Annotated in this window: 57 protein-coding genes (1 of these 57 cut by a window edge); 26 read left to right on the plus strand and 31 right to left on the minus strand. The window is 63.7% G+C overall.

Features of this window, described 5'->3' with window-relative positions; genetic code table 11:
• Positions 1 to 101: 101 nt before the first annotated feature.
• Positions 102 to 1,280, minus strand: a complete 1,179-nt coding sequence (locus tag FJ417_RS02075) for an MFS transporter (protein WP_140782297.1) — start codon at positions 1,278 to 1,280, stop codon at positions 102 to 104.
• A 227-nt stretch (positions 1,281 to 1,507) separates the two neighbouring features.
• On the opposite strand from FJ417_RS02075, the gene FJ417_RS02080 reads away from it, so the two are divergent.
• The 3 genes from FJ417_RS02080 (at position 1,508) to carB (ending at position 6,509) form a co-directional block, all read left to right on the plus strand.
• A complete protein-coding gene (locus FJ417_RS02080) occupies positions 1,508 to 1,864 on the plus strand; it encodes a helix-turn-helix transcriptional regulator (protein WP_140782298.1) in 357 nt (118 codons plus the stop codon).
• 139 nt (positions 1,865 to 2,003) lie between these two features.
• The gene (locus FJ417_RS02085; RefSeq protein ID WP_140782299.1) at positions 2,004 to 2,822 is read left to right on the plus strand and encodes an SH3 domain-containing protein; all 819 of its coding nucleotides are present in this window, start codon (positions 2,004 to 2,006) and stop codon (positions 2,820 to 2,822) included.
• A 183-nt stretch (positions 2,823 to 3,005) separates the two neighbouring features.
• A complete protein-coding gene (gene carB, locus FJ417_RS02090) occupies positions 3,006 to 6,509 on the plus strand; it encodes a carbamoyl-phosphate synthase large subunit (protein WP_140782300.1) in 3,504 nt (1,167 codons plus the stop codon).
• 245 nt (positions 6,510 to 6,754) lie between these two features.
• Here carB and FJ417_RS02095 read toward each other — a convergent pair whose 3' ends face one another.
• The 12 genes from FJ417_RS02095 to FJ417_RS02155 all read right to left on the minus strand — a co-directional run bounded on the left by FJ417_RS02095 (position 6,755) and on the right by FJ417_RS02155 (position 16,664).
• Entirely contained in the window at positions 6,755 to 7,606 is an 852-nt protein-coding gene (locus FJ417_RS02095; protein ID WP_140782301.1) for a hypothetical protein, read from the minus strand.
• Entirely contained in the window at positions 7,563 to 7,787 is a 225-nt protein-coding gene (locus tag FJ417_RS02100) for a hypothetical protein (RefSeq protein ID WP_140782302.1), read from the minus strand. Before FJ417_RS02100 ends, FJ417_RS02095 begins: the two co-directional genes overlap by 44 nt.
• Positions 7,784 to 8,698 carry an IS1595 family transposase gene (locus FJ417_RS02105; RefSeq protein WP_246687380.1) on the minus strand — a complete coding sequence of 305 codons (915 nt, stop codon included), beginning with the start codon at positions 8,696 to 8,698 and terminating at the stop codon, positions 7,784 to 7,786. The genes FJ417_RS02100 and FJ417_RS02105 overlap by 4 nt, the downstream gene beginning before the upstream one ends.
• 41 nt (positions 8,699 to 8,739) lie before the next feature.
• A complete protein-coding gene (locus FJ417_RS02110; RefSeq protein WP_140782303.1) occupies positions 8,740 to 9,363 on the minus strand; it encodes a DUF4238 domain-containing protein in 624 nt (207 codons plus the stop codon).
• 23 nt (positions 9,364 to 9,386) lie between these two features.
• Positions 9,387 to 9,869, minus strand: a complete 483-nt coding sequence (locus FJ417_RS02115) for a cupin domain-containing protein (RefSeq protein WP_140782304.1) — start codon at positions 9,867 to 9,869, stop codon at positions 9,387 to 9,389.
• Between the two features lie 305 nt (positions 9,870 to 10,174).
• Positions 10,175 to 10,729: a DUF4142 domain-containing protein gene (locus FJ417_RS02125; protein ID WP_140782305.1), complete on the minus strand. Its 555-nt coding sequence runs from the start codon at positions 10,727 to 10,729 to the stop codon at positions 10,175 to 10,177.
• Positions 10,730 to 10,843: 114 nt separating this feature from the next.
• Positions 10,844 to 11,599 carry a DUF899 family protein gene (locus FJ417_RS02130; protein ID WP_140782306.1) on the minus strand — a complete coding sequence of 252 codons (756 nt, stop codon included), beginning with the start codon at positions 11,597 to 11,599 and terminating at the stop codon, positions 10,844 to 10,846.
• A 116-nt stretch (positions 11,600 to 11,715) separates the two neighbouring features.
• Positions 11,716 to 12,540 (minus strand): carbohydrate ABC transporter permease, encoded by an 825-nt coding sequence (locus FJ417_RS02135; protein ID WP_140782307.1) that lies wholly within the window; start codon positions 12,538 to 12,540, stop codon positions 11,716 to 11,718.
• Between the two features lies 1 nt (position 12,541).
• A complete protein-coding gene (locus FJ417_RS02140) occupies positions 12,542 to 13,456 on the minus strand; it encodes a sugar ABC transporter permease (RefSeq protein ID WP_140782308.1) in 915 nt (304 codons plus the stop codon).
• 23 nt (positions 13,457 to 13,479) lie between these two features.
• Positions 13,480 to 14,736, minus strand: a complete 1,257-nt coding sequence (locus tag FJ417_RS02145) for an ABC transporter substrate-binding protein (RefSeq protein ID WP_140782309.1) — start codon at positions 14,734 to 14,736, stop codon at positions 13,480 to 13,482.
• 394 nt (positions 14,737 to 15,130) lie between these two features.
• On the minus strand, positions 15,131 to 15,628 hold the full coding sequence (locus FJ417_RS02150) for an N-acetyltransferase (protein ID WP_140782430.1): 498 nt from the start codon (positions 15,626 to 15,628) through the stop codon (positions 15,131 to 15,133).
• A gap of 40 nt (positions 15,629 to 15,668) precedes the next feature.
• Positions 15,669 to 16,664 (minus strand): lytic transglycosylase domain-containing protein, encoded by a 996-nt coding sequence (locus tag FJ417_RS02155; RefSeq protein WP_140782310.1) that lies wholly within the window; start codon positions 16,662 to 16,664, stop codon positions 15,669 to 15,671.
• 165 nt (positions 16,665 to 16,829) lie between these two features.
• Between FJ417_RS02155 and FJ417_RS02160 the strand changes: the two genes are divergently transcribed.
• Positions 16,830 to 17,399 (plus strand): methylated-DNA--[protein]-cysteine S-methyltransferase, encoded by a 570-nt coding sequence (locus FJ417_RS02160; protein WP_140703822.1) that lies wholly within the window; start codon positions 16,830 to 16,832, stop codon positions 17,397 to 17,399.
• Positions 17,400 to 17,631: 232 nt separating this feature from the next.
• On the opposite strand, the gene FJ417_RS02165 is transcribed toward FJ417_RS02160, so the two are convergent.
• Entirely contained in the window at positions 17,632 to 17,958 is a 327-nt protein-coding gene (locus tag FJ417_RS02165; protein ID WP_140703824.1) for a hypothetical protein, read from the minus strand.
• Positions 17,959 to 18,217: 259 nt separating this feature from the next.
• Here FJ417_RS02165 and FJ417_RS02170 point away from each other — a divergent pair, with 259 nt between their 5' ends.
• The 3 genes from FJ417_RS02170 (at position 18,218) to FJ417_RS02180 (ending at position 19,211) form a co-directional block, all read left to right on the plus strand.
• Complete coding sequence (locus tag FJ417_RS02170) at positions 18,218 to 18,430, plus strand: cold-shock protein (protein WP_027168154.1); 213 nt, start codon at positions 18,218 to 18,220, stop codon at positions 18,428 to 18,430.
• Between the two features lie 329 nt (positions 18,431 to 18,759).
• Positions 18,760 to 18,960, plus strand: a complete 201-nt coding sequence (locus tag FJ417_RS02175; protein WP_140640750.1) for a hypothetical protein — start codon at positions 18,760 to 18,762, stop codon at positions 18,958 to 18,960.
• Between the two features lie 62 nt (positions 18,961 to 19,022).
• Entirely contained in the window at positions 19,023 to 19,211 is a 189-nt protein-coding gene (locus FJ417_RS02180; protein ID WP_319023008.1) for a hypothetical protein, read from the plus strand.
• Between the two features lie 44 nt (positions 19,212 to 19,255).
• Here the strand turns inward: FJ417_RS02180 and FJ417_RS02185 are convergent, their stop codons facing one another.
• The 3 genes from FJ417_RS02185 to FJ417_RS02195 form a co-directional block, all read right to left on the minus strand.
• A complete protein-coding gene (locus FJ417_RS02185) occupies positions 19,256 to 19,864 on the minus strand; it encodes a glutathione S-transferase family protein (RefSeq protein ID WP_140782311.1) in 609 nt (202 codons plus the stop codon).
• A 117-nt stretch (positions 19,865 to 19,981) separates the two neighbouring features.
• Positions 19,982 to 20,842 (minus strand): EAL domain-containing protein, encoded by an 861-nt coding sequence (locus tag FJ417_RS02190; RefSeq protein ID WP_140782312.1) that lies wholly within the window; start codon positions 20,840 to 20,842, stop codon positions 19,982 to 19,984.
• A complete protein-coding gene (locus tag FJ417_RS02195) occupies positions 20,839 to 21,741 on the minus strand; it encodes an EAL domain-containing protein (RefSeq protein ID WP_140782313.1) in 903 nt (300 codons plus the stop codon). The genes FJ417_RS02190 and FJ417_RS02195 overlap by 4 nt, the downstream gene beginning before the upstream one ends.
• A 199-nt stretch (positions 21,742 to 21,940) precedes the next feature.
• Here FJ417_RS02195 and FJ417_RS02200 point away from each other — a divergent pair, with 199 nt between their 5' ends.
• On the plus strand, positions 21,941 to 23,143 hold the full coding sequence (locus FJ417_RS02200; RefSeq protein WP_140782314.1) for a pyridoxal phosphate-dependent aminotransferase: 1,203 nt from the start codon (positions 21,941 to 21,943) through the stop codon (positions 23,141 to 23,143).
• A gap of 56 nt (positions 23,144 to 23,199) precedes the next feature.
• Here FJ417_RS02200 and FJ417_RS02205 read toward each other — a convergent pair whose 3' ends face one another.
• The gene (locus FJ417_RS02205) at positions 23,200 to 23,595 is read right to left on the minus strand and encodes a cupin domain-containing protein (RefSeq protein WP_140782315.1); all 396 of its coding nucleotides are present in this window, start codon (positions 23,593 to 23,595) and stop codon (positions 23,200 to 23,202) included.
• Between the two features lie 410 nt (positions 23,596 to 24,005).
• On the opposite strand from FJ417_RS02205, the gene FJ417_RS02210 reads away from it, so the two are divergent.
• The 3 genes from FJ417_RS02210 (at position 24,006) to FJ417_RS02220 (ending at position 28,983) form a co-directional block, all read left to right on the plus strand.
• Positions 24,006 to 25,535 carry a bifunctional diguanylate cyclase/phosphodiesterase gene (locus tag FJ417_RS02210; RefSeq protein WP_140653723.1) on the plus strand — a complete coding sequence of 510 codons (1,530 nt, stop codon included), beginning with the start codon at positions 24,006 to 24,008 and terminating at the stop codon, positions 25,533 to 25,535.
• Positions 25,536 to 25,757: 222 nt separating this feature from the next.
• A complete protein-coding gene (locus tag FJ417_RS02215) occupies positions 25,758 to 27,806 on the plus strand; it encodes an elongation factor G (protein ID WP_140782316.1) in 2,049 nt (682 codons plus the stop codon).
• Positions 27,807 to 28,482: 676 nt separating this feature from the next.
• Positions 28,483 to 28,983: an isoprenylcysteine carboxylmethyltransferase family protein gene (locus tag FJ417_RS02220; RefSeq protein WP_140782317.1), complete on the plus strand. Its 501-nt coding sequence runs from the start codon at positions 28,483 to 28,485 to the stop codon at positions 28,981 to 28,983.
• 18 nt (positions 28,984 to 29,001) lie between these two features.
• Here FJ417_RS02220 and FJ417_RS02225 read toward each other — a convergent pair whose 3' ends face one another.
• Together FJ417_RS02225 and trxB are read right to left on the minus strand one after the other, a co-directional pair.
• The gene (locus tag FJ417_RS02225) at positions 29,002 to 29,898 is read right to left on the minus strand and encodes a LysR family transcriptional regulator (protein WP_140640770.1); all 897 of its coding nucleotides are present in this window, start codon (positions 29,896 to 29,898) and stop codon (positions 29,002 to 29,004) included.
• A 72-nt stretch (positions 29,899 to 29,970) separates the two neighbouring features.
• Positions 29,971 to 30,945, minus strand: a complete 975-nt coding sequence (gene trxB / locus FJ417_RS02230; protein WP_140782318.1) for a thioredoxin-disulfide reductase — start codon at positions 30,943 to 30,945, stop codon at positions 29,971 to 29,973.
• A 274-nt stretch (positions 30,946 to 31,219) separates the two neighbouring features.
• On the opposite strand from trxB, the gene FJ417_RS02235 reads away from it, so the two are divergent.
• Positions 31,220 to 31,696: an Lrp/AsnC family transcriptional regulator gene (locus tag FJ417_RS02235; RefSeq protein WP_140782319.1), complete on the plus strand. Its 477-nt coding sequence runs from the start codon at positions 31,220 to 31,222 to the stop codon at positions 31,694 to 31,696.
• A gap of 69 nt (positions 31,697 to 31,765) precedes the next feature.
• On the opposite strand, the gene FJ417_RS02240 is transcribed toward FJ417_RS02235, so the two are convergent.
• From FJ417_RS02240 to FJ417_RS02255, 4 genes are all read right to left on the minus strand, one after another.
• On the minus strand, positions 31,766 to 32,398 hold the full coding sequence (locus FJ417_RS02240) for an HAD family hydrolase (protein WP_140782320.1): 633 nt from the start codon (positions 32,396 to 32,398) through the stop codon (positions 31,766 to 31,768).
• The gene (locus FJ417_RS02245; protein WP_140782321.1) at positions 32,391 to 32,963 is read right to left on the minus strand and encodes an SIS domain-containing protein; all 573 of its coding nucleotides are present in this window, start codon (positions 32,961 to 32,963) and stop codon (positions 32,391 to 32,393) included. The genes FJ417_RS02240 and FJ417_RS02245 overlap by 8 nt, the downstream gene beginning before the upstream one ends.
• Before the next feature lie 7 nt (positions 32,964 to 32,970).
• Complete coding sequence (gene rfaE1, locus FJ417_RS02250; protein ID WP_140782322.1) at positions 32,971 to 34,455, minus strand: D-glycero-beta-D-manno-heptose-7-phosphate kinase; 1,485 nt, start codon at positions 34,453 to 34,455, stop codon at positions 32,971 to 32,973.
• 153 nt (positions 34,456 to 34,608) lie between these two features.
• Positions 34,609 to 35,241, minus strand: coding sequence for a LysE family translocator (locus tag FJ417_RS02255; protein ID WP_140782323.1), 633 nt, complete (start codon positions 35,239 to 35,241; stop codon positions 34,609 to 34,611).
• 153 nt (positions 35,242 to 35,394) lie between these two features.
• On the opposite strand from FJ417_RS02255, the gene rfaD reads away from it, so the two are divergent.
• From rfaD to waaC, 3 genes are read left to right on the plus strand one after another with little or no spacing between them, the layout of a single operon-like run.
• Complete coding sequence (gene rfaD / locus FJ417_RS02260; protein WP_140782324.1) at positions 35,395 to 36,345, plus strand: ADP-glyceromanno-heptose 6-epimerase; 951 nt, start codon at positions 35,395 to 35,397, stop codon at positions 36,343 to 36,345.
• Positions 36,318 to 37,325, plus strand: coding sequence for a lipopolysaccharide heptosyltransferase II (gene waaF, locus FJ417_RS02265; protein ID WP_140782325.1), 1,008 nt, complete (start codon positions 36,318 to 36,320; stop codon positions 37,323 to 37,325). The genes rfaD and waaF overlap by 28 nt, the downstream gene beginning before the upstream one ends.
• Entirely contained in the window at positions 37,322 to 38,296 is a 975-nt protein-coding gene (gene waaC / locus FJ417_RS02270) for a lipopolysaccharide heptosyltransferase I (protein WP_140782326.1), read from the plus strand. Before waaF ends, waaC begins: the two co-directional genes overlap by 4 nt.
• A 4-nt stretch (positions 38,297 to 38,300) precedes the next feature.
• Here the strand turns inward: waaC and greA are convergent, their stop codons facing one another.
• Both greA and FJ417_RS02280 read right to left on the minus strand, forming a co-directional pair.
• On the minus strand, positions 38,301 to 38,774 hold the full coding sequence (greA, locus tag FJ417_RS02275) for a transcription elongation factor GreA (protein ID WP_027168132.1): 474 nt from the start codon (positions 38,772 to 38,774) through the stop codon (positions 38,301 to 38,303).
• A 264-nt stretch (positions 38,775 to 39,038) separates the two neighbouring features.
• Positions 39,039 to 39,575 carry a tetratricopeptide repeat protein gene (locus tag FJ417_RS02280; RefSeq protein WP_140640788.1) on the minus strand — a complete coding sequence of 179 codons (537 nt, stop codon included), beginning with the start codon at positions 39,573 to 39,575 and terminating at the stop codon, positions 39,039 to 39,041.
• A 178-nt stretch (positions 39,576 to 39,753) separates the two neighbouring features.
• Here FJ417_RS02280 and FJ417_RS02285 point away from each other — a divergent pair, with 178 nt between their 5' ends.
• From FJ417_RS02285 to FJ417_RS02295, 3 genes are all read left to right on the plus strand, one after another.
• Positions 39,754 to 40,179, plus strand: a complete 426-nt coding sequence (locus tag FJ417_RS02285) for a DUF3775 domain-containing protein (RefSeq protein WP_140782327.1) — start codon at positions 39,754 to 39,756, stop codon at positions 40,177 to 40,179.
• A 120-nt stretch (positions 40,180 to 40,299) separates the two neighbouring features.
• Positions 40,300 to 41,301 carry an extensin family protein gene (locus FJ417_RS02290; RefSeq protein ID WP_246687381.1) on the plus strand — a complete coding sequence of 334 codons (1,002 nt, stop codon included), beginning with the start codon at positions 40,300 to 40,302 and terminating at the stop codon, positions 41,299 to 41,301.
• A 137-nt stretch (positions 41,302 to 41,438) separates the two neighbouring features.
• Positions 41,439 to 42,269 (plus strand): extensin family protein, encoded by an 831-nt coding sequence (locus tag FJ417_RS02295; RefSeq protein ID WP_140782329.1) that lies wholly within the window; start codon positions 41,439 to 41,441, stop codon positions 42,267 to 42,269.
• 1 nt (position 42,270) lies between these two features.
• Here FJ417_RS02295 and FJ417_RS02300 read toward each other — a convergent pair whose 3' ends face one another.
• Positions 42,271 to 42,915, minus strand: coding sequence for a gamma-glutamylcyclotransferase (locus tag FJ417_RS02300; RefSeq protein WP_246687382.1), 645 nt, complete (start codon positions 42,913 to 42,915; stop codon positions 42,271 to 42,273).
• A gap of 177 nt (positions 42,916 to 43,092) precedes the next feature.
• On the opposite strand from FJ417_RS02300, the gene FJ417_RS02305 reads away from it, so the two are divergent.
• The 3 genes from FJ417_RS02305 (at position 43,093) to FJ417_RS02315 (ending at position 46,701) form a co-directional block, all read left to right on the plus strand.
• Positions 43,093 to 43,800 (plus strand): LssY C-terminal domain-containing protein, encoded by a 708-nt coding sequence (locus FJ417_RS02305; RefSeq protein WP_140782331.1) that lies wholly within the window; start codon positions 43,093 to 43,095, stop codon positions 43,798 to 43,800.
• A 172-nt stretch (positions 43,801 to 43,972) separates the two neighbouring features.
• On the plus strand, positions 43,973 to 45,283 hold the full coding sequence (locus FJ417_RS02310; protein WP_140782332.1) for a hemolysin family protein: 1,311 nt from the start codon (positions 43,973 to 43,975) through the stop codon (positions 45,281 to 45,283).
• A gap of 122 nt (positions 45,284 to 45,405) precedes the next feature.
• Positions 45,406 to 46,701 (plus strand): glucoamylase family protein, encoded by a 1,296-nt coding sequence (locus FJ417_RS02315; RefSeq protein ID WP_140782333.1) that lies wholly within the window; start codon positions 45,406 to 45,408, stop codon positions 46,699 to 46,701.
• 255 nt (positions 46,702 to 46,956) lie between these two features.
• Here the strand turns inward: FJ417_RS02315 and FJ417_RS02320 are convergent, their stop codons facing one another.
• A complete protein-coding gene (locus FJ417_RS02320) occupies positions 46,957 to 47,562 on the minus strand; it encodes an NADPH-dependent FMN reductase (RefSeq protein WP_140647526.1) in 606 nt (201 codons plus the stop codon).
• 90 nt (positions 47,563 to 47,652) lie between these two features.
• Here FJ417_RS02320 and FJ417_RS02325 point away from each other — a divergent pair, with 90 nt between their 5' ends.
• A complete protein-coding gene (locus FJ417_RS02325) occupies positions 47,653 to 48,021 on the plus strand; it encodes a helix-turn-helix domain-containing protein (RefSeq protein WP_140647527.1) in 369 nt (122 codons plus the stop codon).
• Between the two features lie 159 nt (positions 48,022 to 48,180).
• Here FJ417_RS02325 and FJ417_RS02330 read toward each other — a convergent pair whose 3' ends face one another.
• Positions 48,181 to 48,384: a hypothetical protein gene (locus tag FJ417_RS02330; RefSeq protein WP_140782334.1), complete on the minus strand. Its 204-nt coding sequence runs from the start codon at positions 48,382 to 48,384 to the stop codon at positions 48,181 to 48,183.
• A gap of 118 nt (positions 48,385 to 48,502) precedes the next feature.
• Complete coding sequence (locus tag FJ417_RS02335; protein WP_140647529.1) at positions 48,503 to 48,898, minus strand: acyl-CoA thioesterase; 396 nt, start codon at positions 48,896 to 48,898, stop codon at positions 48,503 to 48,505.
• Positions 48,899 to 49,086: 188 nt separating this feature from the next.
• On the opposite strand from FJ417_RS02335, the gene FJ417_RS02340 reads away from it, so the two are divergent.
• From FJ417_RS02340 to FJ417_RS02350, 3 genes are read left to right on the plus strand one after another with little or no spacing between them, the layout of a single operon-like run.
• The gene (locus FJ417_RS02340) at positions 49,087 to 50,703 is read left to right on the plus strand and encodes a GMC family oxidoreductase N-terminal domain-containing protein (protein ID WP_140782335.1); all 1,617 of its coding nucleotides are present in this window, start codon (positions 49,087 to 49,089) and stop codon (positions 50,701 to 50,703) included.
• Positions 50,700 to 51,911: a mandelate racemase/muconate lactonizing enzyme family protein gene (locus tag FJ417_RS02345; RefSeq protein WP_140782336.1), complete on the plus strand. Its 1,212-nt coding sequence runs from the start codon at positions 50,700 to 50,702 to the stop codon at positions 51,909 to 51,911. The genes FJ417_RS02340 and FJ417_RS02345 overlap by 4 nt, the downstream gene beginning before the upstream one ends.
• A complete protein-coding gene (locus FJ417_RS02350) occupies positions 51,908 to 52,825 on the plus strand; it encodes an NAD(P)-dependent oxidoreductase (protein ID WP_140782337.1) in 918 nt (305 codons plus the stop codon). The genes FJ417_RS02345 and FJ417_RS02350 overlap by 4 nt, the downstream gene beginning before the upstream one ends.
• 72 nt (positions 52,826 to 52,897) lie before the next feature.
• On the opposite strand, the gene FJ417_RS02355 is transcribed toward FJ417_RS02350, so the two are convergent.
• Positions 52,898 to 53,836: a diacylglycerol kinase family protein gene (locus FJ417_RS02355; RefSeq protein WP_140782338.1), complete on the minus strand. Its 939-nt coding sequence runs from the start codon at positions 53,834 to 53,836 to the stop codon at positions 52,898 to 52,900.
• Between the two features lie 927 nt (positions 53,837 to 54,763).
• On the opposite strand from FJ417_RS02355, the gene FJ417_RS02360 reads away from it, so the two are divergent.
• A protein-coding gene (locus tag FJ417_RS02360) for a hypothetical protein (protein WP_140782339.1) crosses the window boundary here: on the plus strand, positions 54,764 to 54,877 show its 5' end (the start). It continues 1,020 nt past the right edge of the window; 114 of the gene's 1,134 nt are visible here — the first part of the coding sequence; its start codon is at positions 54,764 to 54,766; its stop codon lies beyond the right edge, outside the window.

Raw genomic sequence — 54,877 nt, forward strand, 5'->3', positions numbered from 1 at the left:
CCGCTCCTTCGCCCTGAAGAAGCGGCCGCCGCTCGATTCTTTAGCTGTGAAGACGTGCCTAGATCCAGGTCAGGCCGGGCTCACCTGAATATCGGCATCTCCTATTCGGCCGGCATCGCCACCGGCCGGGCCAACATCCGGCCGGCGAGCACGATGCCCAAGCCAACAATCGGGAACATGGCGGCGATCAGGCCGAGGTCGGCCGGGACGCCGAAGCGCAGCACGGCGGCGCCGACCACGGCGCCCAGCGCGACGCCGAAGTAGAGCGCCGAGGCGTTGAGCGACAAAACAATGGGCGCGGCGTCGGGCGCTAGCTTGATGATGCGGCTCGCCTGCGCCGGCGGAAAAGCCCAGCCGACGATGCCCCACGGCACCATCATACCCATCAGCGCCGGTCCGGCGAGATGATGCGGCAGGAAGGTCGGGATCAGCGAGAAGGTGGTGAGCATCGCGGCGGAGAGCGCCAGCGACCAGGCGACGGTGCGGGTGGCGCCGAAGCGGTCGGCCGCCTGCCCGCCGGCGATGTTGCCGATGACGGCGCCGACGCCGAAGGCGAGCAGCATGCCCGGCAGCGCGATCGGGGAGAGCCCGCCGCCTTGGATCGCCAAGGGCGCGATGAAGCTGAAGACGGTAAAGGCGCCGACAAGCGCAAGCGCCGTCGTCAGAAGGATCGGCATCACGCCGGGGCGCACGGCCGCCGCAAACCTGCGCTTCAGCGGCAGCTTGGTGCCGACGATGCCGCGCGGCAGCCGCCACCACAGGATCGCGCCGGACAGCGCGCCGAGCCCGGCGATGGCGAAGAAGGTGCCGCGCCAGCCGGCGATCGCCGCGACCAGCGCGCCGAGCGGCGCGCCGACCGCCACCGCCACGGTGGTGCCGCCGACGACGACGGCGATGGCGCGCGCCCGGTGATGGTCGTCGACCAGCGCCACGGCGGTCCCTTGCGCGGTCGCCGCGAACAGGCCGGACGACAGCGCCATGACGATGCGCGCGATCAAAAGCAGCTCGAAGGACGAACTGAGCGCGGCAACGATGTTGCCGATGACGAAGAACACCAGCGTCCACAGGATGACCCGGCGCCGGTCCCATTCGCCGGTCAGCGTCGCCAGCACCGGCGCGCCGATCGCATAGGCGAGCGCGAAGGCGGTGATCAGCGAGCCGGCGAGCGGCACGGATATGCCGGCGTCAGTGGCGATGTCGGGAAGAAGGCTCGAGATGACGAAGCCTTCGGTCGAGATCGCAAACGATCCGAGCGCAAGCCAGAAGATCCGCTTGTCCATGAGGGGCTTTCCTTAGTTCAAAAGTTATTGAACAATTGGACATAGCAGCGCATGATGTCAACCGAGCCGGGACAAAATAGCTGAACCCTGCTGACAGCCCTGTGTCAGGACCGGCGCCGAGAATGAAGCAGCGGCGTCTATCGTAGAAACGAAAATGCAGAAGTAGCGCCTGCAGTAGGAAAGGAAGCCGCGTTGAAGTTCGTGCTGTTTGTGCTTAATTCTGAGCCATGACCCTGCCCCATCCAACCGCCGACCAGATCAGCCTGCCGATCGTACTGGCCGTGCTCGGCGACCCGACCCGACTTGCCATCGTGCGCTATCTGGCGAGCAAGGAAGGCGTGCCGCTGAACTGCAGCAAGTTCCTCGACCTCGCCTCCAAGACCAATCTCAGCTACCACCTCGCCAAGCTGCGCGAGGCGGGCGTCACCCGCAGCGAAGCGGTCGGCACCAGCCGGCTGATCACATTGCGCCGTGACGATCTCGACAGGCGTTTCCCCGGCCTGCTCGACAGCGTGATTGCCGCGGCCGACGGCGACAAGGATCTGCCAGCGGTCGGCACCGCCGAAGTCGAGGTTTCGGCCTGAACGACCTGCGCGTGCCCTTGGCCTCACAATTCCGCGCAAATTCAGCATGACACCCCGCGGTCTTGCCGACTATAACCCATCGCCTTGCGGTCAGAGCTCGCTTTGGTCCTGGTCGCGACTCGGAAAAATGCGGCCAAAGATGAAGCGCAAAACTACGCTCCGACTGACGCTGAAGGCACTCTTCGTCGCTCCATTGCTGGCCGCGTTGCCGGCCATGGCTCAGGATCCGCCGGGACCGATCGTTTCGATTATCGGCGGCCTCGCACCGGACGATCTCCTCAATATCCGCGCCACCGCCTCGCCGAGTGGAAAGGTGGCGGCGCGGCTGCCCAACGGCACGGCCGTCAAGAATTTCGGCTGCAACGTCGTCAACGGCTATCCCTGGTGCAAGGTCGAGGATACGCAGGATGCGCATATCGTCGGATGGGCGCCCGCCCGCTATCTCAGCCCCAACAACCCGGCGCCGGTGCCTGAAGACGCCGCCGCGCCAGCAGTCGCGGCCGTTGCGCCTCAACCTTCCGGGGAGCAGCAGCCTGATATAGCGGCGCGCCTGGGCGGCGGGGAGCCGGCCGAGCCGCCGACTGCAGCCGAGATCGGCAGGACCGCCATGCAGGACGCGTATGGTCTCGCCTTCGCAGCCTCGGCAAGCGCCGAGTCCGAAACCCCAGATGCCGGCATCCCCTGCGCTCGCGATGTCGGCCAGCCAATGACCCGTTGCGAGATCAGCGTCGCGCACACAGGCGCCGACAGAACCGTGACGGTGACCTGGCCGGATGGCGGCAGCCGCGTCATCACCTTCCATGGCGGCAAGCCGAGCGGCTCGGACTCGCCGGACGAATTCCGTTTCACGCGCGAAGGCAGCCTCAACATGATCCGCATCGGCGTTTCCGAACGCTTCGAGATCACGGACCAGCTGGCGTTGGGTACTGATACAGGGAATAAGGCAGTAGGGCAGTAAGGCAATAGGGAAGAGAAGCCCCTACTCCCCTACTCCCCTACTCCCTCATTTTCAGGGTTACATCCGCCAAAACTCTTCCCTATAAGGCCCTCCTAGCCTGATACCAGAATCGCAAGCACAACCGGCCGGGTCCTCCCCGCCCGGTTTTTCGTGCAAGCCGCTCGCCGAACGGATTTTTCGAGTATGCCAAGACGCACCGACATCAAGTCGATCCTGATCATCGGGGCCGGCCCCATCGTTATCGGCCAGGCTTGCGAATTCGACTATTCCGGCACCCAGGCCTGCAAGGCGCTGAAGGAAGAGGGTTTCCGCGTCATCCTGGTCAACTCCAATCCGGCCACCATCATGACCGACCCGGAGCTGGCCGACGCCACCTATATCGAGCCGATCACGCCCGAAGTGGTGGCCAAGATCATCGCCAAGGAGCGGCCGGACGCGCTGCTGCCGACCATGGGCGGCCAGACGGCGCTCAACACGGCGCTGTCGCTGCGCCGCATGGGCGTTCTCGACCGCTATAATGTCGAGATGATCGGCGCCGACGCGCACGCCATCGACAAGGCCGAGGACCGCGCGCTGTTCCGCGAGGCGATGAGCAAGATCGGCCTCGAAACGCCGAAGTCGATGCTGGCCAACGCCACCGACGTCAAGAACGCCGACCGCAAGACGCATGAGGCCGAGCGCGCCGCGCTGAAGGCGGAGAACCCGGAAAACCTCGACGCCGCGCTCGATGCGCTGGAAACCCGCTGGAACCTCGGCGAAGGCGACCGCAAGCAGCGCTATATCAGCCACGGCATGGCGATCGCCGCGCAGGCGCTCGACCATGTCGGCCTGCCGGCGATCATCCGCCCCTCCTTCACCATGGGCGGCACCGGTGGCGGCATCGCCTACAACCGCGCCGAATTCTACGATATCGTCCAGTCCGGCCTCGACGCCTCGCCGACCACCGAGGTGCTGATCGAGGAGAGCGTGCTCGGCTGGAAGGAATATGAGATGGAGGTCGTCCGCGACAAGGCGGACAATTGCATCATCATCTGCTCGATCGAGAACCTCGATCCGATGGGCGTGCACACCGGCGATTCCATCACCGTCGCGCCGGCGCTGACGCTGACCGACAAGGAATACCAGATGATGCGCAACGCCTCGATCGCGGTGCTGCGCGAGATCGGCGTCGAGACCGGCGGCTCCAACGTGCAGTTCGCCGTCAACCCGGCCGATGGCCGGCTGGTCGTCATCGAGATGAACCCGCGCGTCTCGCGCTCGTCGGCGCTTGCCTCCAAGGCCACCGGCTTCCCGATCGCCAAGGTCGCGGCCAAGCTTGCCGTCGGCTACACGCTGGACGAGCTGGAAAACGACATCACCGGCGGCGCGACGCCCGCTTCCTTCGAGCCGACCATCGACTACGTGGTGACGAAAATCCCGCGCTTTGCCTTCGAGAAATTCCCCGGCGCCGAGCCGGTGCTGACCACCGCCATGAAGTCGGTGGGCGAAGTGATGGCCATCGGCCGCACCTTCCAGGAATCGCTGCAGAAGGCGCTGCGTGGTCTGGAAACCGGCCTGACCGGATTGGACGAGATCGAAATCCCCGGCCTCGGTCACGGTAGCGCGCCAGCCAGCCACGCCGACGACCGCAACGCGATCCGCGCCGCGCTTGGCACCCCGACGCCGGACCGGCTGCGCATGGTGGCGCAGGCGATCCGCATGGGCACCTCGCTCGAGGACGTGCACGCCATGTGCAAGATCGATCCGTGGTTCCTCGAGCAGATCGCCGGCATCATCGCCATGGAGGAACGTGTCCGCGAGCACGGCCTGCCGCAGGACGCCGTCAATCTGCGCATGCTGAAGGCCATGGGTTTTTCCGACGCCCGCCTCGGATCGCTGACGAAGACCGACGCCGAAGTGATTCAGAAGGCTAGGCAAAAGCTCGACGTTCATCCGGTTTACAAGCGCATCGACACCTGCGCCGCCGAGTTCGCCTCGCCGACCGCCTACATGTACTCGACCTATGAAGTGCCCTTCGTCGGCGAGCCCGCCAACGAGGCGCGCGTGTCGTCGCGCAAGAAGGTCGTCATCCTCGGCGGCGGGCCGAACCGTATCGGCCAGGGCATCGAGTTCGACTATTGCTGCTGCCACGCCGCCTTCGCTCTGCGCGACGCCGGCTATGAAGCGATCATGATCAACTGCAACCCGGAGACAGTCTCGACCGACTATGACACCTCGGACCGCCTCTATTTCGATCCGCTGACGGCGGAGGACGTGCTGGAAATCCTGCGCGCCGAGCAGGCCTCGGGCGAGCTCGTCGGCGTCATCGTCCAGTTCGGCGGCCAGACGCCGCTGAAGCTCGCCGACGCGCTGGAGAAGGCCGGCATCCCGATCCTCGGCACGTCGCCCGACATGATCGACCTGGCGGAGGACCGCGACCGTTTCCAGAAGCTCTTGCACAAGCTCAACCTCAGCCAGCCGAAGAACGGCATCGCTTATTCGGTCGAGCAGGCGCGTCTCGTCGCCGGCGAGCTCGGCTTCCCGCTGGTGGTGCGCCCCTCCTATGTGCTCGGCGGCCGCGCCATGCAGATCATCCATGACGAGGGCATGCTGCAGACCTATCTGCTCGACACCGTGCCCGGTCTTGTGCCGGAGGACATCAAGCAGAAATACCCCAATGACAAGACCGGCCAGATCAACACGCTGCTGGGCAAGAACCCGCTGCTGTTCGACACTTATCTCTCAGGCGCCATCGAGGTCGATGTCGATTGCCTCTGCGACGGCAAGGCGACCTTCGTCTCCGGCATCCTGGAGCATATCGAGGAAGCCGGCATCCATTCGGGCGACTCGGCCTGCTCGCTGCCGGTGCATTCGCTGCCGTCCGACCTCGTCGACGAGCTGGAGCGCCAGACGGCCGCCTTGGCTCGCGCGCTCAATGTCGGCGGCCTGATGAACGTGCAATACGCTATTCAAGACGGCACGGTCTATGTGCTGGAGGTCAACCCCCGTGCGTCGCGCACCGTGCCCTTCGTCGCCAAGACCATCGGCCGTCCGATCGCCAAGATCGCGGCCCGGATCATGGCCGGCGAGACGCTGGAAGACGCCTTCGCCCATTACGGCGCCATGCCCGATCCGCGCAATCCCGGCCACATCGCAGTCAAGGAAGCCGTCTTCCCCTTCGCCCGCTTCCCAGGCGTCGACATATTGCTCGGCCCGGAAATGCGCTCGACCGGCGAGGTCATGGGCCTCGACCGCGATTTCGCGCTCGCCTTCGCCAAGAGCCAGTTAGGGGCGGGTGTCGATCTCCCCCGCTCCGGGACGCTGTTCGTCTCGGTGCGCGACGAGGACAAGAAGGGCATCCTGCCGGCCGTGAAACGCCTCGCCGGCCAGGGTTTCAAGGTCCTCGCCACCTCCGGCACCGCCCGCTTCCTCGCCGAGAACGGCGTGACGGCCGAGAAGATCAACAAGGTGCTCGAAGGCCGCCCCCACATCGAAGACGCCATCCGCAACCGCCAGGTCCAGATCGTCTTCAACACCACCGACGGCCAGAAGGCGGTGTCGGACTCGAAGTCGCTGCGGCGAGCCACGCTGATGCAGAAGGTGCCGTATTACACGACGCTGTCGGGCGCGGCGGCGGTGGCGGAAGCGATTGCGGCGTTGAGGGCGGGGAACTTGGAGGTGCGGCCGCTGCAGGAGTATTTTGGGTGAGATCGTTGGCATAGCTGCATGAGACGTCGGTTATCTTTGAGCCGGGATCGGCATCTCACGCAAAGTTTTCAGCAGATCGTCATATCGCGTCCTCTGCAACTCTCTCATCCGCTCAATAAGTGAAGGAACCGGTGCCTTTCCCATGCGATTTTGAATGAAGCGGAGCTGGCTGTCGGAGCTGCCATATACTAATCTATCCGCAGCACCTACTAAAAAGGGGGACCTATATACGAGTGTGACCCGCCCTAGGCTTTAACTTCGCGCATTATGATGATGGGCGTGATGCCGTGGCAATCGTCGGGGCGTCCAAAAACCAATCCAAGTTCACGCCAGAGCTGGATAGCTCCTGAACCGAATTCGTTGTTGCCTCCGCCACAAATGCGGCCATCTGTCTCGCCGGTATTTGGATCACCCGGCAGACAGTCGAGAATGCCCAGAACGTGCCATTCGCCGGCAATTTTGATCCCGTGCTTTAGGGTCAAATCTGACGAGTGACCCAGAAGGTATTTCGCGTCTAGGGTAGACCAAAGGCGAAAGTTCCCACTTTTGAGAGCCATGATAATTGGCTGTTCCAATGTGCCCAAAAGCCGCAGCCCTGATACATCGGCCGTTCCGGCGGGGGCCTGACTATTCTTGTTTGAACGCCGCTCCTGCCTATTGCCACGATGCGCGTTAGCCTGTTGGTGCGCATCCTTTGCGTTCTCGATCGCCGCCGCCCACGAATGCTCCAGCGGCTTCATATTGAGAATGCTGAGCATGCCAGATGACAGGACCAGACCGCCGATGTGTGCCTTGGTAATGTCGGGGTTGAGCATTTTCCTGGCATTGACCTCGTCGAGGAAATTCAATGCTTGAGACCATTGGGCGCTATAGCGCCGCTCAATGCCTTCCCGTTCACCGCTTTTGGTCTCGCCACTCAGAATGCCCTTGAAGCCGCCTGTAACGGCGGCATCGTCGGTTACACTCCTAGAGTGAACCACATCAGTAAGATGGCCGAACTCGGAAAACTGTGAAAGAAAAAGGCCTATGCGGTGGTGATCCACATAGAGAAAATCAAAGACGGAAACGGTCTTTCTTTGGTCTAGTTCTTGCCCCACGCGCAATGTCCTCCCGAGCGTCCTCCACGCGCTTCTTGTTGCGCGCGACCCGCTCAATAATGTCATGGGCTATTGCTTTTTCCAACTCACCCTTATCGGTCTGAGCTAGGCGCGAAATTGCCTCTTCGAAATCCATCTCGAAAAACGGATTTTCGGCCTTGGCTTTCTTGCGTGCGATCATGCAATCAGCTCCCTATACCGGAGACGGCCTTCCACCTGCGCAAGCAGCCCGTTCATGCGCACACCGTCCTCGATAGCGCGGCGATTATAGCGCCACGTTATTTCGGAAAGATAGTTGCCGAGATGCTTGTCTGAAATCCAGTGGTGAATGCCGTAAATTTGACGCTTGATGTGCGACCAAGCGCCCTCGATTGAATTGGTGTGGAAATAGAACCCGCGAACATACTCGCCTTCCGAGTGGTTCACAGTCTGGTGGTAGTAGGACTTGTCGAGGCCCTTGTAGCCGGGGAACTCATCGGTCATGACAATTGAGCCCTCTCTGACGTGCGCCTCCACAGCATCCTTCACGCCTTTGAGCGAATGAATGTGGAATGCACGGAACTCGCCGTTGCGCTCCAAAGCGCCGAACACCACGGCCTTGCCGACCGCGCCGCGACCTGCCTTCTGGCGCTTGCTTTCGTGCTTGTTCTTTTCCTTACCGCCGATGAACGTTTCATCGACCTCGACTGTTCCCTCCAGCGGGCGATTGAAGGATTTGGTGCGGGCAGCATGACGCAAACGATGCAGCATGAACCAAGCGGTTTTCTGAGTGACCTTGATATCGCGGGCGAGCGTCGTGCTGGCAATGCCCTTCTTGTGCGAAGTGATCAGCCATACCGCCATGAACCACTTCCGAAGCGGGATTTTGCTGTCCTCGAAAATCGTCCCAACTTTGATCGAAAAGCGCTGGCGGCAGTCGCCGCATTTATGGGTACGATTATCGGAGAAATTGTAAACTCTGGTCGAACCACAGTAGGGGCAGAAAGCGCCATCTTTCCAACGAATTGAGCGAAGCTGATCAATCGCGGATTGCTCGTCCGGGAAGGCTTCCATCATGTCGAAGAGGCTGTCGAACTGCTTAATCACGGCCATCGCTCCAAACCCGACAGCTGTAATTTAGGTACTAGTATGACCTAAGTCAATGGGTCACACTCGTATATAGGTCCCAATTCATGAGTAGCCCTATCGACGGTTAAAACTGACCATTGCATTCCCGCCAGCCCGTATATCAAGGTCTGGTTAGACATCAAGCGTTTCGCGTTATTGATGACACGAGGCGCAACCTTCGACAGCAGTTCATCAGTCATTTGTTGGAAAGATCGGGTTTCATTTTCAGGTCTTAATGCCTGAAAGAAATTCTCGAAGCCTGGAGCAATCGTCGAAAACAGCTCATGAATGTTCTCGCGCAAGATTCTGATGTCCGACGGCATCCGTGACAAAAGCGTCGCAAGGAAACCCGACCAAGCAAGGCGCTGCGCCACTGAAAATTCTCCTCCATCAAGCATGATCTTAAGAGCTTCCGCAGCTTTGCTATCGATCGGAGACAGAAATTCGCGCTCCATTTCGTGAGCGACATCATCGGGCAAACCTTGAACTGCATAGAGTCTGGAGATGTAACCAGTGCCTTCAGGATGAACTCGTTTCGGTTTTACGACTTCCCCGAATGGCTTGCTGAACTCAACTAACCTCTCATCGGCAAGCGCCCAGCGCCTCAAATAGAAGACCGGCAGGAAATGATGCTTTATCGGCTGAGCCATCTGTCCCGATTGTACTTAGCGAATCATGTCGCAAGCATCTTACATTCTTGCCCCGGATACGGCGTCCCGTCCTTGTGCAAAAACCGTCCGTCCGAGCTTGGGCTCATCATGTCAATGTCGGAGCAGGTGATGACATCGTGCGGGTTGCGCGAGCCGACTTCCAGGTAGCGCGCAGTCACCGATGAGCGGTTGATCATGTGGTGGCCGTTGCCGCCGTTCTTGGCGAAGGTCGCGACGTCGCCCGCTTTCAGCAGCGTCTCGCCGCCATCCTCGACCAGCGTCAGCTCACCCTCCAGCACATAGACGAGCTCGTCCTCATGGCTGTGCCAGTGGCACTGGCTCGACCAGCCGCCGGGCGGGAGGGTCATCAGGTTGACGCCGAAATCCGTGAGACTGCCGGCGTCGCCGAGGCGGCGGCGGGTGCGTTCGGCGCAGGGTTGGTCGAAGGGTGAAGGGTAGCCGGAGCCTTTGCGGATGGGGATGGATGGTAGGTCGATTTTGGGCATGGGGGCTTGCGGGTTGGTGCGGGCAGTTTAACGCGGGGTGGCTGAAGGCGAAGAGCGAAGCGCGCGGTTCGGCATTTGCGAGGATGCGCAACGTCACGTTCCTTCGCGCCCCCCTCTGTCCTGCCGGACATCTCCCCCACAAGGGGGGAGATCAGATGTCGCCCTGGCTTTCGCCAATTGCCAACGTTGCAGAACAAGCGAGGCGCCGAAGCCGCCAATCTCCCCCCAAGTGGGGGAGATGTCCGGCAGGACAGAGGGGGGCGCCGTAGAGCGCCACCGCCGGCCGCTTGCCCAACACGGGTCTCTCACTGATGCGCCACCGCCAGTTCCTTCACGTGCTTCTCGTGCATCTTCAGCACCGGCAGCGTTTTCTTGGCGAATTCCTTCATCGCCGGGTCGTCGCCGGAATTGGCATAGGTGGAAAACAGCGCCACCGCATCCTTATGCGCATCGACCTGCATCTTGATGTATTTGGCGTCGAATTCCTTGCCGCTCGCGGCCTTCAAGTCGTCGAGCAGCTGCTGCTCCTTAGGCTGCAGCGCAGGGTCGGCCGGCTTGATCGACGCCGTGGTCTGGCCTTGGCTGAGCGCCGCCTTGAAATCCTCGCCGGCCTTGCTGTGATCCTTGATCATCTGAGCGGCGAAAGCCTTGACGTCGGCCGACGCCGACTTCCCTTGCGCCAGCTTGCTCGACTCGATCTCGAACATGTTGGCATTCGGCACCGTCGTGACGAAGGTTTGTGTGTCGACCTTGTTCTCGGTCACCATCGGTCCCACGGCGTCTGAATTGTCCGACTGGGCGAACGCGGCGGGCGCGCCGGCAAGAAGCGCGACGGCGACCAGGGGCAGCAGCGTTTTCATCTCGATCTCCGATCCGAAACAGCCCCTCCGCCTTCCCCAACGCGGCACCGGCCCCAGGGTTGCCTAAGAGGTTGCCTCGAAAAGAAGCGCACGGGCCGGGGGCCCGCGTCGCCATCAGTGGCAGTGCGCGCCGGCGGCGTGCCCGGCATATTGCAGCTGCTCGTGCCAGTTCGGCCGGCCTTCGGGCGTGAAATCCATCAGGTTCCACAGGATCTCGCAGGTGCCGATGCCGCGCGGGTCCTGTCCCGGCTCCGATGGCGCGAAGTCTAGCTCCGACGACCAGAAATGCCGGATGCCGTCACCATCGCGGTGGAACACCGAAAGCAGCGGTATCTGCGCGCCCTCGGCCGTTTCGGAGTTGTAGTCGCGCTTGAAGGCGTTGCCGGCCGACGAGACGAGCCGCATGTTTCGCCAGCCGCGGTCGCGGCCGAGCGCTACCAGATTGTCGAGCGCGGTCTTCGCCACCACGGCAAAGTTGAAGCCCGCCGCTTCGAGATGGCCGATCGCGCCGTCGAATTGGTCGAGCAGCGCCGTGCAGGACGGGCATGGCTGGTCCTGCCGGGCAAGCTTCGCCGTCTCGCCGCCTTTCGCCACCTCACGCGTCTCCTGCGGATGGCGCGGGAACATCATCTGATAGAGGATCAGCGTATCCTTGCCCGGCGCCAACAGGTCCGACAGCTTGACTTTCGCCGGCTGGCCCTGGTCGCCCAGGGCGTCGAATACATAGTCCTGCGGCACCAAGCCGCCCGGCGGCAAAGCGCGCCTTGCCTCCGCCACCGCTTCCATGGCGCGGCGCAGCTCGATTTCCTTGCGCAGCAATTTTTCGCGCGCGGTACGATATTTGGCGGAATCATTGGGGAAGGTGATCATGATCGTCTCCTGGCGCCGGCGTCCCGGCGCGGGTTGCTCTACGATCCAAGGACGGCTCACCGCGACCTGATCCGACATTTCGGCGCACGCTTTCCGGTCACTTTTTCACGCCGCATCTAGCCTTTGACGCCGCCAGCCGTGAGACCCGAGACAATCCTGCGCTGGAAGACCAGCACCAGCGCCACCAGCGGCACGGCGACGATCACCGAAGCGGCCATGATGTTGCCCCACGGGATCTCGAACTGCGAGTTGCCTGACAGCAGCGCGATCGCCACCGGCACTGTGCGCTGAGTGTTGGTGGAGGTGAAGGTGAGCGCGAACAGGAACTCGTTCCAGGCGCTGATGAAGGCAAGCAGCCCGGTGGTGGCGAGCGCCGGCCACATCAGCGGTAGGAAGATGCGCGTGAGGATGGTCCAGGGCCCGGCGCCGTCGAGGATCGCCGCCTCCTCGATCTCGACCGGCAGCTCGCGCACGAAGGTGGTCAGCACCCAGACGGTGAACGGCAGCGTGAAGATCATGTAGGACAGGATGAGCGCCAAGAGCGAATTGTAGAGGTGCAGCGCCCGGATGATCTCGAACAGCCCGGCCAGTGCCGCGACCTGCGGAAACATCGACACCGACAGGACGGCGAGCATCAGCGCCGAACGCCCGCGGAAACGGATGCGCGCCAGCGCGTAGGCCGCGGTGACGCCGAGAAGCAGCGAGATCGCCACGACGGCGCCGGAGACGATCAGCGAATTGACGAGGTTGCGCAGGAAGGGACCTTCGCTCAGCACGTTGCGGTAATTGGCAAGGCTGAACGATTTCGGCCAGAGACCTGCCTGGAACAGTTCGGTTCCCGATTTCAGGCTGGTGACGATTGCGTAGTAGAACGGAAACACCGCGACGAAGACGATCGCCAGCAGCAGCAGGTAGAAGCCGGCGCGCTTCAGCATTTTCATGTCAGCGCCCTCCCTCGAAACTCAGCCGGCCGATCCGGATATAGGCGATGGTGAGCAGGCCGATGATCAGGAAAAGCAGCGTCGAGGCGGCGGAGCCATAGGCGAACTTGTCGAACTCGAACAGGTTCTCGCGCGCGAAGATCGACATCGACTTGGTCTGGACATTGTTGGGAGTCAGCACATAGATCAGGTCGAAGATGCGCAATGCGTCGAGCGCGCGGAAGATCACCGCTACCATCACCGCCGGCCGGATCAGCGGCAAGGTCACCCGCCAGAAGATCTGCCACGGGCTGGCGCCGTCGAGCCTGGCCACTTCGAGGATCTCGCGCGGCAGCATCTGCAGGGCCGCCAGGATCAGCAGCGCCATGAACGGCGTCGTCTTCCAGATGTCGACGATGAGCACCGCGATCATCGCGGTATCGGCATTGGCGGTCCAGGCGATCTTGGTGTCGATCAGGCCGAGATCGAGAAGCGCGGCATTGATGATGCCGAACTGGTCGTTGAGCATCCACTGCCACATCTTGGCCGAGACGATGGTCGGGATTGCCCAGGGAATGAGGATCGCCGCCCGCACGATCCCACGTCCCGGGAATTCGGCGTTGAGCGCAAGCGCCACGACCATGCCGAGCACCGTCTCGCAGGCCACCGACACCACGGCGAAGCGTACCGTGTTCCACACCGCGCGCCACCAGACCGGATCGACGAGCAGCCCGTCATAGAGCAGGCGGCCGCTCGGCAGGCGCAGCACCGAAAAGTAATTGTCGAAGCCGATCCATTGCCGCGCGTCCAGGTCGGCCAGCGAAGCATCGGTGAAGCTGTAGTAGACCGTGCGCAGGAACGGCCAGCCGGCGACGAGGCCAAGCACCAAAAGCATCGGCGCGAGAAACAGCCAGGCCGTGCGCACGCGTTGGCGCATCAGCGGCGATCGCCTTGCCGCGCTCACCAGCCCTTGCCTTTCAGCCTGGTCAGCCTCGCCCCGAGATCGGCCAGATTGTCGGCGGCGGTGCCTTGGCCGGAGATCGTGTCGTGCACGGCAGTCCAGAACTGGCTGGATGCCTCGTTGTACTTGATCCTGGCGGTTGCCGAGGGACGCGGCCGGGCGTCGAGGAAGATCGGTTTCCAGCGCGGCACGATCGGCTGCTGCCGGGCGATGTCGGGGTCGTCATAGAGTGCCGAAATGGTCGGCAGGTTGGATGTTTTGAGCGTCCGGTATTTCTGCATCTCGCGCGACGCGATGAACTTGACCAGCTCGATCGCAGCGGCAGGATGTTTCGAATATCTGGAGACCGCAAGGTTCCAACCGCCGAGCGTGGCGACCGGCCGCCCGCCTTCGCCGGCCGGCAGCGGCGCCACGTCGAACTTGCTCTTGATCGGCGAATTCTCGCTGTTGCCGAGCGCATAGGCATAGGGCCAGTTGCGCATGAAGACGGCATTGCCGGTCTGCCAGACGCCGCGCGTTTCCTCCTCCTGATAGGCGAGCACGCCCGGCGGCGCGATGGTGCCGATCCAGCCCTTGACCATGTCGAGCGCGGCCGCAGCCTTGGGGTTGTCGATGGAGATCGTGCCGTCCGGCTCGATGATCCCGCCGCCCCCATTCGACGTCACCCATTCGAGCGCGTTGCAGGTCAGCCCCTCATAGGCGTTGCCCTGGAAGACGAAGCCCCAGATGTCCTTGTTGCCGGCCGCCCGCTCCTTGTTCATCACAAGCTTCGCGGTATCGGCGAGCTCCTTCCAGGTGGTCGGCACCTTGGCGCCATATTTGTCGAGCAGATCCTTGCGGTAGTAGAGCGCCGGCGCATCGGTGAAGATCGGCAGGGCGACCAGCCTGCCGTTGACCGTCTGCGACCTGATGATCGACGGGAAATGCTCACCCACCACATCCCTGGTCGCCTCGGTCAGGTCGACCAGCTGGCTGGCAAGCTGCGGCGCCCAGATCACGTCGGTCTGGTAGACGTCGATATCGCTGCTGCCGGCGGCGAGCCAGAGCCGGTATTGGCCGAACTGGTCGGTGGTCGAAGGCGGAATGACGACGATGTCGACCTTGTTGCCGCTCTTTGTCTCGTAACGATCGAGTATCTCGCGCAGCACCTTGATGCCGTTGCCGGTGTCGCCCGACACGATCGACAGTTCCACGGCTCGCGCCTGAACGGCGCCCAGCAGGATGCCGGCGGCCAGGAATGCCAAAGCGAGTTTCACGGGATTGCGGACCTCCCTGCGCGACCGGCGACGCGCAGGTCGCGGCTCATCAAGGCCCCTGCGTTGAATGCGCGACGCCGCTTTGGGTTCCCGCGCTTATTAGCGCCGACCAGGCCGGCCGTCGGTGAAGCCGATCCCGGTTGGCCCGACCGTGTCGCTGGCTCGCTCCGTCCACCTCGCCTCACGCAAAGCGGACGGGCTCCGAAACCCCCGCCCCGGAGCCCGCCTGGGAGTGGCTGACGCATGCCGGCACAGCCTCCTCCGACGCCTTGCCCGCGTCGATCCGCCGATCGGCCGCCCGGCACGACGAGGCATTAGCATGCCCTAACGTCAGCCTATGTGAAGCTGTTCACAATGCCTGCGCGCAGGTGATTGTAGCGCCGCGCTTTAAGGATCAGCCTTCCCAGTCGACCGGGATCATGCCGAGCCGCTCGTAGAGCCTGAAGGCCGCGGTGTTCTTCACCGTGTTGGTCTTGAGATCGACATGCGTCGCCCCGCGCTCGCGAAACGCCAGGAACACCTGGCGCATCAACGCTTCGCCGATGCCCTGCCGTCTCGACTCAGGATGGACGGCGAGGTCCTTGACGAAACCGGACGTCCAGCAAAGCGCCGCGCCCGCCAGCAGGCCCTTGCCGTCGATCGCCAGGAAACAGAGAGCGGGATCGAACTCCGCATCGCCGGCAATGCGCGGCCACCATTGGTCGAACGGCCCGTCGGCGCCGTCGTCGAACACCTCTTCCAGCAGCGCGTGCAAAGCCGGCGCATCCCGCTGCTCGAACGTGCGTACAACGAAGCCTTCCGGCCAGTGCGGCGCGGCGAGCGTATCGTCGAACAGCTTGCGCAGGCGGATGTCGTTGGCAGCCGGCGGGCGGGGCGTCGTGTTTTCATGCATGGCGCTGTCTCGAACGCCGCGCGCGACCTGACCCGTCGGCTCAGGCGTCGGGTTGCAGGCGGCGGCGCTTGCGATCGACGCCAAGGCCCGTCGCCTCGAGCAGGCCCTTGCGCTTGGCGTCGTAATAATAGCCGGTCTGGTAGAGCATGTCGGCCCGCTTGGCGTTGCCGCCCGAAACCAGCCAGGCGCCGCGCAGATATTTCACCGCGTATTTGAGATTGGTCTCGGCATCGAACAGGCCGGTCGCCGGTCCGTCATAGCCCATGCCGCGCGCCGTCGCGTGCTTGATCTGCATCAGTCCCCAATGGCCGTGATTATAGGCTTTCGGGTTGAAGGTGCTTTCACGATTGACGACATGGCGTACCAGGTCGATCGGCACTTCATAGATCGCAGAATATTTCTCGATCAGCCGTTCGATCTCGCCGCGCGGGCCGCTGGCGTGCTGCTCGGGTTGGCCAGGTGCCGCAAGCAGCGCCGGATTTTCCGGCGCCACATAGGCGACCTGCTGGACGCCGGGCATCGGAGCGACTTTCGCCGACTGGCCGGTGACCGGCATGGCGACGCCCGCGGTCGTATAGACCGCCGCTCGGCTGATGGATCCCGGGCCGGTCGGCGAGCCGCCGGCGGTCAGCACCGGGGGCGGCGGAAACTGGCCGACGAGCGGCGTCGAACCAGCGAAAGCCGCGGGTTGCGCCTGCGTAACACCGGACTGAGGTGCGCCAGGCTGGACAGGCGGCGGCAAAAGCGCGCTTTGCGTCGCCAGCGCGCTTTGCGTCGCGGGCGCGCCAGGCGTCGTGGCCATGGCGACGGCATCGCCTGTGAGCGCCGCGGTCTGCACCTGCGCAAGGCCGGAAGGCTCCGGCAATACGGCGACCTTCTCGGGCAGCGCAAGGGTCGGCGTGTCGTCCGCGACGGCAGGCGTCGAGGCTTCCGCAAGCGCGGGCGCGGCCTTCATCTGCGAGGTCGAGGTGCAACCGCTCAGACCAGCAGCGGCAACGAGCACGCCGAGCGCGGTGATTATGATTTTAGCGGGCAAGCCGTACGGGTCCGGTTTGTCGGTTGTTAAGAAGTCCTTACACCAGCGATTCACACCCGGCAATCGGGGCCACCAAGCGGTTTTCGGGTGGCGACAACAGAGCGGAAGTGCCATATTGTTCTGGATATGTACTCGTTTTTCGCTGTTTTGCGGAAGGAATACGTCATGAAACCCACATCCCAGATCACGGCCGGCCACGCAGTGTTAGAAACAGTGATCGGCTTCATGGGCATCGCATGGAGCGAGAAGGGCCTGATCCGGCTTTGCCTGCCAGAGCGCAGCCGCGAAGCGGTCGAGCGCCGGCTGCTTCGCCACCCCGGCGTCTCAGCCTCGACAGACCAGCCGTCCTGGGTGGTCGATCTGATCGCCTCGATCAAGGCCTATGCGGCCGGCGAGGACGTCGACTTCTCCGGCGTGCCGGTCGATCTCGACGGCGTCGACGATTTCCGCCTCGCCATTTATGAAGCGGCGCGCACGCTCCGCTTCGGCGAGACCACCACCTACGGCGAACTGGCCAAACGCGCCGGCCATGCCGGCCTTCCGCGCGAAACGGGCGCGGCGCTTGGCGCCAACCCGGTCCCGCTGGTCATTCCGTGCCATCGCATCCTGGCCGCTGGCGGTAAGATCGGCGGCTTCTCCGCGCCGGGCGGCTCGGCCACCAAGGAAAAGATGCTGGCCATGGAAGGCGTGCGCGTCGGCCCGCCGCCGGCCGTGCAGGCCTCGTTCGGGTTCTGAGAACACAGAGCAATTCCAGGAAAAATGCATAGCGGTTGGGCTCGGCGGCTGCGCCGTGGCGTTCCGTCCGGAATTGCGTCAGACAAAGAAGATAGAGCGGTTCGGCGTTTCCGTGAAACGCCGAACCGCTCTAATGCATGTCGCGCAAAAGTGACCTCGGTTTTGCGATAACGACATGCATCAAGCAACGAGCTAAAGCGCGTCGCGTGAATCCGTTTCGACGCGATGCGCTTTAGTCTTGCAGGAACCGACGGCGGAAGCGCCGGTCGAAATCCGGACGCTTGCAGACATAGACCATGCAGGACCTGGTGTCGGCGCTCGGCACATAGGCGCGCGCCCTCACTTCGCCCGCGTTGCAGAAGCGCTCGTCGCGCACGTAGCGGTCGTAAAGCGGCAGCCCCGGCACGCGCGTCGACTGGTAGCGCAGGATGACGGCGCCCTGTCTCGCGATCGTCGCCTGCACCCGGTCGCAGCTCATGCGCGTCGGATCGTAGCGCGACACCGCCTGCGCCTCGGCGGCCAGCAGCAGGAAGCAGGCGGCAAGCAAAACGGTCTTCATGGTTCCTCTCCATGGAACGGCAAGCATCTCATCCCTCCACAACGCGCGGCCGCTGTCAAAACTTCCGTGCAACCGCGAGCAGCGCGCCTGCAACCCGTCTTGTATTCCTTCGCAAACTGTCCTATATGCGGGCCATTGAATTTGGCCGATCGATCGGGCCTCGCGATCCCTCGCGTTTGCTGACGTCTCCAAAATTTCGATACCACCGGCCGGACTTCGGGTCTGGTCAAACGAAAGCAAATGTGGAAGGGCATTTTACATGGCAACTGGTACGGTCAAGTGGTTCAACGCCACCAAGGGCTACGGCTTCATCCAGCCTGACAATGGCGGCGCGGACGTTTTCGTCCACATCTCCGCTGTCGAGCGCGCTGGCATGACCAGCCTCGCCGAAGGCCAGAAAATCAACTTCGAGATCGAGCAGGACCGCCGCACCGGCAAGTCCGCTGCTGGATCTCTTAGCAAGGCAGCCTGATTTGGCTTAAGCATTTTGCAGCCAAGCGGAATCGCTTGGCGTTGCAGAAATGCGGCTAAGCAAAGGCGCGCGCCGGACGAAGGTTCGGGGCGCGCGGCAAGTCACGGATGTACTGACGGTCGCGCGAGAAGCGCGCCGGAGCGAAAAGACCCGACAAGCTGGAACAGCAGATAGCTGCCAGCCCGGACCAGACGCTCCCGATCAGGCTACCGGCAGAGGAAGGCGGGCATTGCCCGCCTTTTTTGTTGTCCGGATTTTTGGGTGGGTTGTTGTCCGGGCCCAGCAGCCCGCGGGTGGCACTTTTGGCCCATCAATGCTACCTTTGATGCATGACCAAACTCGAACAGATCGAAAAATCCGTCGCGGAGCTCAGCCCAGATGAGCTTAAAGCGTTCGCCGCATGGTTCGAAGCGCTGCAGGCTGATTTATGGGACCGGAAGATCGAGGCCGACGCAAAATCGGGCCGGCTGGATAAGCTGGTGGCAGACGCACGTGCCGAAATAGCCGCCGGCAAACTGCGTGACCTGTGAGGCACAGAGCCACCGCTAGCTTCTGGACAAAATACAATTCTTTGCCAAAGGCCGCTCGCCGCGTGGCCGACAAGAATTTCATTTTGATGAAGACCAATCCGCGACATCCATCCCTCCATTTCAAGAAGGTGGGAGAGCTTTGGTCGGCGAGAATAGACGACAATTACCGGGCCTTGGCTCTTGAAAGCAGTGATGGTTTTGACTGGATCTGGATCGGCACCCATGCCGAATATGATCGACTTATCAAATAGCCCTCGCGCTTGTGCTCCAGCGAAAGCGGCTAGCAGACGCTAGATCATTCCTTCCACTCGATTGGCACATGCCCCTTATCCGCCTCGACCCGCTTCAGCCAAGCGGCGACCGCCGGATAGGCGTCGAGCTGGAAGCCGCCCATCTCGGCGGTGTGGGTATAGGCATATAAAGCGATGTCGGCGACGCTGTAGGCGCTGCCGGCGAAGAACGCGTTTTGCTGCAGGTGGCTGTTCATAACGCCGAGCGCCTTGTTGCCGCGTTCCAGCGTCTGCGCCAATCGTTCCGCCGTCGCGTCCTTCGCCCGCTCCGGGAAAGTCAAAAGCGCCTTGCGCACCGCGATATAGGGCTCATGGCTGTATTGCTCGAAGAACAGCCATTGGTAAGCCAACGCCCGCTCATATTTGTCGGCCGGCAGGAAGCGCGTGCCTTCGGCGAGGTAGAGCAGGATGGCATTGCTCTCGGCGATGCGCCTGCCGTCGTCGAGCTCGAGCATCGGCACCATCGCATTCGGATTCTTGGCGACATAGTCGGGCTTGCGCGTCTCGCCGGTATGCGAGTTCACCTCGACCCGGGTGAAGGGGATGCCGAGCTTCGCCATCAACAGCCGCGGCTTGTAGCAATTGCCGCTGTCGGCCATGTCGTAAAGGATCATGCCTCTTGCCCTCTCGAGTCTCCTGGGAGCGCTCTAACGCGCTCGGCCAGGTCCCATCCAGTGATTTGTTTTTGCGACGAAACATCAGCGGCGCTGATGCGTCTTTTGTGGTCGGCATCAGCGATGCTGATGCAGGGGCACGACCTTGTTGCCGGCGCCGAGCAGCGCGTCGACGGAAAGCGGTTCTTCCTTGAAGATCGTGCCGGCGAGCGCCGGACGGGCGAGATGGAAACCCTGCAAAAGGTCGACCCCGCCCTCGAGCGCGACGCGCAAATGCTGTGCGTTCTCGATGCCCTCGACCAGCACTTTGGCGCCGCGCTCGTGCAGCGTCGCCACCAACGGCCGGAAGAAGCGTTCAGCGGCGGCATGGCGGCAGAGCTCGCCAAACCAGGCGCCGTCGATCTTGACGATGTCAGGCGCAAGCAGATCGATGCGCGCCTCGGTCGAATGCCCCGTGCCGAAATCGTCGATGGCGATGCGGATGCCATCGCGCCGCATTTCGCGCACCAGGCTGGCAAGAACCTGGTCGTCGGCTGCCTGCTCCGTGATCTCGCAGACCAGCAGGCTGGGCTCAAGCTCCAGATCGTCGAGATGCCTGGTCATCAGCCGGATCTCGGCGAGCGCCCGTCCGAGATGGTCGTTGATGGTCGGATTATAGTTGAAGAACAGCGTCAATCCCTCGACGCCGATGTTGCGATAATTGCCGAGATGCAGCATCCGGCACATCGTTTCGACAAACAGAAGGTCGGGCGCGGGAATGCCGCCGAAGAAGACCGAAGAGGCTACCGGCTGCGCGACGCGGCGCGGCTCGATCAGCCCCTCGACGGCGACGGCTCTGAGCACCTTGCCCTCCGGCGCGAAAATCGGCTGATAGGCGCTCCACAGCCGGAACTCGCCATAAACGCCGAACTGGAGGCCGATCTCGTCGGCGAAGATCGCCTCGGCGACGTTGCGCCGCCTGTCTGGTTGTCCGCTCATGGCGTGACCTTGCGCCCGAACACCCTTGCCGGCCGTCCGTGCGGCGTTGGAGCCGCCGGGCTTGCGGCGGCCGATGCCTTGCTGTCTCCGGTCGAAGGCCGCTGCGTGCCCTTGCTGAAAACGCGAAAGCTCGTGGGGGCAAGTTCCGGCCGGGCAAGCACATAGCCCTGCACCATGGAGGCGCCGGACCTCTCGGCAAGCTCCAGCTGCCAGCCTTCCTCGATGCCTTCGAAGACGGTGCGGATGCCCTGGTTCTCGAAGCTCTGCACCATCGCCGTCAGCAAGGCAAAGCCGGCGCCGGACTCCATCAGATGGGTGATCCAATGCGCATCGAACTTGACGATGTCTGGTTTGAGTTCCTTGATCCGGTTGATGTCGGATTCATCGGCGCCATAGTCGTCCACCGCGATGCGGAAGCCGTTGGCCCTCAGCGCCTCGACAAAATCGTAGAGTGTTTCCTGCGAAGCCGATTTCTGCTCGGTGACCTCGCAGACGATACGGCGCGGATCGATGCCGGCTTCGTGCAGCACCAGCCGCATGTCGCGCAGGGCCTTGTCGGCGATGCTGCGATCGGTGAAGACCGACGGGTCGAAATTGACGAAAATGGACGCCTCTTGTGGCAGGCAGGCGCCGGCGTTCAGAAGATGCAGAGTGCGCGTCAGCGCCTCGATATGCAGCCGATCGGCCGCCGGGCAGGTACCGAAGAATGTCCCCGGCGACTGCGGCTCGCCGTCGCGGAATGGCCGGATCAGCCCCTCGAAAGCGGCGACCGAAAGCTTGCCCTCCTTGAAGGCGAAGATCGGCTGGAACGCGCTCTGCAGCGTATAGAGGCCCCAGACACCGGTCGAGGTGCCGTCATCATGACGGATGAGGTGGGCAAGCCCGATGCTGCGCGACAAGGTTTCTCGCTCCGCGAACAGGCGCAATCCGATCTGCGATCCTGCCAGCCAAGGGTTTACCGGCCGTTGATGAATTTAGCGTTGCCGCTCACGCCTCCTTGACCTCTGGCTCATCGCACAATGCTTGCGCTCCGCGCCACGATGCGACATGAGAGGCGCCGCGGCCGCTCCTGGCCGCTTTCCTAGGAGACATTTTGTCATGGCCTTTCTCGCCGACGCCCTTTCCCGCGTTAAGCCTTCCGCGACCATCGCGGTGACGCAGAAAGCGCGCGAGCTGAAAAATGCCGGCCGAGACGTGATCGGCCTCGGCGCCGGCGAGCCGGATTTCGATACGCCCGACAACATCAAGAACGCGGCGATCGAGGCGATCCGCCACGGCGAGACCAAATATCCGCCGGTTTCCGGCATCGTGCCGCTGCGCGAGGCGATCGCCAGGAAGTTCAAGCGCGAGAACAACCTCGACTACCGGCCGGAGCAGACCATCGTCGGCACCGGCGGCAAGCAGATCCTGTTCAACGCCTTCATGGCGACGCTGAACCCTGGCGACGAAGTCGTCATCCCGCGCCCCTACTGGGTGAGCTATCCCGAAATGGTGGCGATCTGCGGCGGCACGTCGGTGTTCGCCGACACCTCGATCGACAACGGCTTCAAGCTCACACCGCAAGTGCTGGAAAAGGCGATCACGCCGAAGACCAAATGGCTGTTGATGAATTCGCCGTCGAACCCCTCGGGCGCCGCCTACACGGAGGCCGAGCTCAGGGCGCTGGCCGACGTGCTGCTCAAGCATCCGCATGTCTGGACGCTGACCGACGACATGTATGAGCACCTGACCTATGGCGACTTCGTCTTCAAGACCATCGCCGAGGTCGAGCCGAACCTCTATGAGCGCACGCTGACCATGAACGGCGTGTCGAAAGCCTATGCCATGACCGGCTGGCGCATCGGCTATGCCGCCGGCCCGGTGCCCCTCGTCAAGGCCATGGACATGATCCAGGGCCAGCAGACGTCGGGCGCCTGCACCATCGCGCAATGGGCTTCCGTCGAGGCGCTCAACGGGCCGCAGGATTTCATTGCCAAGAACAAGGCGATCTTCCAGGGCCGGCGCGACCTCGTCGTCTCGATGCTCAACCAGGCGCGCGGCATCTCCTGCCCCTCGCCCGAAGGCGCCTTCTACGTCTACCCGTCCTGCGCCCAGCTGATCGGCAAGAAGACCAAGACGGGCAAGGTCATCGACAATGACGAAGCCTTCTGCGCGGAGCTGCTCGAGGCCGAAGGCGTCGCGGTGGTGTTCGGCTCGGCCTTTGGGCTGGGGCCGAACTTCCGCATCTCCTACGCCACCTCGGACGCGCTGCTGGAAGAAGCCTGCACGCGCATCCAGCGCTTTACCGCGTCGCTGACCTGATCGACGCCACGTTGTCACATTGGAAAACCCGGCTTCGGCCGGGTTTTTTGTTGGCCTTAGCCGCCATATTGCTCCGGCGTGACCGCTTCCAGCCAGTCGGCATGGACGCCGTCCAGCGCCTCCTGCATGGCGATATGGGTCATGGCGGTTTTCGCCCCGGCGCCGTGCCAGTGCTTTTCGCCCGGCGCGAAGGAAATGACATCCCCTGCCCTGATCTCTTCGATCGGTCCGCCCCAGGTCTGCGCAAGCCCGGCGCCGGAGGTGACATAGAGCGTCTGTCCGAGCGGGTGCGTGTGCCAATGCGTGCGTGCGCCGGGCTCGAAGCTGACCAGCGTCGCCCTGAGCCTTGCCGGCGCCTCCTTCTCGACGATTGGCGTCTGCAGCACCCGCCCGGTAAAGTATTTGTCCGGCGCGGTGACTGTCGGCACTGAGCCGCACGCAATGATCTTCATCGTCCAATCCTTCTCGAATAATGCTTCGCTGGAGCAATTCCAGGAAAAGTGTGAGCGGTTAAGTTCGGCGCCTTCGCCGCAACATTCCGTCCGGAATTGCATAAAAACAAAGAGATGGAGCGTTTCGCCGTTTCCGCGAGACGGTGAACCGCTCCTGCCTCGTCTTACGAAGCAGTTTCACCCCGATGCGCTGTTGACGCAACCGGCCTTTTCAGCCGCCTGACGACCGCGTCGAGGCCCCGCGATAGAGGCTCGTTAGCCGGTCAAAAAACTGTCATAAATCGTTGCTTTTTAACCATAAAACGCCACCGCTCAATCCGGCGCTGATTAATGCCGCGGAACGGTCGCCGAACTCAGTGTTTGTTAACGGCTGAAGCCCTAGCCATGTCGCGTGCTGTGGGGGCGCGGACATGAGTATCTTGGCGACAATCAAGGATCACAGCGGCCGTATCTATCGCGGCATCCAGGCTTTGCTCGTGATGAGCATCGCCGCCACCTGGCTTGCGGCTTTCGCGCTGACGGAGAACGCCTCCCGCGCAGGCGCGCTGGTGGTATCGGTGGCATCGACCTTAATGGCGCTTCTGGTGTTGATGTATATGCGCGCGAGCGTCGTCCAGCGCCTGCAATCGGCGGCGGATGCCGAGGCCGAGAAGCATCGCTTTCTCACCGTCGATGCCATGACCGGGGCCATGACCCGGCGCTATTTCATCGAAGCGCTGGGCGACTGGTTGGGTGGCTTGCGCAACCGTCGCCAGGCAAGCCTGCTTTTGATCGACCTCGATCATTTCAAGCAGCTCAACGACACGTTCGGCCATCAGTTCGGCGATCTGGCGCTGGCGCACCTGGTCGCGGAAGCCCAGCGCATCTTCGAGGACGGCGTCATCGGCCGGCTCGGCGGCGACGAGTTCGGCATCATGGTTCCGCATGGCGACGTCGCCATTATCAACAAGGACGCGCGCCGGCTGCTGGACGCGATGCGTGCCGGCAAGAGGCATGAAGGCAAGATCATTCCCCTGTCGATCTCGGTGGGCGTCGCGCTCGCGCCGTTGCATGCTTCGAACGGCGCTGAATTGATGCTGCTGGCCGATCTCGCGCTCTACGAAAGCAAGGCCGCCGGTCGCGGCCGCATCACTGTTTTCGATGAGGAGATGCTGTCGGATAAGCGTTATCGCCGGCTGGTGGAACGCGAACTGCGCGCCGCGGTCTATCTCGGCGAGCTGGAGCTGCACTATCAGCCGATCGTCAATCCCGACGGCTCGGTCGACGCGCTGGAAGGCTTGATCCGCTGGCGTCACCCGGTGCGCGGTTTGATCTCGCCGGCGGAATTCATCCCGATCGCCGAGCGCTCGACGCTGATCGACATGATCGGCGAGTGGGTCTTCAAGCGCGCCTGTGCCGATGTCGGGCATTTTCCCGGACGGCGTATCTCGATCAACGTCTCGGGCGAGCAGTTGAAGCGCGACGAGATCGTGACGATGTGCAACCGGATCCTGCGCGAAACCGGCCGGTCCGCATCGCAGTTCATCATCGAGATCACCGAGACGGTGGCGACGGCCGCGACGCCCGAGGTTCTGAGGCGCCTGGAGGCGCTGCGCGGCCTCGGCTTCCACATTGCGCTGGACGACTTCGGCACCGGCCATTGCGGCTTCAACTATCTGAAGTCGCTGCCCATCGACAGCGTCAAGATCGACCGCTCCTACATCCGCAGCCTCGCCCATGACCAGGTGGCGCAGATCTTCGTTTCCGCGCTTGCCCAGATCGCCCGCATCCAGGACATCGCCATCGTCGCGGAAGGCGTCGAAACCGCGGAGGAATTCGCCCTCGCCAGGACCGCCGGCTGCAGCCGTTTCCAGGGCTATTTCTTCGGCAAGCCCGCGCCGCGCGACAAGGCAAGCGCGTTGTGTGCAGCCGCCCGCGAACCGCTCGCCCTCACAGCCTGACATAGGAAATGGTGGCCTGACGACTCCAAGCCGGCGAACATCCTATTTTTCTTGCCCTCCCGGCGAACCCGTGTGACGATGGCTTTGGGAAGGGGTGGATAAACCCCGCCCGCGACGGCCGAACAGGCCGGCCGCCGCTCTGCATAGGGTGCGATCGGACGCAAAACCGGTTTCCACTTTTGCTGATCGCTCTCTTGGGAAACGCCTGAGTGGAGGTCAGCCATGGGTACTCGCGCCGGAGGACGACGCACGGGACCGAAATGCATCGCCATAATCGGTCCCTTCGCAAGCGGTAAGACGACACTTCTCGAAGCAATACTCGCCCGCACGGGCGCCATTCCCCGCCAGTCACCAGTTTCGTCGGGCAACACTGTTTCCGATCATTCGCCCGAGGCCCGCGCTCACGCCATGAGCGTCGAGGCGACCTTCGCCACCACCGATTTCATGGGCGAGCAGATCACCTTCGTCGACTGCCCCGGCTCCATCGAATTCGCCTTCGAGGCCGAACCCGTGCTTGCCGCTTGCGACCTCGCTGTCGTCGTCGCCGAGGCCGACGAGAAGAAGATCCCGGCGCTCCAGCTCATCATGCGCAAGCTCGACGATCTCGCCATTCCGCGCATCCTGTTCCTCAACAAGGTCGACAAGGCGATCACGGGCGTGCGCGACACGCTGAAGATGCTGCAGCCGGCAAGTTCTGTGCCGCTGCTGCTGCGCCAGATTCCGGTGCGCAAGGACGGCGTCGTCATCGGCTCGATCGATCTGGCGCTGGAACGCGCCTACATCTACCGCGAATATGCCGAGAGCCAGGTCGCCGACATCGCGAACGACGACAAGGCGCGCGAGCTGGAGGCGCGGTTTTCCATGCTGGAGACGCTCGCCGACCATGACGATCACCTGATGGAGCAGTTGCTGGAGGAGATCGAGCCGCCGAAGGATGCGATCTTCGATGATCTCTCGGCCGACCTGCGCGCCGGCGCGGTGACGCCGGTGCTGATCGGCACGGCCGAGAAGGGCAATGGCGTGCTGCGCCTGTTGAAGGCCATTCGCCACGATGCGCCCGATGTCGAGGCAACCAGGAAGCGCCTTGGCGCGCCGGACGGCCAGACGGTGGTGCAGGTGATGAAGACCATCCACACTGCGCATGGCGGCAAGCTTTCGGTGTCGCGCGTGCTTTCCGGCCAATTGGCCGACGCGGCCGAGCTCTTCCTTTCCAACGGCGACACGGCAAAGGTTTCCGGCATCTACAAGATGCTCGGCAAGGACCAGACGAAGCTGACATCCGCCAAGGCGGGCGACACGGTCGCGCTCGGCAAGCTCGACGACGTCAAGACCGGCCAGACGCTGAGTTCGGCCAAGGGCGGCATCCGGCCATTGGTCACGCTGGAACCGCCGCAGCCTGTCTTCGCCTTCGCGCTTCGCCCCAAGGAGCGCAAGGACGAGGTCAAGATGTCGGCGGCGATCCAGCGGCTTGCCGAGGAGGATCCATCGCTCAGCCTGCGCCACAACCAGGATTCCGCCGAAACCGTCCTGTCGGGCCACGGCGAAATGCATCTGCGCGTGGTTCGCGAGCGCCTCGAGGGCAAGAACCAGATCCCGATCGAGGGTCATGCCCCGGCGGTGCCTTACCGGGAGACGATCCGCAAAGGAGCGCAGCAGCGCGGCCGCCACAAGAAGCAGTCCGGCGGCCACGGCCAGTTCGGCGACGTGGTGATCGAGATCAAGCCGCTGCCGCGCGGGTCCGGCTTCCAGTTCTCCGACACCATCACCGGTGGCGTGGTGCCGAAAACCTACATTCAGTCGGTGGAGACCGGCATCCGCGACTATCTGAAGACAGGCCCCCTCGGCTTCCCGGTTGTCGACGTCGCCGTCAACCTGTCGGACGGCTCCTACCACGCCGTGGACTCCTCCGACATGGCCTTCCAGATGGCGGCGAAGCTCGCGATGAAGGAAGGCATGACCGCCTGTTCGCCGGTCCTGCTGGAGCCGGTGATGAAGGTCGAGATCGTCACGCCTTCGGACGCGACCTCGAAGATCATCGCGCTGATCCCGCAGCGGCGCGGCCAGATCCTCGGCTATGATGCAAGGCCCGACTGGCCCGGCTGGGACGTCGTCGAGGCGACCATGCCGCAGGCCGAGATCGGTGACCTGATCATCGAGCTGCGCTCGGCGACCGCCGGCGTCGCCAGCTACAAGGCCGCTTTCGACCACATGGCCGAGCTCACCGGCCGGCTCGCCGACGAGGCAATGAACGCCAACGGCAAAGCCGCCTGAGCAGGTCGCAGACTTCTGTTGAAGATATGAAAACGGCGTCCGGATGATCCGGACGCCGTTCCTATTGCGGACCGTTTTCCTGGGAGGCAACGGCTGGTCCGCCGCATCCGGAAAAATGGTTCGGACGCGGTGCTTGCCTGAGCCCGGTCTTCCGAGTGATGCCCCCATCTCCCGAACCGACCAACCGCGTCCTATCCTCTACTTAAACCATAGAGTTCGTCCGCGACATGTTACCCGATGTTACATGTCACTGTTACGTGGTGGATCCAGTCGTTTTTTTCCCGGCTCGAAGGCACGCGGGCAACAAAAAAGCCGGATCAATAAAGATCCGGCTGAGTTGATTGGAAGTGCCGATTAGGGCTAACCTCCAGAGGGGAACACTCGAGGGCGCTAATGGGAGGAGAACGCGCCCTGGAGATGACACTATATATGTGCTCATCATGCCCAAGAAACAAGCATCTATTTTGCAACACACGCATGCAAAAAGACGCAGGCTGTGGTCCAACCTATTCTTGGAACCCATAGGACCAGAAAAATCGCCGATTCCGGTGCGTTTCCGGCCCTAAGGCGACTGCTTAAATGCAAAATCGAGCTGATTTTGCCCGGAAATATGCGAATCGGCGAAATGATGTCGATTTCGGCAAGCCGAGTTTATTTTTACGGCAGGAGACCGACGATGCGAACTTTTTCGGCAATCGCCGGCAGCGCGCTGTTCCTTGTCGTTGCGCCCGGCGTCGTCGCCGGCCTGGCGCCATGGCTCTTGACCGACCGCTATCGCAAACCTCTGTCGGCTCTGCCGGGCTTCGTGCCTGCGGGCTCGCTTCTCGTGGTCGGAGCCGCCGCCATCCTGCTTCATGCCTTTGCCCGTTTTGCCCTCGAGGGCCTGGGCACGCCCGCTCCCGTGGCGCCGACCGAGAAACTGGTCGTCGGCGGCATCTACCGCCATGTGCGCAACCCCATGTACGTGGCCGTGCTGGCGATCATCCTTGGTCAGGCGCTGATCTTTTCGAGCTGGGCGGTGCTGGTCTACGGCCTGATCGCCGCCGCGGCGATGGTCTCGTTCGTCAAGGTCTATGAAGAGCCGACGCTCGCCAACCGCTATGGCGCGGAATACGAAACCTACCGCCGCGCCGTCCCCGGCTGGCTGCCACGGCTGACGCCGTGGCGCGGGCAGTAGTTTCTAGGCCGGGCGCTTTTAGTAAGACCAGCTACGGGCCTTGGCGATGATGAAATCGCGAAAAACGTGCAGCTTCGCCTGGTTCTTCATCGCGTCGGGATAGGCGAAATAGGTATCGAAGGACGGCACCTCGGTCTCCGGCAGCAACTGAACCAGGTTCGAGTCCTTGTTGATCACATAGTCCGGCAGCATGGCGATGCCGGCGCCGCCCTGCACGGCCCGCTTGATCGACAGGATGTCGTTGATCTGCAGCGTCGGCACCCGCTGCGCGCCCTCGAAATCGCCGACGGTCTCCAGCCAGTTCAGCTCCGACAGATGCGAAGGCACCGGCACGCCGAAGGTGACGATGCGGTGGTTTCTGAGCTCGGCGATCGAGGCCGGCCTGCTGAACTTGGCGATATAGGACGGCGCCGCGTAAAGGTGGAAATGCACCGTGAACAGCCGGCGCTGGATGAGGTCGGGCTGCTGCGGCTGGCGCAGCCGGATCGCGCAATCGGCCTGGCGCATGGTGAGGTCGAGCTCCTCATTGGCGAGGATCAGCTGCAGGCTGATCTCGGGATAGAGCTCGATGAATTCCTGCACCCGTTCGGTCAGCCAGCCGGCGCCCAAGCCCACCGTGGTCGTTACCCTGAGCACGCCCGACGGCCGGTCCTTGGTCTCGGTCAGCCGCGTCTTGATCGTTTCCAGCTTCATCAGCACGTCATGCGCCGTGCGGAACAGCATCTCGCCCTGCTCGGTCAGCACCAGGCCGCGCGCATGGCGGTGGAACAGCGCGACGCCGACATCATGCTCCAGCGCGCTGACCTGCCGCGAAATAGCCGATTGCGACAGATGCAGCGTCTCCGCGGCATGGGTGAACGACCCAGCCTCCGCCGCTGCGTGAAATACGCGTAATTTGTCCCAGTCCAGCGCCATGATTCCCCTCGCGTTGCCTTCGGCGTCTGAATGAAAAATCAGGCTTTTAAACGGCTTCTTTCAGCCGATCTGTCATTCCGCCGCTTCGCGGTGAACCTCGATGCCCGCCAGATATTTTTCCGCCTCGAGCGCCGCCATGCAGCCAAGCCCGGCCGCCGTCACCGCCTGGCGGTACACGTCGTCGGTGACGTCGCCGGCTGCGAAGACGCCGGGCACATCGGTGCGGGTGGAATCGGGCGCCGTCCACAGATAGCCGTTCGGCTTCTGCTTCAGCTTGCCGGCGAAGAGTTCCACCGCCGGCGCATGGCCGATGGCGACGAACACGCCGTCGACCGGCAGCTTCGATTCCTGGCCGGTCACCACGTTGCGCAGCGTCAGGCCCTCGACCGAGGGCGGCAGCGGCGCCTTGCCCGGCCGTCCGGTGATCTCGTCGACGACCGTGTCCCAGATGACGCGGACATTGTCCTTCTTGAGCAGCCGCTCGCGCAGGATGCGCTCGGCGCGGAAATCGCTGCGCCGGTGGATGACGGTGACGCTCTTGGCGAGGTTCGACAGATAGAGCGCCTCCTCGACCGCGGAATTGCCGCCGCCCACCACCGCGACGTCCTTGCCGCGATAGAAGAAGCCGTCGCAGGTGGCGCAGGCCGAAACGCCGAAGCCCATGAAGGTCTGCTCCGACGGAATGCCCAGCCACTTCGCCTGCGCCCCGGTGGCGATGATCAAGGCGTCCGCCGTGTAGATTGTGCCGGAGTCGCCTGTGGCGCGAAACGGCCGCACATTGAGGTCGACCTCGGTGATGATGTCGGTGATGATGTCGGTGCCGACATGCTCGGCCTGCTTGAGCATCTGCTCCATCAGCCAGGGGCCCTGGATCGGATCGGCGAAGCCGGGATAGTTCTCGACGTCGGTAGTGATCATCAATTGGCCGCCCTGCTGCAGGCCGGCGACCAGCATCGGCTTCAGCATGGCGCGCGCGGCGTAGACCGCCGCCGTGTAGCCGGCCGGGCCGGAACCGATGATAAGAACGGGCGCATGTTTGGTGTTCATGAAAGTCCCCTGCGGCGCGCAGCCGTGGTTGTCGCGCGTAATGTAAGTGTTGCCCGTGGGACCAGCAAGGCAGGTTGGCCTTCGTCCCCGGAAAGCTTCGTCCTCTGCATATCGGGCCATATCGCCGCCCGTCACCGATGCATGGCGCCAGAGGTGTGCGCGGCTCTGGGATCACGGCATGCCTCAAAACAGGGAGAAAATCATCGCAAAGCTATGGCCTCCGGCGCGAAACCAAATTACAAAATTGCGAAAGATTCTTGCGCGAAAGCCCTTCATGCCGCTGAAAGCCGATCTCGACGCCATCGACTGGAAGATCCTGCGCGAACTGCAGGGCGACGGCCGCATGACCAATGTCGAATTGTCGAGCCGGGTCGGTATCTCGGCGCCGCCTTGCCTGCGCCGGGTCAGGCGGCTGGAGGAGGCCGGCATCATCCGCGGCTACCGCGCGCTTCTCAACGCCCCGGCACTGGGCATGGATGTCGTGGCCTTCTGCCTGATCGGCCTGCATCATCAGGCCGATGCCGAACTGAAAGCCTTCGCCGAGCGCACGCGCGGCTGGCCGATCGTGCGCGACGCCTGGATGGTATCGGGCGAATCCGACTTCCTGCTGCATTGCGTGGCAAGCGACCTCGGCACCTTCCAGACCTTCGTCATCGAGGAGCTGGCTTCGGCCCCCAATGTGGACACCGTGCGCACCGCCTTGACCATCCGCCGCGTCAAGGATGAGGGCCTGGTGGCTTTTCCGACTTAATGTGCCGGTTTCCGGAAATTCACCTGCAAAAACAAGCGGTTTAGCTCGGGGCTTTGAATCAACCCGCGATCAGAGCGACCGAATCGCGGTAAGCAGCGCCTCAAGGTCATGAGCGCCGCGCAACGGCAAAACCGAGAGCCCGTCCATCGTCGAGCCTTCGCCGTCGACCAGCCAGCCACGCGCAAGGCCGGCGCGCTGGCCGGCTTCCATATCGGCCGGCTTGTCGCCGACGACCAGCGATCGCTTGAGATCGAGGCCGAGCCGCCGGCCCGCCTCCAGCAGCATGCCCGGATTGGGCTTGCGCATCGGATGGTCGGCAACCGCTAGCGGATCCTTGCCTGCGTCGTGGTAGGCGCAGGCAAGCACCATGTCGACAAAAGCGTTTTGTTCAGCCATGAGGTCGAGCACGCGCTCGTTGACCCTGGCGAACGCATCCCAGCCGAAATAGCCGCGTGCGATGCCGGACTGGTTGGTGACGACAACGACCGGAATCCCCCGCCGGTTCGCGGCCTCGATGGCAAGTATGATATCGTCGCGCAGCTCTACATCGGCCGGATTGTCGGGATAGCCGGTATCGACATTGATGGTGCCGTCACGGTCGAGAAACAGCGCCGGTCGGCCGGCCGCAAAGACCTTGCTACCAATCCGCTCCACCCATAGGCCGGGCTCGACGAGCGGAAAGGCGGACTCGCCGTCAGCCATTGCTGAGACGCGCTTCGACCGCGTCGCACAGATGATGATAGAGGCACAAATGCCCCTGCTGGATGATCGGCGTCGAGGTCGACGGCACGTTGAGCAGGATGTCGGTCAGCGGCCTGAGCTTGCCGCCGGTCTCGCCGGTCAGGCTGATCACCGTCATCTCCATCACACGCGCCTGCTCGGCGGCGGCAAGAATGCTTGGCGAGTTGCCGCTGGTGGAAATGGCGAGCAGCACCGCGCCTTTCGATCCATGCGCCTCGACCTGGCGCGAGAAGACGGTGTCGAAGCCGTAGTCGTTGCCCCAGGCCGTCAGTACCGCGGCGTTGGCCGGCAGCGCGATGACGTTATAGGCCTTGCGTTCCTTCAGGAAGCGGCCGACCAGCTCGCCGGCGATGTGGATGGCGTCGCTCGCCGAGCCCCCATTGCCGCAGATCAGCAGCGCCTTGCCTTGCGACAGCGCCTTGACGACGGTCGCGACGGCGCGCTCCATTTCCGCGGTGAGGTCGCGTTCAACCATCGCTGAGATCGCCGCCGCGGAGCGGACAAGATAATCGTTCAAGTCAGACATGAGATCCTCAGTTTGCGGCACGCAGCTTGCCGATCGTGTTCGTCGTGCTCTTGCCGGCGACGAGATCAACCAGCACCACGCGCCCGCCCGCCTTCTGCACCACATCGGCGCCGACCACGGTCTCGACCGTGTAATCCGCGCCTTTGACCAGGATGTCCGGCAAAAGCGCCTCGATCAGCTTCAGCGGCGTGTCTTCCTCGAAGACGACGACGGCATCGACCGACGCGAGCGCGGCCAGCACGCAGGCGCGATCATGCTGGTTGTTGACCGGGCGCCCCGGCCCTTTCAGCCGGTGCACCGAGGCGTCGCTGTTGAGACCGAGCACCAGCCGGTCGCACTGGCTGCGCGCGGCATGCAGCAGGCTGACATGGCCGGCATGCAGGATGTCGAAGCAGCCATTGGTGAAGCCGACGGTCAGCCCCTCTTCCTTCCAGGCTGCCACCATCCTGGCCGCCGCATTGGCGTCAAGAATGGCATCGGTATGAGACGTCGGCCCATGCGAGCGGAACAACGCGCCGGACAGTTCCTCGACGTTCAGCCGCGCCGTGCCGCGTTTTCCCACCACGACACCGCCGGCCGCATTTGCAATGATGGCTGCATGCACCCGGTCGGCGCCGGCGGCGAGCGACAGCGCGAAGCTCGCGATGACCGTGTCACCTGCGCCGGAAACGTCGAACACCTCGCGCGCCTGGGTGGAGATGTGGCGGGCGTCCTCGGCGGAAACCACGCTCATCCCCTTCTCGCTGCGCGTGGCGACGATGAACTCGAAATCATGCGCGGCAATCAAGTCGCGCGCCGCGGCTACGATCTCGTCGTCGCCGAACACCTTGCGCCCGACAGCCTCGCCAAGCTCCTTGCGGTTCGGCGTCACTGCCGTAGCACCTGCATAGCGCGCGTAATCGCGCCCCTTCGGATCGACCAGCACCGGCTTGCCGGCATCGCGGCAGATCGCGATCAACTCGCCGGCGACGCCGTCGAGCAGGATGCCCTTGCCGTAGTCGGAGAGGATGACGATGTCGGCGCGGCCAAGCGCGGCCTGGAAATGATCGATGAGCTTCGCCCGCTCGGCGGAAGTAAGCGGTTTGATCTCTTCCTCGTCGAAACGCAGCACCTGCTGGTTGAGCGCGCTGAAACGGCTTTTCGACGAGGTCATGCGATCCTGGCGCTGCAGGAGCCCGTCCGCGTCGACGCCGATCTCGCTGAGCATCCGCATCAGATTGTTACCCGCCTGGTCGGCGCCGATCACCGACACGGGTATGGCGGCAGCACCGAGCGAAACGATGTTGGAGACGACATTGCCGGCGCCGCCCATGTTCAACGTCTCGCCCTTTCCATGCAGCACGGGGATGGGGGCTTCCGGCGAGATACGCTCGATCACGCCGCTGACGAAGCGGTCGAGGATGAAATCGCCCACCACCAGCACGGTGACGTCGCCGAACCGGGCGATGGTGCGATGCAAAGGTTCCGGAGAAGGCGGATTGTGCTTGATCATCTCACTCGAGGTCTGCCTGAAGACGGCCGGACTTGATTAGGTTTCAGCGCCGGAATTGTGGCGTGGGCTGCTCAAGGCGATGCCGATATACCGCAATTCGGGCGAGCGCAACGGCAGGCCCGACGCGGACCCAAGCCGGAGACGGCTGCGCAATCAGCTCTTCTGCAGGGCGACATGAACGCCGAGCCCGACGAGCACAGCGCCGCCCGCCCGCTGCATCAGGCGCTGCGCTCGGCCCGAGCGCCGCAGCCGGGCGATCATCGCGCCGGCCAGGAACACGCAGGCGATGTCGGCCGAGGAAAACATCAGATTGACGATGGTTCCCAGCACCACGAACTGCAGCCAGACCGGCAACGCCGCCGAAGCGTCGATGAACTGCGGCAGGAACGCCATGAAGAAGATCGCCGTCTTGGGATTGAGCACCTCGACGGTGATGCTCTCGAAAAAGGCCCGGCGGGCCGATTTCCGCTCGATCGCGGGCAGCGCCGTCTCGCCATCCGCGCGCTTGCGGAAGAGACAAACGCCGAGCCAGATCAGATAGAGCGCGCCGATGAGCTTGACCGCCATGTAGAGCGGCGGCACGGCGTGGAACAGCACGGACAGGCCAGTGGCGGCAGCGAAGACATGGAAATAGCCGCCGAGATGGATGCCCAGCGCCGCCGTCAGCCCCGACCAGCGCCCGCGCGCCATGGTCTGCGCCGCCGCATAAAGCATGGCGGGGCCGGGTATATAGGCGAAGATCGCCGTGGTGGCGAAGAACGCGATGAGCAGCTCTGTCGACGGCATTCTTGGTCCCTCATGGTACTGCGGGTAGCGAATGCCTACTGAAGCGGGAGCTTTGCGGCTTCACTGTGATGCACCGGAGCGCCTGTTTTATCGACACTCCCGTCCACCTCCCCTATAAGGGCCGGAATCGGCAACGGAGCAAGGCTGAAAAGCATGATCATCGTCACGGGCGGCGCCGGCATGATCGGCTCCAACATCGTCGCCGCTCTCAACGCCGAGGGGCATGACGACATCGTCGTCGTCGACGACCTCACCGACGGCCACAAGATCGCCAACCTCGCCGACCTGCGCATCGCCGACTATCTCGACAAGGACGATTTTCTCGCCCGGATCGAGGACGGCGCGCTCGGCCGCATCGAGGCCGTCTTCCATCAAGGCGCCTGCTCGACCACCACCGAATGGAACGGCAAGTTCATGATGGAGGTGAACTACGCCTATTCCAAGCGCCTGCTGCATGCCTGCCTCGGACTGCGTGTCCCGTTCCTCTATGCCTCCTCGGCGTCGGTCTATGGCGGCGGCTCAGAATTTCGCGAAGAGCCGGAGTGCGAGCGCCCGCTCAACGTCTATGCCTATTCGAAGAAGCTGTTCGACGACTATGTCCGCCGTAACGTCTTCGACACCGATCATTCGCAGGTGGCGGGCCTGCGCTATTTCAACGTCTATGGACCGCGCGAGGCGCATAAGGGCGCCATGGCTTCGGTCGCTTTCCATCTGTTCAACCAGGTCGAACGCGGCGAAAACCCGAAGCTGTTCGGCGCTTATGGCGATTTCGGCCCCGGCGAGCAGAGCCGCGACTTCATCCATGTCGGCGACGTGGCGGAGGTCAATCTGTGGCTGTGGAAACGCGGCGCGAGCGGCATCTTCAACTGCGGCACCGGCCGTGCCCAGCCGTTCCGTGCCATCGCCGAGACGGTCATCGACACACTGGGCAAGGGCGAGATCGAATTCATCCCCTTCCCTGACCATCTTAAGGGCAGCTACCAGAGTTTCACACAGGCTGATATGTCCCGCTTGCGCGCGGCCGGCTACAATGGCCAATTCCGTACAGTCGAAACCGGCGTCAGGGACTATGTCGAATGGCTGAAGGCCCAACGATCCTCGTGATCGGCCCACGCTGGGTGGGCGACATGGTCATGGCGCAGTGCCTGTTTGCGGCGCTGAAGGAAAAGCATCCGCACGCCGCCATCGACGTGCTGGCGCCGGCCTGGGCGGCACCACTGGTCAAGCGCATGCCTGAGATACGCAGCCAGATCGACTTTCCGCTGATGCCGGGAGCGCTCGAATTCCGCAGCCGCCGGCGCTTCGGCCGCCTGCTGCGCGGCCGCTACGACATGGCCTATGTGCTGCCGGGGAGCTGGAAATCGGCGCTGATCCCGTTCTTTGCCCGCATCCCGCATCGTGTCGGCAATTTGCGCGAGATGCGCTATGGCCTGCTGACCGATGTCGTGCCACTGCCCGAAGCGCTGAAACGGCGCACGGCGCGCGCCTATTTCGGCCTCGCGCGCGGCGGCACCTTTCGCGCGCCGAGGCTTACCGTCGACGAGGCCAACCAGGCGGATTTGCTGGCGCGCTTCGGGCTGGCCGGCCAGAAATTCGTGGCGCTCATGCCCGGCGCCGAGTTCGGCCCGGCGAAACGCTGGCCGAGCGATCATTATGCCGGGCTTGCCCGGGACATGATGGCAAAGGGTCTGGGCGTCGTCCTGCTCGGCTCGAAGAACGATGCCGATGTGACCGGCGAGATCGCAGCACTTGCCCCGGGCGCCGTCGACCTTGCCGGCAAGACGCGGCTGGAGGACGCCATCGACCTGATCGCCGCGGCGAAGCTTGCGGTGTCGAACGACAGCGGGCTGATGCATGTCGCGGCCGCCGTCGGCACCCCGATCGTGGCCGTCTACGGTTCGACCTCGCCGCAAAACACGCCGCCGCTCAGCGACCGCTCCGAGCTGATCTGGCTGCATCTGTCCTGCTCGCCCTGCCACAAGAAGGTCTGCCCGCTCAGCCATCTCAACTGCCTGAAGACGCTCGATGTCGCCCGCGTTACAGCCGCGGCCGACCGCTTGCTCGAGGTTCCGGCAGCCGCATGAAAGTGCTGATCGTCAAGACATCGTCGATGGGCGATGTCATTCACACCTTTCCCGCCGTCGAGGACGCGGTGCGCAACCGCCCCGACATAAATTTCGACTGGTGCGTGGAAGAGGCGTTTGCCGGGATCGTGGCGCTGCATCCGGCCGTTGGAGTGATCCACAAGGTTGCGGTCCGGCGCTGGCGCAAGCGGCTTCTCGACGGCGCCACATGGCGCGAGATGGCCGGACTGCGCAAAGCGCTGCGCGCCTCCCGCTACGATCTCGTCATCGACGCCCAAGGCTTGTTGAAGTCGGCCCTGGTCGCCATACAGGCCGGCGCGCCGATCGCCGGCTTCGACCGCGCCAGCGCCCGCGAGCCGTTGGCGACGCTGTTTTATCAGCGCAAATATGCCGTGCCGCGCGACCTGCATGCCATTGAGCGCACCAGGCGGCTGTTCGGGCTGGCGCTTGGCTACCAGCCTGACCTGTCGACGCTCGACTCCGGCATCGTGCCGCCGGCGGGCAATCCGGCCGGCATTGAAGGCAGAACCGCCCTCCTGCTGCACGGCACCAGCCGCGAGGACAAGAAATGGCCGGTCGAGGATTGGATCGAAACCGCGCGCCGGCTGGCCGACCGGCAGTTCACGCCGGTGGTCACTTGGTCGAACGAGGCGGAAAAGAAAGTGGCGGAAGCCGTTTCAGGTGCCGTGCCAGGGACGGTGCTGGTTGCCAAATCGCCACTCGCGGACGTCGCCGCGCTCCTCGGCCGTTCGACGCTGGTCATCGGCGCCGACACCGGCCTCACCCACCTCGCCAGCGCCTTCGGCCTGCCGACGGTCGCCATCTTCCTGGCGACGGAACCGGGTCTCACCGGCCCGCGCGGGAAGTTTGCGTCGACCTTGATGGCGCCGACCAGCGGCAAGGTCACGGCGGCTGAGGTGATAGCGGAAGCGGAACGGCTGCTGGCGCTCCGATCGAAGGCGCCAGCCTGAGCTGCTAGATAAACTGCACCTGGACGATCTCGTAGCCTCTGGCGCCACCCGGAGCATTGACCTCGATAGCGTCGCCGACTTCCTTGCCGATGAGCGCTCGCGCGATCGGCGAGGAGATCGAGATGCGGCCGGACTTCACGTCCGCTTCCTGGTCGCCGACGATCTGGTAGGTCTTCTTTTCCTCGGTGTCCTCGTCGACGAGCACGACGGTCGCGCCGAACTTCACCTTGTCGCCGGAAAGCTTGGAGACGTCGATAACCTCGGCCCGCGCGATCAGATCCTCGAGCTCGTTGATGCGGCCCTCATTGTGGCTCTGCGACTCCTTCGCCGCGTGATATTCGGCATTTTCCGACAGGTCGCCATGCGAGCGCGCTTCGGAGATCGCCTCGATGATACGGGGACGTTCCTCCTGCTGACGCCAGCGAAGTTCTTCCTTCAATGACGCGAACCCCTCGCCTGTCATCGGGACCTTGATCATATGCCTGACCTTTCCTGCCGCCACCCCCGCTTTTCGGGAGCAGCCTTGTCAAATGGGTACAAAAAGAAAACGGTCCGGCAGCCTCGGGCTAACGGAACCGTTTCACCACAATTTCCCTGAATATAGCGATCTTCGCGCGATTTTCACGCCCAAAAATTGAAGTTCGGCAAAATGATCACCGCTTTCGCGGGCCCGCGGCTGACGGCGAGCAACAAAAACCGGCTGTGAGCAATCACAGCCGGTTCGAGAGACGTCGAGCCCTGCTCAGCTCCTCAGGAAATGATCGATCTGCTCGGACAGCATGCCGTATTCACGCGAGCCCTTGCCGGTCCGCTTTTCGATTTCCTGGAGCTGCTGCTGGGCACCGGCGAGATCGCCGATCTGCAGATGCGCTTCGCCGAGATATTCGCGCACCAGCGTGTAGTTCGGGTCGATCCGAAGCGCTTCCTCGTAATATCCAAGGCCGACCGTGACGCGGCCGGAATGGCGATGCGAATAGCCGAGATAGTTGAGGATGCGCGGATCCTGCTTGTTGGCGGCGAGCGTCAGCACCGAGATCGCCTCGTCATAGCGCCCGGCCATCGCCAGATCGTGGCCGGCCTCATAGATGCTGTCGTCATCCAGCATGCCATATTGCGGCACGACGCATTTCTTCTTTTTCTTGTCCCAAACCTCGCCCTTCTTGCAGGTGGTGGTCGTCTGGCCACCGCTGCTGCCGCCTTCACCAGCTGCAAAAGCCGGCGCAACGAACAGCGGCAGCGCCGCAATAGCCATGACCTGAACAAGCAAACGTCTGCGCATCGAAGCCTCCATGAGCGTGACAATGCCAGATTAACGCCGCCTTGGCGCGGTTTCATCCCGAAATGCGGGTAGCTGCCGAACTATTTTGGACGGCCGGACAGAAGCCGTTACCGCCGGACGTGACGCGCGCTTTAATTCCGCTATCATCGGGGCCAAGCGCATCACGTGGAGAAGGATCGTGCAGCAGCGCCTCGAGAAGGAGTGGGACCTTTCGATCGATCCGGACACGGTGCGCCTGTTCATCCTCAAGGCCAAGGCGCTGAGCGCCGCCGTAAACGAGGACTATGACGACGGCGCCGAGCACGAGGTCGAGTTCGACGGCGACACCCATGCCAGCCATCACCATGACGGCCTTGTCGAGGAAGCCTCGGAAGACCTCACCGAGGAGGAATTCCGCGAGCTGATCAACGATCTCAATATCGACGAAGCGGCCGAGCTGATCGCGCTCGCCTGGGTCGGACGCGGCGACTATGACGCATCCGAATGGGCGGACGCGGTGGCCGCGGCCAGGGAGCGTCCCAGGAAGCGCACGGCCAAGTATCTGCTCGGCCTGCCGATGCTTGCCGACTGGCTGGAGGAAGGCCTTGAAGCCATCGGCGCGTAACGCGCCGGTAACCGATTGTGATCGGCAAGGCGGGTCGCGCAGGCAACTTCGCGACGCGACCGCCGTTTCCGGGCGATGGCAACGCTGAGCCTTTCACGATTTTGCAGACTGGCGCTGCCTGTGGCGGCTGCGATCCTGCTGGTTACGCCGGCCGCCGCCAAGCATCATCATCGGCATAAGAGTCACCTGCCGCCGGCCGGCCAAAGCGCCGCTCCGGCGCCGCAAACGCCTGCGGCGACACCGGTTCCGGGGTCGCGTCCGCGGGATATGGAGAACGGCGCCGATAGGTCCGGGCGAGACAAAAGCCGCCTCGACAGCAATGACGACTTCCTCAACCAGGACAAGTCGCATCCGAAATGGGATGCCCGCCCGCCACGTTCGAAGGGCGCTCAATCCGGGCCGCGGACGCAATCCGAACCGCAGACGCCGGATGTCGTGCCCACGCCCCCGCAGAAGCCCACCGAACTGGAGCCCGAGCCACCGGAAACCGGGCCGCAACCATCGGAAAAACCCGAACCGCCGGGCGAGGAAAAGATGCCTCCCGATCCGCGTTCCGCCGAGATACCGGCCGACAAGATGCCGGCGGAGGAAACCGCGTGCCGGGAAAGGCTGAAGGCGCTTGGCATCGAATTCGAGGAGCACAAGGCCGAGCACGACGCGGAAATCGGCTGCTCGGTTCCCTATCCGATAATTTTGAAAACGCTTGGCAAATCCATCGGTATCAGTCCCGGCACCGAGCTCAACTGCCAGATGGCGGAGGCGGCCGCGCGCTTCATGGCCGATGTCGTCCAGCCCACGGCGAAGGCCGAACTCGGGGCCGACCTGAAGTCGATCAACCAGACTTCGGCCTTTGTCTGCCGGCCGCGCCACGGCACGCGCAAACTGTCGGAACACGCCTTCGGCAACGCGCTCGACATCGCCAGCTTCACCTTGTCGGACGGGAGGACGATCGAGGTCGGGCCGGCGCCGCCGGAGAAGGACGCGAAGTTCCTCAACGCGGTGCGCAAGGCTGCCTGCGGGCCGTTCAAGACGGTGCTCGGGCCGGGCGCCGACGCCGACCATGCGCTGCATTTCCACCTCGACCTGGAACCGCGCCGCCACGGCGGCACTTTTTGCCAGTAAGCGCGATATCGAAAGTCCCGGGTCACGTCCGGCAAGAACAGCGCCGCAATTCCGCCCCATGCGTGAATGGGGCCGCTGATCTTTCCTTTACTCTTGGCGATTAATCTTGTGCCATTCGGGGACAAGGACGCCTTTCAATGGCTCGAAGACTTGGCGCCGTGCTTGGCTTGGCGCAACGGAACAAGCGTGCGCGCGTCACGATCGCAGGGCTGGCCGCAGGCGTTGCCATCGCGACGATATCGGCCTGTACGACGGGCGACGTCTTTGCGCTGCAGCCGGCCGTCGATGTCGGCAGCCAGACGGCAGCCGTGCCGCAGCCCGACGCGCCGCAATATTCCGGAATGCAGCGCCTCGTTCCGTCCAATCCCTACATGACCGAGGCCGCCTATCCACGCATGGACGAGCCAATGTCGCCCGGCGAGCAGTTGCCGGCCAGCGAGATCGACTGCCGCAACGAGTTGAAGCGGATGGGCGTCGTCTATCAGGACATCCAGCCGATCCATGAGGGCCAGTGCGGCATCGATTTCCCGGTAAAAGTCTCGGCCATCGGCAGCGTCGCCATGAAGCCGGCGGCAACGCTGACCTGCAACATGGCCGCCACCTTTGCCGCCTGGACGAAGAACGAGCTGCAGCCGGCCGCCCGCTGGCGCTATTTCTCCGGCGTCAAGGCGATCCACCAAGGCTCCAGCTATTCCTGCCGCAACATCGCCGGCGAAGGCGTCCTCTCCGAGCACGGCAAGGGCAACGCGCTCGACGTCATGAGCATCGAGCTCAACAATGGCGATGACATCGATGTCCGCAAGCCCGGCCTGTTCGCCTTCCGCACGCGCGGCTTCCTCAACAATGTGCGCGCCGACGGTTGCCAATATTTCACCACGGTGCTCGGCCCCGGCTACAATTACGACCACCGCAATCATTTCCATTTCGACATCAAGAACCGCAAAAGCGGTTACCGCGCCTGCCGCTAGATCAGCCTCGGGCTTCGGTGGCAGCGATGATCTGCCGGGCGACCAGATCCTGGATACGCCAAAGGTTTCTGTCGCGGATCCCGCTTTCCTCCAGTTTGGCGACCGTTCGGAAAAGATATTGCGCCGAGGAGCCCCAATGCCCGGCGGCGCGCGCCAGCGTGTGCGCAACCTGCTCCAGCGCCAGCTTGCCGGCATAGGCCCTTCCTTGGGGTGCGGCGACAAAGGCCAGTGCACGCAACGGTCCGTCCTTGGTCCGGAGCTTGATCCAGCAGGGCACATTGGTCGGCGGGTTCGCGTCTATTTCGCGACGAAGCAGTTGGACGATTTGCCCAAAATGGTCCTCCGACGGCAGCCGGTAGGCGATGCCGTTGCAACTGCCTCCCCGGTCGAGCGCCAGCATCAGCGCCGGCAACTCACGCGTTCCGCGCCAACGTGTCAGCGTCAGGCAGAATGAGCGATGCCACCCTGGCGCGGTGGCTGGATGCTGCTCTTCATAGATGAACTCCGGATTCCAGATCAGCGAGCCATAGGCAAAGACCCAGAGCGTCTCAGGCCGATATTGCGCAAGCAGCTGTTCGGCCAGATCGTCAAATTCGGCATCGCTGTGTTCGTCAGTTCCGAGCTCGGGACCGGGATCGGGCTCCATGCGCTCGACCCTCGCGACAAGCTCCCCGGTCAGCGCCATTTTCCTGTGGCTTGTCTTTGTCCGCCCCATTCGCACCCCCCCTTTAGCGATAACTAATGATAAATGGTCTCCAGATCGCTGGCCATTGATTTCCCATGATTATAGCGCAACAGATGCCATACGGGTCGGGCGGCATTCATGAGCCAACGAAGCTTAAGACGGCGGGCGGCAATCTGGCTGGCGGCGTTTTGTGCCTTCTATCTGGCGCTCGCCTATCTCGCCGCGCCGGAATTTTGGACCTGGCGGGAGCGCGGCTTCCGCACGCGGCCCTTCGAGATGGTGACGCACACGCCGCAAGGCATTCCCGGCGACCCGATCAATGTCGGCCTGGTCGGCACCGAGAAGGAAGTCGTCCACGCCTTCGCCGTCGCCGGCTGGGATACGGCCGATGCCGTGACGCTGCGGACCGCGATCGACATCGGCGAAAGCGTCTTGTTTTCCCGCCCCTACCCCGATGCGCCGATGAGCCGCCTTTTGTTCGAGGGCCGTGCCCAGGACCTCGCCTTCGAAAAGCCGATCGGAGGCAGCGCCGACCGGCGCCACCACGTCCGCTTCTGGCAGACGGATACGGTCGGCGACGACGGCCGTCCGCTCTGGCTGGGCGCCGCGAGCTTCGATCGCGGCGTCGGCCTCAGCCACGATACGGGCGCCGTCACCCACCATATCGGCCCCGACATCGACGCCGAGCGCGACTTCCTGATCGGCGACCTGAAGGCCGCCGATCTGCTGGCATCCACCAGCGAGATACCGGGGATCGGCGCCACCAAGACTAGACGCAACGGCGGCGGCGATCCCTATTTCACCGACGGCATGGCCGTGATCGGCGTGCTGAAGACGCCGCAATGACGGCGCGCCCGTCACGCGCGCGCTGACGCCTAAGGTGCGCGTCGTCATCGACGCGCTTGTCGGGCATTTCTCGGCGCCGATCTGGGATGCGGCTTGAACAGCGCGCCTGTCATGTTCCAAAAATACCGACAAGCTATTTTCGAATGCGCTGCAGCAATGCTATTGACCGCCCATGCTTTATGTTGAAATCGCCGTCGTTGCCGTCCTCATCTGCGTGAACGGCCTTCTGGCAATGTCGGAGCTCGCCATCGTCTCGTCGCGGCCCGCCCGCCTCAAGGCGATGATCGACCGCAACGTCAAGGGCGCCGGCCGCGCGCTGGCGCTGGGCTCGAACCCCGGCAAATTCCTGTCCTCGGTGCAGATCGGCATCACGCTCGTCGGCGTTCTTTCGGGCGCGTTCTCTGGCGCGACCCTCGGCGAAAGGCTGGCGCAGTATCTGGCCACGACCGGCATCCGCGAAAACATCGCCGACCCTGTCGGCGTCGGCATCGTCGTCGCAATCATCACCTATGCCTCGCTGATCGTCGGCGAGCTTGTGCCGAAGCAGATCGCGCTGCGCGATCCCGAGCGCGTCGCCGTCCGCGCGGCGCCCGCAATGACCATCATTGCCACCATCTCGGCGCCGCTCGTCTTCCTGCTCGACATTTCCGGCCGCGCCGTTCTGTGGCTGCTCGGCCAGGCCGGCGAGGCGGAAGAGAAGGTCACCGACGAGGAGATCAAGATGCTGGTCGCCGAGGCCGAGCATCACGGCACCATCGAATCCGACGAGCGCCGCATGATCGCCGGCGTCATGCGCCTCGGCGACCGCGCCGTGCGCGCCGTCATGACGCCGCGCACCGAGGTCGACTGGCTGAACCTGCAGTCCGACGAGACCGCCGTCAAAAAGCTTCTGATGGATACCCAGCACTCGCGCCTGCCCGTCGGCGACGGCAATGTCGACGCCATGGTCGGCGTCATCCAGACGCGCGACGTGCTGGCCGCCCTTCTCGCCGGCAGGGTGCTGGATCCGCGCCAGCATGTGCGCGCCGCCCCCATCGTGCATGACCAGGCCGACGCGCTCGACGTGCTGCAGAAGCTTAGGGAATCGGACGTGCCGATGGCGCTCGTTCATGACGAGTACGGCCATTTCGAAGGCATCGTCACGCCGGCCGACATCCTCGAAGCCATCACAGGCGTGTTCCGCTCCGACCTCGAGGCGGGCGAGGAAGAGAACGCCGTCAAGCGCGATGACGGCTCGTGGCTGCTGGCCGGCTACATGCAGGCCGACGAGATGGCTGAGGTGCTGGGCATCGACCTGCCCGAAAACCGCGACTACGAAACCGTCGCCGGCTATGTGCTGTCGCATCTCCACCATCTGCCGACGACCGGCGAGTGCGTCGACGCGCAAGGCTGGCGCTTCGAGGTGGTCGACCTCGACGGCCGCCGCATCGACAAGCTGATCGCCACCCGCCTGCCCGGCGGCCATCGCCCGGTGGCGCGCTGAGTGGCCGGAAAGGTTCGATCGGGCGTCGGGGCGGTTGGCGCGGCAGCCAAGCTTCGCTTCCTCACTTAGGATTGACGGTCAGAAAGCTTTGAAGCGCTGCGAAAGCGTCTATATCGGCAACCATGGATGCATCGAGCGAACACGCGCTGAACGACGAGCTTCTTTCAGACATCCAACGTCTGTCCTTCGACTATTTTCTGAAGGAGGCCAATCCGGTCAACGGCCTGGTCGCCGACCGCAACACCGCGGCATCGCCCGCCAGCATAGCGGCCGTCGGCCTCGCTTTGTCGTCCTATCCTGTCGGAGTCGAGCGCGGTTTCATGACGCGCGCCGCCGCGGTCGAGCGGACGCTCGCCACGCTCCGCTTCTTCTGGAATGCGCCGCATGGGCCGGAGCCCGACGCCACCGGCTACAAGGGCTTCTATTATCATTTCCTCGACATGCGGACCGGACGCCGCGTCTGGAACTGCGAATTGTCCACCATCGATACCGCGCTTCTGCTTGCCGGTGTCCTGACGGCCGGCGCCTATTTCGACGCCGACGACGAGTTCGAACTGGAGATCCGCCGGCTCGCCGATGCGCTCTACCGCCGCACCGACTGGCGCTGGGCGCAGAATGGCGGCGCCACCGTCACCCATGGCTGGCGGCCCGAAAAAGGCTTCCTGCGTTACCGCTGGGAAGGCTATGACGAGGCGCTGATCCTCTACATGCTGGGCCTCGGCTCGCCGACTTTCCCATTGTCGCCCGAGAGCTACGCCGCCTGGTTGTCGAGCTATAGATGGAAGAAGATCTATGGCCGGGACCTGGTCTATGCCGGTCCGCTCTTCATCCATCAGTTCTCGCATATCTGGATCGATTTTCGCGGCATTCGCGATGCCTTCATGCGCAATGTCGGCAGCGACTATTTCGAGAACAGCCGGCAGGCGACCTTTCTCCAGCGCGACTATGCCATCCGCAATCCCAAGGGCTTCACCGGCTACGGGGAGAATTGCTGGGGCCTCACGGCCAGCGACGGCCCGGGCCCGCAACAGAAGCAGGCCGGTGGACGCCGCTTCTTCAACTACCTGGCGCGCGGCGCGCCTTTCGGTCCCGATGACGGCACGCTGTCGCCTTGGGCGGCGATCGCCTCGTTGCCGTTTGCGCCGGAGATCGTGCTGCCGGCGCTGCGCTACTTCCACGAAATCGACCTGCACGACGGCAATCCCTACGGCTTCACCGCGAGCTTCAATCCAACGATCGCCGCCATTGAAGGCCGGCCTTGCGGCTGGGTGTCGCCGGACCATGTCGGCATCAATCAGGGGCCGATAGTGTTGATGATCGAGAATTACAGGTCCGATTTCCTGTGGCGGCTGATGCGAAGCATGCCGGCAATTGCCACGGGCCTGCGACGGGCCGGATTTTCGGGCGGCTGGCTGTAAGGATGAGCCTACTCTTCGTATGGTAGGGCAGCGTCCGCACCGGCCTCTGCCGGTTGCGCTCAATGGGCATCCGGCGGCGGCGCCTTCGGCGTCACGTCGGGCAGGAACGGCACCAGCGCCGTGGCGATGACGAAAGCCACCATGATGACCAGGAACGCATCGGCATAGGCCATCGTCGAGGCCTCGCGACTTCCGCAAACCAAAAAAAGGGCGGCGCAAGCGCCGCCCCTCGGGAGGATAGTCCACGCAGGCTCTTTAAGCGGCCTGGGCTTCGCCGGCGATCGCGTCGGCGGCGCGGGCGGCCTTCAGCACCTTCGCCCACCAGGCGACGTCGTTGACCAGCGCGGCGGCGGCCTGGTTCAGGTGCTCGATGTCCTCGAGCTTCTTTTCGCCCTGGCGCACCGCAAGGAAATCGCCCCAGGCGATATGGACGGCCGACTTGACCGGCGCCATCTGCAGCTCGACGGCGATCAGGCGGAGCTGTTCGACCGCGCGCGCACCGCCGACCGAGCCATAGCCGACAAAACCGGCCGGCTTCTTGTTCCATTCATTGGCAGCGTAATCGATGGCGTTCTTCAAGACACCGGTCGGAGCGTGATTGTATTCGGCGGCGGTGAAGATGAAGCCGTCGAACTCGGCGACCTTCTTCTGCCAGCGCTGCGCCACTTCGTTCTGCGACGGCGCCCAGGCGGAGGAAGCGACCTCGTCGAAGAAAGGCAGCGGCCAGTCGCGCAGATCGACGATCTCGACGTCGATATCGGCGTGCGACTTGGCGATCTTGGCGATCCATTGCGTCGGAACGTCGGCGAAGCGGGCGGCGCGCGTCGAACCGACGACAATGGCGATTTTGGGTTTGGACATAAGGGGCTCTCCTTGCGGGAATTTTTGGTATCGTTTGGATACCGGCGCTATATGTGATACTGACAAATCGGCGCGCAAGGAGGCACGTTTTTGTTACTGAGGCACCCCCACATCACCGAGGACTGCCGCGCCGTGTCGGAGATCCTGCAACGGGTCGGCGACAAATGGACCGTGCTCGTGGTCGGCAAGCTGGGCGACGGAGCGATGCGCTTCAACGAGTTGCGCGCCGCCGTCGGCGGCATTTCGCAAAAGATGCTGACCACCACCTTGCGCGGTCTGGAACGCGATGGGTTCGTGACGCGAAAAGTGTTTCCGACCATTCCGCCACGTGTCGATTACGAGCTGACCCCGCTCGGCCACGAGCTGCTCGTACCGGTCGGCGCGCTCGGCGAATGGGCGCGCAAGAACACCAATCGGGTCCGCGAAGCGCGCGCGAAATTCGACAGCCAGCAGGCTTGAAACCCTTGTAGTTCAATGGTTTCTGAACCATTGGATGAACCGTGCGGCTCGGCGCCGGCCCTGTCTCGTGTTTCGCTTCCGCTGCGGCCTCGCCGCTAGCCTCGCTGGCGTCTCCGCGCAACCGCCTCGACAGGATGGCTGTCTTTAGCCGGCCACGCATCAGGCGTTTGGATTGGTGCTGCCGCAACACGCCGTTGAGCAGCGTTCCGATTGCGCGGCCCTCTTGCCGGCCACGGTGCGATCCCGCATGCAGGCGACGCGTGGAAGGTCTTTCCTGACCTCCATATAGGCCGTTACGCCGAGCAGGCAGACCAGAGCAATAAGGGCTGCCACGAGCCAGCCGTTCAGCATATGTTGACGCATTGTTGTCCCCTCGCGACCTCAAAGTGGGGCGCGAAGGCAACCATTGGATGTCGCGACGCGCATCTCCCACGCGGGCGTTGTTACAAAACGGCAAGCCTGGGGAGAATCGGGTATCCCGTCAGATCTCGGCCGGAACCGGCTTTGGCTTGCCTTCGCCGTCGAGCGCGACCATGACGAAATCGGCATGGGTGACCTTCTCCATCAGGTCGGAAAGGTAGCGCTGCGCCCAGGCCTCGACCTTGAGCACCATCGAGGTGCGGCCGACGCGCTCGACATGGGTGTAGATGCAAAGCGTGTCGCCGATCTTCATCGGCTTGGCGAAGGACATCTCCTTGACCGCGGCGGTGACCACGCGCCCCTTGGCGCGCTCGGCGGCGCGGATGCCGCAGGCAAGGTCCATCTGCGCCATAACCCAGCCGCCGAAGATGTCGCCGGCCGCATTGGCGTCGGAGGGCATGGCAAGCGTCCTCAAAGTGAGATCGCCGAGAGGTTTTCCGTCCGCGTAATGCACCATGGCGAAATCCTTGGAGGTCGGTTGCTGTTGCGTAGCAATGCGACCGCCATGTCGCAAGCTTTGGTGAAAGCGAAATGCACGCCGCTTCGCCGGTCGCTTTTTTCACAAGCCATGCCGGAAGCCACGGCGACGCCGCGAGCCGGCAATGTCTAGGGTAAGCCCGACATTGCGGAGCCGCCCACACCATCATGCAGACTTATGATTTCATCGTCGTCGGCTCCGGTTCGGCCGGTTCGGTCGTTGCCGACAGGCTGTCGGCGTCGGGCCGCTTCTCGGTGCTGGTGCTGGAGGCCGGCGGAACCGATCAGCGGTTCTACGTCCAGATGCCGCTCGGCTACGGCAAGACCTTCTTCGATCCGGCCGTCAACTGGAACTACAAGGCCGAGCCGGATTCCGGTCTCGCCGGCAATGCCGACCACTGGCCGCGCGGCAAGCTGCTCGGCGGCTCGAGCTCCATCAACGCCATGGTCTTCATCCGCGGCGCGCGCGAGGATTTCGACGCCTGGGCCGCCGCCGGCAATCCCGGCTGGGGCTATGACGACCTCCTGCCCTCCTTCAAGGCGATGGAAGACAATGCGGCCGGCGCCGACCGGTGGCGTGGTGTCGGCGGCCCGCTGCGCGTCACTGACTGCACGAACGCGGTGCATCCGCTGACCAAGCGCTATCTTGCCGCTGCCCAACAGGCCGGACTGCCATTCAATCCGGACTTCAACGGCGCCTCCCAGGAAGGCGTTGGCGTCTACCAGATCACGACGAAGAACGGCCGCCGCATGTCGGCGGCCCGAGCTTTCCTGCGGCCTGCGATGAAGCGCGGCAACGTCCGCGTCGAGACAAAGGCGCTGGCGACGAAAATCCTGTTCGAGGGCAAGCGCGCCGTCGGCGTCGAATACGAGCAGAACGGCGAAACGAAAACTGTCCGCGCCGGCCGCGAGGTGATCCTCTGCGGTGGCTCGATCAACTCGCCACAGCTGCTGCAGCTTTCCGGCATCGGCCCGTCGGCGCTGCTCGGCAATCTCGACATCCCGGTCATTCACGCCAACGACAATATCGGCGCCAACCTGCAGGACCATGTCGGCATCAACTATACTTTCAAGGGCAAGGTCCCGACGCTCAACCAGATCCTGCGCCCATGGTGGGGCAAGCTGCTGGTCGGCATGCAATACATACTGACACGCTCAGGCCCGCTGTCGCTGTCGATGAACAATGCCGGCGGCTTCTTCCGCACCGACCCGTCGATGGCGCGGCCGAACATGCAGCTCTATTTCCAGGCCTTCTCGACCGTCATCCCGAAGAGCGGCGAGCGTCCGATCCTGACGCCCGACCCCTGGCCGGGCTTCTCGATCGGCCTGTCCAACTGCCGGCCCTCGAGCCGCGGCGAGATCATGATCCGCTCGAACAACCCGCGCGACTATCCCAAGATCACAGCCAATGCCTATTCGACCAATGCCGATGTCGACGAGATGCTGGCGGCGGTGAAGTTCGTGCGCAAGATCGCCGCGATGCCGGCGATGGCCGAGATCATCGAGGAAGAGGTTCTGCCTGGCCCCTCGATAAAGTCGGACGCCGACTTGATCCAGGATTTCAGGAAACGCTCGGGCACCGTCTATCACCCCGTCTCGACCTGCCGCATGGGGCCGGACGCATCGCGCGCCGTGGTCGATCCCCGGCTGAAAGTGCACGGGCTGGACGCCTTGCGGGTCATCGACGCTTCGATTTTCCCCGACAACGTCACGGGCAACACCAATGCCGCCTCGATCCTGACCGGATGGAAAGGCGCCGACCTGATTCTGGAGGACCACAAATGAAAATCACCGACGTGAAGACCTGGGTTGTCGGCAACCCGCCGCCCGGCATCGGCGGCAAGTATTTCATCTTCGTCAAGCTCACCACCGACGGCGGCGTGGCCGGCTATGGCGAAGCCTACAACGCCACCTTCTCCGCGCATATCACCGCCAGGATGATCGAGGACATGGCCGAACGCTATCTCGTCGGCCGCGATCCGCACGACATCGAGAATTTCTTCCGCCGCGCCTATTCCTCCGGCTTCACCCAGCGCCCCGACGTCTCCGGCATGGGCTGCTTCTCGGCGCTCGAAATGGCCTGCTGGGACATCGTCGGCAAGGAAGCCGGCAAGCCGGTCTACAAGCTGCTCGGCGGCCAGGTGCATGAGACGCTGCGCTCCTACACCTATATCTATCCGCACACCGGCAGCGTCCATTCGGAAGATGCGCGCGGCAAGAACGTCTACAACGACCCCGACATGGCCGCCGCCTGCGCGCTCGAATATGTCGAGCAGGGCTTCAACGCCGTGAAGCTCGATCCGGCTGGCCCCTACACCGCCTATGACGGCCATCAGCCGCGTCTGATCGACATCGACCTTTCGGCGCGCATGATCAAGGCGATCCGCGAGGCGGTCGGCACCAGGGCCGACATCCTGTTCGGCACGCATGGCCAGTTCACCGCATCCGGCGCGCTGCGCATGGCGCGCGCCATCGAGCCATACGATCCGCTGTGGTTCGAGGAGCCGGTGCCGCCGGACATGCCGGAGGTGATGGCGCAGGTCGCCCGCGGCACGTCGATCCCGGTCGCCACCGGCGAAAGGCTGACGACGAAGTTCGAATTCGCGCGTGTCATCGAGAACCGCGCCGCCACCATCCTGCAGCCGGATCTCGGCCGCTCCGGCGGCATCCTCGAAACCAAGAAGATCGCCGCCATGGCCGAGGCCTACCACATCCAGGTGGCGCCGCACTGCTATTGCGGTCCGATCGTCGGCGCCGCCAACATCCAGCTTGCGGTGACGCTGCCCAATTTCCTGATCCTGGAATCGCTGAAGCAGTGGGACGGTTTCCACGAAAAACTGCTCAAGAAGAAGATCGAATGGCAGGACGGCAATGTCATCCCCTCGAAAGAGCCGGGCCTCGGCGTCGAGCTCAACGAGGAAGTCTGCGACGCGCATCCCTATAACGGCAAGGACCTGCATCTGCAGATGATGCAGACCCCGTTGATGCCGTGACCCTCGCCTACGCCTTCATCGGGCTTGGCCATCTCGGCGGCAACCTTGCCGCCAGCCTGCTGCGCAACGGCTTTGCCGTCACCGTCGTCGACCGCGACCCGGCGGCGGTCGAGCGTCTGGTCGCGCTCGGCGCCACGGCGGCTGCGAGTCCCGCCGAGGCCGCCGCCCGCGCCGGCAACGCGATAACCTGCCTGCCATCGCCCAAGGTGAGCGAGGCGGTGTTGGCCGGCCCCGACGGATTGCTCCAAGGCCTGCCGGCCGGCGGCACCTGGATCGAGATGTCGACCAACGGCCGCGACGAGATCCTGCGGCTTGCCGCAATCGCCTCGGCGAAGGGCATCGAGACGCTGGAATGCCCGGTGACCGGCGGCGTGCATCTGGCGGCGGCGGGCAGGATCACCGCGCTGGTCGGCGGCGATGCCGCACTCTACGAACGCCATCGATTAGCCATCGAGGCGATGTGCGCGAAGTCGTTCCTGATGGGCCCTGTCGGCTCGGCGGCGGTGATCAAGGTCATCACCAACATGCTCGCCTTCATCCATCTCGTCGCCGCCGGCGAGGCGCTGATGCTCGCCAGAAAGGGCGGGCTCGACCTCGCCCAGGCCTACCACGCCATCGTCGCCTCATCCGGCAACAGCTTCGTCCACGAGACCGAAAGCCAGCTCGTGCTCAACGGCTCCTACGACATCGGCTTCACCATGGACCTGGCGCTGAAGGACCTCGGCTTCGCGCTGGCCATGGGCAGGGATTTCGGCGCGCCGCTCGATCTGGCGTCACGCGTCAACGCGATTTTCGAGGAGGGCAAGCGCACCTATGGCGGCGATGCCTGGTCGACCCAGATCGTCAAGCTTCTGGAGGATGCGGTCGGGACGGAACTGCGCGCGCCGGGCTTCCCTGCCAAGCTCGAACTGTAATCCGGCAAAAATTTAGCCAGCTATTTCAACCATCTGGCCGTGCCAGCGGAATCAAGCTCTCAGCCAGTTGATTCAACCTCGCAGCGTCAGCGCGCCGGGCAGGACCTCGAAGGTCGCCGGAATCCGGCCCGGGGACTCGCCGTCTATGTCGACCAGCGCGCCGTTCTTCTCGACATCGCCGAGCGGCTCGACCAGCACCTTGCGGCCACGCAGGATAGTGATTGCCGGATGGTTGCGATGGCGGCCGCCATAGAGCAGGCGAAGGTCGCGGATCAAGCCGAGTTTGCCGGCGGCCCGCAGGATAACGATGTCGAACTGGCCGTCGGCGAGCTCCGCGTCCGGCGCGATCATCATGCCGCCGCCGAAGAATTTGCCGTTGGCCACCGCCACCAGCGCCATGCGCGCCTCGACCGGCTCGCCGTCGTCGATGGTGATCCGGACGTCCTGGAAGCGGTAGCGGACGAACTCCAGCACCGTGCGACAGAAGAACAGCGCCTTGGCCGACACCCTGCCCTTGCGCTTGTCGGCATTGACGGCGCGATCCGTCGCGCCGGACAGGCCGAGGCTGGCGATATTGATGAAGTGGCGGCTGGCCAGCGCGCCATGGTCGTCGATGTAGCAGATGCGGCCGGCGTCGATCTTGCGGCCCTCGGCATCGGCGATTTGCTTGACCGAGGCGCCTATGCCGCGCGGCAGGCCAAGCCCGCGCGCGAAGTCGATGCCGGTGCCGCAAGGCAGAAGTCCAAGCGCGCTTTCGCGGCCGCTCTCTTGCCGTGCCTGCAGCAGCCCGTCGGCCACCTCGCTGGCGGTGCCGTCGCCGCCGGCCGCGATCACCAGGTCGCATCCGCCGGCGGCGAGGTCGATCGCCAGCCGCTCGGCGTCGCCGCAGGCTTGCGTCTCGCGCAGGTCGAAACCGCCGAAATTCATCTTGAGCGACGCCGCCGCCTCCGCCCAATGCCGCTTGAGCCTACCGCCTCCGGCAATCGGATTGAGTACTACCCCGACCTTCAAGCCGACCTCCCCCGAGGCACGCCGCGCAAAATGCGCAGCGGAGTCCGCGCTGGCGCCCAAAGTCTTTTGCCGGCCCAAACTCTTTTGCCGACATTGAAACGCGGACCGGGCGGCGGAGCAAGGCTCGAACACCCAAGGTCGCTAAAAAAGCGGGGCAGGCCGTCTAAGGGGTTCGGCCGGCAGATTCCAAAGCTTTTGCCATTGGTCCCCGATAATCCCGCTATCCACAGGCACGCCGGCATTCCCCAGACCCCTTACCCGGCGTACATTCAACCCATCTCAGGCGGCCACTGAACGCCCCAGCCGAAAGGCAAAAGCGCAAGGCGGATTTCCTGAGGCCCGTACGGCCCAGAACGAGAGCAGGCTTGCCTGTTGGAGGGACGGATGCCGAGACCTACGGGTGCCGCGGAAAGCGTGCCAACGCCGACGGCGGACCGATGCTGCCATGAAGGCCGGTAAAAACCTTCGATGGCACGCTGGGCGAAGCCCGCAAGGGTGGAGATCGGCGTGGTCTGGAACGGGAGCTGCCCTCGGGTGGCGACTGGCAGGACCGTCAAAATCAAGGCTGGCCTGGCGCGACGACTTTACAGGACTTGCTGCCTTAACCGGTTCCTGATCTGACAGGGAGGCGCTGGGAGAAATCCCAGCGCCAACTGTCTTTTTGGGAACGGCTTTCCAGGCAGTTTGGCGCGATGCCTCGCCAGCGGGCGAGTGCTGCCGGCGGAGATCGCCGGCGCCGGTAACCTGTTTTGCGCTTTGTGCGGAGCCGGGCTGTTCGCCGCGCCAAAATCGGCTAACGTTCAGCGTGACGTGAAGGGGGATGCTTCATGCCGCTGATCCGCAAGCTTGCCGTCGCCGGCATCTTCGCCGACCGTGCCGGCTTTTGCATGCCGATATGCCGGCCCCTCGACCCGGGCGCGGCCTGACATGTTCCTGCTGCGCTGGCTGAGACGGCTCATCAAGACAATTCTCTGGCTGGTCGTTATCGTGGTGCTGATCCCAGTCGTCGGACTGGCCTACGGCTTTCTCACCACCCCGGCG

The sequence above is a fragment of the Mesorhizobium sp. B3-1-7 genome (assembly GCF_006439385.1).
Lineage (GTDB): Bacteria > Pseudomonadota > Alphaproteobacteria > Rhizobiales > Rhizobiaceae > Mesorhizobium.

Excerpts from the sequence above, each read along its gene's own strand:
- FJ417_RS02135 (WP_140782307.1), bottom strand. The coding sequence starts at position 12,540 with ATGAAAATGCTGAAGCGCGCCGGCTTCTACCTGCTGCTGCTGGCGATC.
- FJ417_RS02080 (WP_140782298.1), top strand. The coding sequence starts at position 1,508 with ATGACCCTGCCCCATCCAACCGCCGACCAGATCAGCCTGCCGATCGTA.
- FJ417_RS02335 (WP_140647529.1), bottom strand. The coding sequence starts at position 48,898 with ATGGTGCATTACGCGGACGGAAAACCTCTCGGCGATCTCACTTTGAGG.
- FJ417_RS02185 (WP_140782311.1), bottom strand. The coding sequence starts at position 19,864 with ATGATCCTTTACGACATGGCCGACAGCGGCAATTGCTACAAGCCGCGG.
- waaC (WP_140782326.1), top strand. The coding sequence starts at position 37,322 with ATGAAAGTGCTGATCGTCAAGACATCGTCGATGGGCGATGTCATTCAC.
- FJ417_RS02255 (WP_140782323.1), bottom strand. The coding sequence starts at position 35,241 with ATGCCGTCGACAGAGCTGCTCATCGCGTTCTTCGCCACCACGGCGATC.
- FJ417_RS02205 (WP_140782315.1), bottom strand. The coding sequence starts at position 23,595 with ATGAAGATCATTGCGTGCGGCTCAGTGCCGACAGTCACCGCGCCGGAC.
- FJ417_RS02125 (WP_140782305.1), bottom strand. The coding sequence starts at position 10,729 with ATGAAAACGCTGCTGCCCCTGGTCGCCGTCGCGCTTCTTGCCGGCGCG.
- greA (WP_027168132.1), bottom strand. The coding sequence starts at position 38,774 with ATGATCAAGGTCCCGATGACAGGCGAGGGGTTCGCGTCATTGAAGGAA.
- FJ417_RS02190 (WP_140782312.1), bottom strand. The coding sequence starts at position 20,842 with ATGAGCGGACAACCAGACAGGCGGCGCAACGTCGCCGAGGCGATCTTC.
- FJ417_RS02110 (WP_140782303.1), bottom strand. The coding sequence starts at position 9,363 with ATGGCTCAGCCGATAAAGCATCATTTCCTGCCGGTCTTCTATTTGAGG.
- FJ417_RS02245 (WP_140782321.1), bottom strand. The coding sequence starts at position 32,963 with ATGTCTGACTTGAACGATTATCTTGTCCGCTCCGCGGCGGCGATCTCA.
- FJ417_RS02215 (WP_140782316.1), top strand. The coding sequence starts at position 25,758 with ATGGGTACTCGCGCCGGAGGACGACGCACGGGACCGAAATGCATCGCC.
- FJ417_RS02345 (WP_140782336.1), top strand. The coding sequence starts at position 50,700 with ATGAAAATCACCGACGTGAAGACCTGGGTTGTCGGCAACCCGCCGCCC.
- FJ417_RS02140 (WP_140782308.1), bottom strand. The coding sequence starts at position 13,456 with ATGCGCCAACGCGTGCGCACGGCCTGGCTGTTTCTCGCGCCGATGCTT.
- FJ417_RS02315 (WP_140782333.1), top strand. The coding sequence starts at position 45,406 with ATGGATGCATCGAGCGAACACGCGCTGAACGACGAGCTTCTTTCAGAC.
- FJ417_RS02085 (WP_140782299.1), top strand. The coding sequence starts at position 2,004 with ATGAAGCGCAAAACTACGCTCCGACTGACGCTGAAGGCACTCTTCGTC.
- FJ417_RS02220 (WP_140782317.1), top strand. The coding sequence starts at position 28,483 with ATGCGAACTTTTTCGGCAATCGCCGGCAGCGCGCTGTTCCTTGTCGTT.
- waaF (WP_140782325.1), top strand. The coding sequence starts at position 36,318 with ATGGCTGAAGGCCCAACGATCCTCGTGATCGGCCCACGCTGGGTGGGC.
- FJ417_RS02295 (WP_140782329.1), top strand. The coding sequence starts at position 41,439 with ATGGCTCGAAGACTTGGCGCCGTGCTTGGCTTGGCGCAACGGAACAAG.
- FJ417_RS02210 (WP_140653723.1), top strand. The coding sequence starts at position 24,006 with ATGAGTATCTTGGCGACAATCAAGGATCACAGCGGCCGTATCTATCGC.
- FJ417_RS02160 (WP_140703822.1), top strand. The coding sequence starts at position 16,830 with ATGAAACCCACATCCCAGATCACGGCCGGCCACGCAGTGTTAGAAACA.
- FJ417_RS02200 (WP_140782314.1), top strand. The coding sequence starts at position 21,941 with ATGGCCTTTCTCGCCGACGCCCTTTCCCGCGTTAAGCCTTCCGCGACC.
- FJ417_RS02320 (WP_140647526.1), bottom strand. The coding sequence starts at position 47,562 with ATGTCCAAACCCAAAATCGCCATTGTCGTCGGTTCGACGCGCGCCGCC.
- FJ417_RS02105 (WP_246687380.1), bottom strand. The coding sequence starts at position 8,698 with ATGGCCGTGATTAAGCAGTTCGACAGCCTCTTCGACATGATGGAAGCC.
- FJ417_RS02170 (WP_027168154.1), top strand. The coding sequence starts at position 18,218 with ATGGCAACTGGTACGGTCAAGTGGTTCAACGCCACCAAGGGCTACGGC.
- rfaD (WP_140782324.1), top strand. The coding sequence starts at position 35,395 with ATGATCATCGTCACGGGCGGCGCCGGCATGATCGGCTCCAACATCGTC.
- FJ417_RS02340 (WP_140782335.1), top strand. The coding sequence starts at position 49,087 with ATGCAGACTTATGATTTCATCGTCGTCGGCTCCGGTTCGGCCGGTTCG.
- FJ417_RS02225 (WP_140640770.1), bottom strand. The coding sequence starts at position 29,898 with ATGGCGCTGGACTGGGACAAATTACGCGTATTTCACGCAGCGGCGGAG.
- FJ417_RS02235 (WP_140782319.1), top strand. The coding sequence starts at position 31,220 with ATGCCGCTGAAAGCCGATCTCGACGCCATCGACTGGAAGATCCTGCGC.
- FJ417_RS02150 (WP_140782430.1), bottom strand. The coding sequence starts at position 15,628 with ATGCATGAAAACACGACGCCCCGCCCGCCGGCTGCCAACGACATCCGC.
- trxB (WP_140782318.1), bottom strand. The coding sequence starts at position 30,945 with ATGAACACCAAACATGCGCCCGTTCTTATCATCGGTTCCGGCCCGGCC.
- FJ417_RS02100 (WP_140782302.1), bottom strand. The coding sequence starts at position 7,787 with ATGATCGCACGCAAGAAAGCCAAGGCCGAAAATCCGTTTTTCGAGATG.
- rfaE1 (WP_140782322.1), bottom strand. The coding sequence starts at position 34,455 with ATGATCAAGCACAATCCGCCTTCTCCGGAACCTTTGCATCGCACCATC.
- FJ417_RS02165 (WP_140703824.1), bottom strand. The coding sequence starts at position 17,958 with ATGAAGACCGTTTTGCTTGCCGCCTGCTTCCTGCTGCTGGCCGCCGAG.
- FJ417_RS02240 (WP_140782320.1), bottom strand. The coding sequence starts at position 32,398 with ATGGCTGACGGCGAGTCCGCCTTTCCGCTCGTCGAGCCCGGCCTATGG.
- carB (WP_140782300.1), top strand. The coding sequence starts at position 3,006 with ATGCCAAGACGCACCGACATCAAGTCGATCCTGATCATCGGGGCCGGC.
- FJ417_RS02300 (WP_246687382.1), bottom strand. The coding sequence starts at position 42,915 with ATGGAGCCCGATCCCGGTCCCGAGCTCGGAACTGACGAACACAGCGAT.
- FJ417_RS02330 (WP_140782334.1), bottom strand. The coding sequence starts at position 48,384 with ATGCGTCAACATATGCTGAACGGCTGGCTCGTGGCAGCCCTTATTGCT.
- FJ417_RS02305 (WP_140782331.1), top strand. The coding sequence starts at position 43,093 with ATGAGCCAACGAAGCTTAAGACGGCGGGCGGCAATCTGGCTGGCGGCG.
- FJ417_RS02130 (WP_140782306.1), bottom strand. The coding sequence starts at position 11,599 with ATGATCACCTTCCCCAATGATTCCGCCAAATATCGTACCGCGCGCGAA.
- FJ417_RS02075 (WP_140782297.1), bottom strand. The coding sequence starts at position 1,280 with ATGGACAAGCGGATCTTCTGGCTTGCGCTCGGATCGTTTGCGATCTCG.
- FJ417_RS02115 (WP_140782304.1), bottom strand. The coding sequence starts at position 9,869 with ATGCCCAAAATCGACCTACCATCCATCCCCATCCGCAAAGGCTCCGGC.
- FJ417_RS02310 (WP_140782332.1), top strand. The coding sequence starts at position 43,973 with ATGCTTTATGTTGAAATCGCCGTCGTTGCCGTCCTCATCTGCGTGAAC.
- FJ417_RS02175 (WP_140640750.1), top strand. The coding sequence starts at position 18,760 with ATGACCAAACTCGAACAGATCGAAAAATCCGTCGCGGAGCTCAGCCCA.
- FJ417_RS02280 (WP_140640788.1), bottom strand. The coding sequence starts at position 39,575 with ATGCGCAGACGTTTGCTTGTTCAGGTCATGGCTATTGCGGCGCTGCCG.